Origin of the sequence: Cytobacillus sp. OWB-43, from assembly GCF_034651445.1 — a bacterium.
GTDB lineage: Bacteria > Bacillota > Bacilli > Bacillales > Cytobacillaceae > Cytobacillus > Cytobacillus kochii.
Map to the genome: position 1 here is coordinate 246,598 of NZ_JAYEFF010000003.1, position 57,671 is coordinate 304,268.

The 57,671-nt window shown below is 36.8% G+C and carries 56 protein-coding genes, 2 riboswitches and 1 other annotated feature (2 of these 59 only partly in view); of the genes, 39 read left to right on the plus strand and 17 right to left on the minus strand.

Going from position 1 to position 57,671, the window contains the following annotated elements:
• A protein-coding gene (locus tag U9M49_RS13940) for a penicillin acylase family protein (RefSeq protein WP_095370210.1) crosses the window boundary here: on the plus strand, positions 1–1,292 show its 3' portion. It extends 1,078 nt beyond the left edge of the window; the window shows 1,292 of its 2,370 coding nt (coding positions 1,079–2,370); the start codon falls outside the window, past its left edge; the stop codon is at positions 1,290–1,292.
• A 166-nt stretch (positions 1,293–1,458) separates the two neighbouring features.
• On the opposite strand, the gene U9M49_RS13945 is transcribed toward U9M49_RS13940, so the two are convergent.
• Positions 1,459–2,388 (minus strand): AEC family transporter, encoded by a 930-nt coding sequence (locus U9M49_RS13945; RefSeq protein WP_095370209.1) that lies wholly within the window; start codon positions 2,386–2,388, stop codon positions 1,459–1,461.
• Positions 2,389–2,515: 127 nt separating this feature from the next.
• On the opposite strand from U9M49_RS13945, the gene U9M49_RS13950 reads away from it, so the two are divergent.
• From U9M49_RS13950 to U9M49_RS13960, 3 genes are all read left to right on the plus strand, one after another.
• Positions 2,516–3,355 carry an SDR family oxidoreductase gene (locus U9M49_RS13950; protein ID WP_307319312.1) on the plus strand — a complete coding sequence of 280 codons (840 nt, stop codon included), beginning with the start codon at positions 2,516–2,518 and terminating at the stop codon, positions 3,353–3,355.
• Between the two features lie 399 nt (positions 3,356–3,754).
• The gene (locus tag U9M49_RS13955; protein ID WP_095370208.1) at positions 3,755–4,741 is read left to right on the plus strand and encodes an acryloyl-CoA reductase; all 987 of its coding nucleotides are present in this window, start codon (positions 3,755–3,757) and stop codon (positions 4,739–4,741) included.
• Positions 4,742–4,803: 62 nt separating this feature from the next.
• Entirely contained in the window at positions 4,804–5,343 is a 540-nt protein-coding gene (locus U9M49_RS13960) for a GNAT family N-acetyltransferase (RefSeq protein WP_095370207.1), read from the plus strand.
• 36 nt (positions 5,344–5,379) lie between these two features.
• Here the strand turns inward: U9M49_RS13960 and U9M49_RS13965 are convergent, their stop codons facing one another.
• The 4 genes from U9M49_RS13965 to U9M49_RS13980 are packed head-to-tail and all read right to left on the minus strand — an operon-like array spanning position 5,380 to position 8,409.
• Entirely contained in the window at positions 5,380–5,913 is a 534-nt protein-coding gene (locus U9M49_RS13965; RefSeq protein ID WP_307319305.1) for a 1,2-dihydroxy-3-keto-5-methylthiopentene dioxygenase, read from the minus strand.
• Positions 5,900–6,529: a methylthioribulose 1-phosphate dehydratase gene (locus tag U9M49_RS13970; RefSeq protein WP_095370205.1), complete on the minus strand. Its 630-nt coding sequence runs from the start codon at positions 6,527–6,529 to the stop codon at positions 5,900–5,902. Before U9M49_RS13970 ends, U9M49_RS13965 begins: the two co-directional genes overlap by 14 nt.
• Entirely contained in the window at positions 6,526–7,191 is a 666-nt protein-coding gene (locus tag U9M49_RS13975) for a 2-hydroxy-3-keto-5-methylthiopentenyl-1-phosphate phosphatase (protein ID WP_307319301.1), read from the minus strand. The genes U9M49_RS13970 and U9M49_RS13975 overlap by 4 nt, the downstream gene beginning before the upstream one ends.
• 3 nt (positions 7,192–7,194) lie before the next feature.
• Positions 7,195–8,409, minus strand: a complete 1,215-nt coding sequence (locus tag U9M49_RS13980) for a 2,3-diketo-5-methylthiopentyl-1-phosphate enolase (RefSeq protein ID WP_095370203.1) — start codon at positions 8,407–8,409, stop codon at positions 7,195–7,197.
• Positions 8,410–8,507: 98 nt separating this feature from the next.
• A riboswitch (SAM riboswitch) is annotated at positions 8,508–8,611 on the minus strand.
• Positions 8,612–8,812: 201 nt separating this feature from the next.
• Positions 8,813–8,966, plus strand: a riboswitch (SAM riboswitch).
• A 146-nt stretch (positions 8,967–9,112) separates the two neighbouring features.
• Between U9M49_RS13980 and mtnK the strand changes: the two genes are divergently transcribed.
• From mtnK to U9M49_RS14015, 7 genes are all read left to right on the plus strand, one after another.
• The gene (gene mtnK / locus U9M49_RS13985) at positions 9,113–10,297 is read left to right on the plus strand and encodes an S-methyl-5-thioribose kinase (protein WP_307319298.1); all 1,185 of its coding nucleotides are present in this window, start codon (positions 9,113–9,115) and stop codon (positions 10,295–10,297) included.
• Positions 10,294–11,346 carry an S-methyl-5-thioribose-1-phosphate isomerase gene (gene mtnA, locus U9M49_RS13990; protein WP_322910005.1) on the plus strand — a complete coding sequence of 351 codons (1,053 nt, stop codon included), beginning with the start codon at positions 10,294–10,296 and terminating at the stop codon, positions 11,344–11,346. Before mtnK ends, mtnA begins: the two co-directional genes overlap by 4 nt.
• Positions 11,343–12,419, plus strand: coding sequence for a sugar ABC transporter substrate-binding protein (locus tag U9M49_RS13995; protein ID WP_322910006.1), 1,077 nt, complete (start codon positions 11,343–11,345; stop codon positions 12,417–12,419). The genes mtnA and U9M49_RS13995 overlap by 4 nt, the downstream gene beginning before the upstream one ends.
• 74 nt (positions 12,420–12,493) lie before the next feature.
• On the plus strand, positions 12,494–14,032 hold the full coding sequence (locus U9M49_RS14000) for a sugar ABC transporter ATP-binding protein (RefSeq protein WP_095370199.1): 1,539 nt from the start codon (positions 12,494–12,496) through the stop codon (positions 14,030–14,032).
• On the plus strand, positions 14,001–14,999 hold the full coding sequence (locus tag U9M49_RS14005; RefSeq protein WP_180316995.1) for an ABC transporter permease: 999 nt from the start codon (positions 14,001–14,003) through the stop codon (positions 14,997–14,999). The genes U9M49_RS14000 and U9M49_RS14005 overlap by 32 nt, the downstream gene beginning before the upstream one ends.
• A 250-nt stretch (positions 15,000–15,249) precedes the next feature.
• Positions 15,250–15,531 carry a hypothetical protein gene (locus tag U9M49_RS14010; protein WP_322910007.1) on the plus strand — a complete coding sequence of 94 codons (282 nt, stop codon included), beginning with the start codon at positions 15,250–15,252 and terminating at the stop codon, positions 15,529–15,531.
• A 20-nt stretch (positions 15,532–15,551) separates the two neighbouring features.
• Positions 15,552–15,890, plus strand: coding sequence for a hypothetical protein (locus U9M49_RS14015; RefSeq protein WP_322910008.1), 339 nt, complete (start codon positions 15,552–15,554; stop codon positions 15,888–15,890).
• A 485-nt stretch (positions 15,891–16,375) separates the two neighbouring features.
• Here the strand turns inward: U9M49_RS14015 and U9M49_RS14020 are convergent, their stop codons facing one another.
• From U9M49_RS14020 to U9M49_RS14030, 3 genes are all read right to left on the minus strand, one after another.
• A complete protein-coding gene (locus U9M49_RS14020) occupies positions 16,376–18,289 on the minus strand; it encodes an acyltransferase family protein (protein ID WP_095370194.1) in 1,914 nt (637 codons plus the stop codon).
• Positions 18,290–18,733: 444 nt separating this feature from the next.
• Entirely contained in the window at positions 18,734–19,576 is an 843-nt protein-coding gene (locus U9M49_RS14025) for a DUF3298 and DUF4163 domain-containing protein (RefSeq protein ID WP_322910009.1), read from the minus strand.
• Positions 19,569–20,063 carry a sigma-70 family RNA polymerase sigma factor gene (locus U9M49_RS14030; RefSeq protein WP_095370192.1) on the minus strand — a complete coding sequence of 165 codons (495 nt, stop codon included), beginning with the start codon at positions 20,061–20,063 and terminating at the stop codon, positions 19,569–19,571. Before U9M49_RS14030 ends, U9M49_RS14025 begins: the two co-directional genes overlap by 8 nt.
• 167 nt (positions 20,064–20,230) lie before the next feature.
• Between U9M49_RS14030 and U9M49_RS14035 the strand changes: the two genes are divergently transcribed.
• A complete protein-coding gene (locus tag U9M49_RS14035; RefSeq protein ID WP_322910010.1) occupies positions 20,231–20,863 on the plus strand; it encodes a Type 1 glutamine amidotransferase-like domain-containing protein in 633 nt (210 codons plus the stop codon).
• Positions 20,860–21,345 (plus strand): GNAT family N-acetyltransferase, encoded by a 486-nt coding sequence (locus tag U9M49_RS14040; RefSeq protein WP_095370190.1) that lies wholly within the window; start codon positions 20,860–20,862, stop codon positions 21,343–21,345. Before U9M49_RS14035 ends, U9M49_RS14040 begins: the two co-directional genes overlap by 4 nt.
• A gap of 218 nt (positions 21,346–21,563) precedes the next feature.
• On the opposite strand, the gene U9M49_RS14045 is transcribed toward U9M49_RS14040, so the two are convergent.
• The 3 genes from U9M49_RS14045 to U9M49_RS14055 form a co-directional block, all read right to left on the minus strand.
• Entirely contained in the window at positions 21,564–22,142 is a 579-nt protein-coding gene (locus tag U9M49_RS14045; RefSeq protein WP_095370189.1) for a YdhK family protein, read from the minus strand.
• A 100-nt stretch (positions 22,143–22,242) separates the two neighbouring features.
• Positions 22,243–22,914, minus strand: coding sequence for a response regulator transcription factor (locus U9M49_RS14050; protein WP_095370188.1), 672 nt, complete (start codon positions 22,912–22,914; stop codon positions 22,243–22,245).
• Positions 22,889–24,265 carry a HAMP domain-containing sensor histidine kinase gene (locus U9M49_RS14055; protein ID WP_322910011.1) on the minus strand — a complete coding sequence of 459 codons (1,377 nt, stop codon included), beginning with the start codon at positions 24,263–24,265 and terminating at the stop codon, positions 22,889–22,891. The genes U9M49_RS14050 and U9M49_RS14055 overlap by 26 nt, the downstream gene beginning before the upstream one ends.
• A gap of 138 nt (positions 24,266–24,403) precedes the next feature.
• Between U9M49_RS14055 and U9M49_RS14060 the strand changes: the two genes are divergently transcribed.
• From U9M49_RS14060 to U9M49_RS14075, 4 genes are all read left to right on the plus strand, one after another.
• Entirely contained in the window at positions 24,404–24,613 is a 210-nt protein-coding gene (locus U9M49_RS14060; protein WP_157733767.1) for a hypothetical protein, read from the plus strand.
• 578 nt (positions 24,614–25,191) lie between these two features.
• Positions 25,192–26,082 carry a cation diffusion facilitator family transporter gene (locus U9M49_RS14065; RefSeq protein ID WP_095370184.1) on the plus strand — a complete coding sequence of 297 codons (891 nt, stop codon included), beginning with the start codon at positions 25,192–25,194 and terminating at the stop codon, positions 26,080–26,082.
• A gap of 158 nt (positions 26,083–26,240) precedes the next feature.
• Entirely contained in the window at positions 26,241–27,965 is a 1,725-nt protein-coding gene (locus U9M49_RS14070; protein WP_307317663.1) for an ABC transporter ATP-binding protein, read from the plus strand.
• Positions 27,958–29,769, plus strand: coding sequence for an ABC transporter ATP-binding protein (locus U9M49_RS14075; protein ID WP_322910012.1), 1,812 nt, complete (start codon positions 27,958–27,960; stop codon positions 29,767–29,769). The genes U9M49_RS14070 and U9M49_RS14075 overlap by 8 nt, the downstream gene beginning before the upstream one ends.
• A gap of 187 nt (positions 29,770–29,956) precedes the next feature.
• Here the strand turns inward: U9M49_RS14075 and U9M49_RS14080 are convergent, their stop codons facing one another.
• Positions 29,957–31,360, minus strand: coding sequence for a sigma-54 interaction domain-containing protein (locus U9M49_RS14080; protein WP_095370181.1), 1,404 nt, complete (start codon positions 31,358–31,360; stop codon positions 29,957–29,959).
• Between the two features lie 217 nt (positions 31,361–31,577).
• On the opposite strand from U9M49_RS14080, the gene pruA reads away from it, so the two are divergent.
• From pruA to aspS, 7 genes are all read left to right on the plus strand, one after another.
• Complete coding sequence (gene pruA / locus U9M49_RS14085; protein ID WP_307317657.1) at positions 31,578–33,125, plus strand: L-glutamate gamma-semialdehyde dehydrogenase; 1,548 nt, start codon at positions 31,578–31,580, stop codon at positions 33,123–33,125.
• A gap of 77 nt (positions 33,126–33,202) precedes the next feature.
• Positions 33,203–34,402, plus strand: a complete 1,200-nt coding sequence (locus tag U9M49_RS14090; RefSeq protein ID WP_322910013.1) for an ornithine--oxo-acid transaminase — start codon at positions 33,203–33,205, stop codon at positions 34,400–34,402.
• Between the two features lie 406 nt (positions 34,403–34,808).
• Complete coding sequence (locus U9M49_RS14095; protein ID WP_095370178.1) at positions 34,809–35,897, plus strand: amidohydrolase; 1,089 nt, start codon at positions 34,809–34,811, stop codon at positions 35,895–35,897.
• Positions 35,898–35,929: 32 nt separating this feature from the next.
• The gene (nhaC, locus tag U9M49_RS14100; protein ID WP_095370177.1) at positions 35,930–37,357 is read left to right on the plus strand and encodes a Na+/H+ antiporter NhaC; all 1,428 of its coding nucleotides are present in this window, start codon (positions 35,930–35,932) and stop codon (positions 37,355–37,357) included.
• A gap of 67 nt (positions 37,358–37,424) precedes the next feature.
• Positions 37,425–38,540, plus strand: coding sequence for a mandelate racemase/muconate lactonizing enzyme family protein (locus tag U9M49_RS14105; RefSeq protein ID WP_095370176.1), 1,116 nt, complete (start codon positions 37,425–37,427; stop codon positions 38,538–38,540).
• 5 nt (positions 38,541–38,545) lie between these two features.
• Entirely contained in the window at positions 38,546–39,253 is a 708-nt protein-coding gene (locus tag U9M49_RS14110) for a GNAT family N-acetyltransferase (RefSeq protein WP_370873372.1), read from the plus strand.
• A gap of 51 nt (positions 39,254–39,304) precedes the next feature.
• Positions 39,305–39,537, plus strand: a binding site (T-box leader).
• A gap of 116 nt (positions 39,538–39,653) precedes the next feature.
• Complete coding sequence (aspS, locus tag U9M49_RS14115) at positions 39,654–40,958, plus strand: aspartate--tRNA(Asn) ligase (RefSeq protein ID WP_416337102.1); 1,305 nt, start codon at positions 39,654–39,656, stop codon at positions 40,956–40,958.
• A gap of 85 nt (positions 40,959–41,043) precedes the next feature.
• Here the strand turns inward: aspS and U9M49_RS14120 are convergent, their stop codons facing one another.
• From U9M49_RS14120 to U9M49_RS14130, 3 genes are all read right to left on the minus strand, one after another.
• Entirely contained in the window at positions 41,044–41,895 is an 852-nt protein-coding gene (locus U9M49_RS14120; protein ID WP_095370175.1) for a methyl-accepting chemotaxis protein, read from the minus strand.
• Positions 41,896–41,914: 19 nt separating this feature from the next.
• Positions 41,915–43,375 carry an aldehyde dehydrogenase family protein gene (locus tag U9M49_RS14125; RefSeq protein ID WP_095370174.1) on the minus strand — a complete coding sequence of 487 codons (1,461 nt, stop codon included), beginning with the start codon at positions 43,373–43,375 and terminating at the stop codon, positions 41,915–41,917.
• Positions 43,376–43,500: 125 nt separating this feature from the next.
• Positions 43,501–44,379: a LysR family transcriptional regulator gene (locus U9M49_RS14130; RefSeq protein WP_095370173.1), complete on the minus strand. Its 879-nt coding sequence runs from the start codon at positions 44,377–44,379 to the stop codon at positions 43,501–43,503.
• A 105-nt stretch (positions 44,380–44,484) separates the two neighbouring features.
• Between U9M49_RS14130 and U9M49_RS14135 the strand changes: the two genes are divergently transcribed.
• Together U9M49_RS14135 and U9M49_RS14140 are read left to right on the plus strand one after the other, a co-directional pair.
• On the plus strand, positions 44,485–45,576 hold the full coding sequence (locus tag U9M49_RS14135; protein WP_095370172.1) for a citrate synthase/methylcitrate synthase: 1,092 nt from the start codon (positions 44,485–44,487) through the stop codon (positions 45,574–45,576).
• Between the two features lie 145 nt (positions 45,577–45,721).
• A complete protein-coding gene (locus U9M49_RS14140; protein ID WP_322910014.1) occupies positions 45,722–45,988 on the plus strand; it encodes a hypothetical protein in 267 nt (88 codons plus the stop codon).
• A 7-nt stretch (positions 45,989–45,995) separates the two neighbouring features.
• On the opposite strand, the gene U9M49_RS14145 is transcribed toward U9M49_RS14140, so the two are convergent.
• Positions 45,996–46,505, minus strand: coding sequence for a DUF6241 domain-containing protein (locus U9M49_RS14145; RefSeq protein WP_224935203.1), 510 nt, complete (start codon positions 46,503–46,505; stop codon positions 45,996–45,998).
• Positions 46,506–46,680: 175 nt separating this feature from the next.
• Here U9M49_RS14145 and U9M49_RS14150 point away from each other — a divergent pair, with 175 nt between their 5' ends.
• From U9M49_RS14150 to U9M49_RS14205, 12 genes are all read left to right on the plus strand, one after another.
• Positions 46,681–47,103: a MarR family winged helix-turn-helix transcriptional regulator gene (locus tag U9M49_RS14150; protein WP_095370169.1), complete on the plus strand. Its 423-nt coding sequence runs from the start codon at positions 46,681–46,683 to the stop codon at positions 47,101–47,103.
• Positions 47,087–47,434 (plus strand): DUF3147 family protein, encoded by a 348-nt coding sequence (locus U9M49_RS14155; protein WP_095370168.1) that lies wholly within the window; start codon positions 47,087–47,089, stop codon positions 47,432–47,434. Before U9M49_RS14150 ends, U9M49_RS14155 begins: the two co-directional genes overlap by 17 nt.
• Before the next feature lie 105 nt (positions 47,435–47,539).
• A complete protein-coding gene (locus tag U9M49_RS14160) occupies positions 47,540–48,259 on the plus strand; it encodes a YebC/PmpR family DNA-binding transcriptional regulator (RefSeq protein ID WP_095370167.1) in 720 nt (239 codons plus the stop codon).
• A 222-nt stretch (positions 48,260–48,481) separates the two neighbouring features.
• Entirely contained in the window at positions 48,482–48,745 is a 264-nt protein-coding gene (locus U9M49_RS14165) for a CD3324 family protein (RefSeq protein ID WP_095370166.1), read from the plus strand.
• Positions 48,746–48,846: 101 nt separating this feature from the next.
• Entirely contained in the window at positions 48,847–49,488 is a 642-nt protein-coding gene (locus tag U9M49_RS14170; RefSeq protein ID WP_322910015.1) for a FusB/FusC family EF-G-binding protein, read from the plus strand.
• A 379-nt stretch (positions 49,489–49,867) separates the two neighbouring features.
• Positions 49,868–50,848 carry a FecCD family ABC transporter permease gene (locus U9M49_RS14175; protein ID WP_095373509.1) on the plus strand — a complete coding sequence of 327 codons (981 nt, stop codon included), beginning with the start codon at positions 49,868–49,870 and terminating at the stop codon, positions 50,846–50,848.
• Positions 50,841–51,848, plus strand: coding sequence for a FecCD family ABC transporter permease (locus U9M49_RS14180; protein ID WP_095370164.1), 1,008 nt, complete (start codon positions 50,841–50,843; stop codon positions 51,846–51,848). Before U9M49_RS14175 ends, U9M49_RS14180 begins: the two co-directional genes overlap by 8 nt.
• A gap of 17 nt (positions 51,849–51,865) precedes the next feature.
• Positions 51,866–52,642 (plus strand): alpha/beta hydrolase, encoded by a 777-nt coding sequence (locus U9M49_RS14185; protein ID WP_322910016.1) that lies wholly within the window; start codon positions 51,866–51,868, stop codon positions 52,640–52,642.
• Positions 52,643–52,773: 131 nt separating this feature from the next.
• Positions 52,774–53,874 carry an endospore germination permease gene (locus U9M49_RS14190; protein WP_322910017.1) on the plus strand — a complete coding sequence of 367 codons (1,101 nt, stop codon included), beginning with the start codon at positions 52,774–52,776 and terminating at the stop codon, positions 53,872–53,874.
• A complete protein-coding gene (locus tag U9M49_RS14195; RefSeq protein ID WP_095370161.1) occupies positions 53,852–55,342 on the plus strand; it encodes a spore germination protein in 1,491 nt (496 codons plus the stop codon). The genes U9M49_RS14190 and U9M49_RS14195 overlap by 23 nt, the downstream gene beginning before the upstream one ends.
• Positions 55,339–56,475 (plus strand): Ger(x)C family spore germination protein, encoded by a 1,137-nt coding sequence (locus tag U9M49_RS14200; RefSeq protein WP_095370160.1) that lies wholly within the window; start codon positions 55,339–55,341, stop codon positions 56,473–56,475. The genes U9M49_RS14195 and U9M49_RS14200 overlap by 4 nt, the downstream gene beginning before the upstream one ends.
• A 26-nt stretch (positions 56,476–56,501) precedes the next feature.
• Positions 56,502–56,957 carry an NUDIX hydrolase gene (locus tag U9M49_RS14205; protein ID WP_095373508.1) on the plus strand — a complete coding sequence of 152 codons (456 nt, stop codon included), beginning with the start codon at positions 56,502–56,504 and terminating at the stop codon, positions 56,955–56,957.
• A gap of 49 nt (positions 56,958–57,006) precedes the next feature.
• Here the strand turns inward: U9M49_RS14205 and U9M49_RS14210 are convergent, their stop codons facing one another.
• On the minus strand, positions 57,007–57,297 hold the full coding sequence (locus U9M49_RS14210; protein ID WP_095370159.1) for an AbrB/MazE/SpoVT family DNA-binding domain-containing protein: 291 nt from the start codon (positions 57,295–57,297) through the stop codon (positions 57,007–57,009).
• Between the two features lie 289 nt (positions 57,298–57,586).
• Here U9M49_RS14210 and U9M49_RS14215 point away from each other — a divergent pair, with 289 nt between their 5' ends.
• A protein-coding gene (locus U9M49_RS14215; RefSeq protein WP_307317625.1) for a ring-cleaving dioxygenase crosses the window boundary here: on the plus strand, positions 57,587–57,671 show its start. It continues 893 nt past the right edge of the window; only the first 85 of its 978 coding nucleotides appear in the window; its start codon is at positions 57,587–57,589; the stop codon falls past the right edge of the window.

A 57,671-nucleotide genomic window follows, 5' to 3' on the forward strand; every position in this document is an offset into this window, starting at 1 on the left:
TAAAGGTAAAGGATAGTGAAACAATTGATTATGAAGTCATAGAGACAAGACATGGGCCTATTATTTCAGAGTTTGCCGCCGATGCTGCTACTAGTGAAACGGCACTTTCATTACAGTGGACAGCATTAGAGGCAACGACAGAACTAGAGGCGATTTTAAATATGAATCACGCTGAAAATTGGAAAGAATTCGAAGAGGCATTAGCAGCTTTTGAAGCACCAGCACAAAATTTTGTTTTTACAGATCGAGAAGGAAATATTGCTTATAAGGCGAATGGAAAAATTCCTATCAGGAAAAAAGGAAATGGCCTATTACCTGTACCGGGATGGACAGATGAGTATGCTTGGGAAGGTGCGATTCCTTATGACGAATTACCAACTATCGTCAATCCGGAAGAAGGTTTTATTTCTACAGCCAATAATAAGGTGGTAGGAGATGATTACCGTTATCATATCAGTCACAATTGGGCGCAACCATATAGACAAATGCGTATTCAAGAAGTATTAAGTGGAAGCAATAAATTAACTGCAGAAAATATGATGGAACTACAAATGGATGAAAAGAACCTTCAGGCAGAAGAATTTGTGCCTGTGATGCTTAAGCAATTAGCAAACGAAAAAGGTGAGAACATCCAATCAGCCCTTGACATCTTATCGAAATGGGACTATCAAGATCATCAAGATCTTGCTGCTCCTTATATTTTTAATCGCTGGATGGTTGAAATAGGAGAAGCATTATTTGAAGAGCAGATTCCAAAAGAAACGTTAGAATTATTTGGTGGTAAAAGATCGGCTGTTGATCAGCTTCTGCGTAATGCATTTGCAGGTAACCCGGGGCCATGGGTGAAGGATGTAGGGGGCATTAATGAATTATTAGTTGTATCGTTAACGGAAACACTTTCACAAATACAGGAAGATGAAGGCGGCGATATGGCAAATTGGAACTGGGGAGATTATCACCAAGTTTCCTTCACACACCCGTTATCTAGCGTAGCTCCTTTAAATTATTTATTTAATTATCAAGGTAGTATGGCAACAGGAGGAAGTGCTGTCACTGTTAAGGCAGCTGCATTTAAAAATGATGGGACGGTGAATCACGGAGCATCATGGCGATTTGTTATGGATATGAACAATCCAATGCAGGCTTATCATATCGTCGGTCCAGGTCAATCTGGGCATGTATCGAGTGACTGGTATCAAAATCAAATGGCGGATTGGGTAGAGGGAGATTATCATAAGACTACTTTAGGGGAGCCTGAAGGGAAGAGACTACTCTTAACACCAGAAGAATGATTATCTAGGATTTTTGAGTTGATAAGAAGAAGATAAATCCAACGCATTTTTTTAATCGATTAAGATTTTACCCTTTTTAATATGTACGGACTAGAGACAGGTGAATGAGAAGAGAAATAGCCAGCTAAAATAACTTTTTGGCTGGCTAAAAAATGTAATTAAATGATTACAAAAGAAAGCTTGCTATCCAAGAAATCAAAGGAATGGTTAAGATAGAAATTAACGTGCTATATACCGTTACCATAATGGCTTCGTTTTCTTCTTGTGTGTAGCGGGAAAATAATACTGAAGCCAGCATGAAGGTAGGCATACTTGTTAAAATAACTAATAAGAAAGTTAAATCTGTTTGTATTGACGTAAAACGTAAACAAATGATGCCGAAAAGTGGTAATATCAACAATTTCATTAATAAAGGAAACCATAAACCTTGAAAGTAAAACCGTCGTCCAACTTGAAAGAAAGTTGGAAGCAGAAAGCCTATATATAACATGGCTAATGGCGCAGCTAAGTTAGATAGCATTGAAGCCAGTTGCTTGAATATGATCGGTGCTTCCCAACCACTGATTACATATAACAACCCCAAACTAATGGCTAATAAAGGTATGTTTAATAAAGCTTTTAATTGTTTAAATTGGAATTTTTGATTGCTTTGTAATAAGTAGATACCTAATGAAAAAAGAACGACATCTAACCCTGCATCAAATACAGCGGCTAATAATCCACCGAGAGGCCCAAATAATGTAGCACTAAGAGGGATGCCGATGAAACCTGTATTACCTAGGGCGGCGAGTAAAGCCAATTGTTTAGGCTGATTAAGGTGTAAAAGACGGCCTAGAACTAATGTAAGGATAATACCTCCAGCATTAAATACAATGGATATCCCGAATACGAGAAAGACTTGTTGGAAAATGACGTCCGTAATTTTAGTATTGAAAACACCATTCAATATAATAAAGGGAACAGCTAGATTTAAAATAATCATCATTAATATATTTTTCATTTCTGCTGTGATTGATATCTTTAAAGCGATTAGTGCTCCGAAAACAATGATTATACCCATTGTTGAAATCGCAAGAATAACAGAGGTGACTTCCATATGACACTCCTTTCAGTATAAATTATACTGAAAATTCTTATATTTTTATAGTTCATAAAAGCAGAAAACTATAAAAATATCATTGGACCATTTATACTTAACGACAATAAGAAAGGTGTGGGTAGCTATGGTTGCTAAAGTAGCGATAGTAACAGGAGCGAATTCAGGAATGGGCTTAGAAACGACAATCGGTCTTGTAAATAAAAATGTAAAAGTAATCATGCTCTGTAGAAGTAAAATAAGAGGTGAAGCCGCGCTACAAAAAGTGAAAGCCATTACAGGAAAAGAAAATGTAGATTTAATGCTCTGTGATTTAAGTTCTATCAAAAGCATCGATGATTTTGTGGCAACCTTTTTTAGTAAGTATCATCATTTAGATCTTTTAATCAATAATGCAGGTGTAGTGACAATAAAAAGGCAAGAAACAGTTGATGGATTTGAGATGATGTTAGGGGTAAACCATCTCGGTCATTTCCATTTAACCAAGCAATTATTAGCAGCTTTAAAGGCTTCGGCTACTGCAAGAATTGTCATTGTATCTTCCGGTGCTCATAAATGGGGGAAAATGGATTTTGCAGATCCGTTTTTTAAAAAGGGTTTTAATGTAGCAAAAGGTTATGGAAGATCGAAGCTAGCCAATTTATTATTTATGAAAGGTTTACATGAAAGATTAGCACACACAAATGTGACAGTGAATGCACTTCATCCAGGAGCTGTTGCAACAAACATAGGTGTGGATAGAGAAACAGGATTTGGTGGCAAAGTGGTAAAATTACTGGTGCCATTTTTTAAAACAGCAGAGCAAGGGGCGGAAACGGCCATCTATTTAGCCACGAGTCCGGATGTAGAAGGGATATCAGGTGAGTACTATATTGACAAGAAAAAAGCCCATGTCTCTAAAAGGGCGAGTGATCCCCAACTAATCGAGCACTTCTGGAGATGGAGCATAGAACAGACGACGCTTTAATGATGACATCTAATAAAAAAGTTAACAGTGGGGTGAAATTTGTCTTCAATAGGTGAAATTGAAGAAGTACACGGTATATTAGTTTTGGAATTAAAATAATATTGAGTGAATCCCTTGTAGGACAAGGAATCAGGGTTTAAACAAACGAATAAAACTAATTTGAATGGTTTCATGCTTTAAGGAACGGGAATGAGTGTGAAAGAACGGCAAAAGAGGGGATGTTGCTATGTCTGAAAAAGGAGATTTCATGCTGGCGCATAAACAAAAGTTGAGGAACAAATTTACGTTGATAAGCATTTAGAAGCCGTGATAAAAGCGATTGCCATGTATGAAGTAGAAATGAGTATAGGGTCAATGAAGCCAATTTGAGAAGTTAAAGGGAAGGGTGGAGGAAGAGTAATGAGTTTTAAAGCAATAGTTGTAGATAAAGATGATAAAGATTTTTCTATCCAGTTGCGTCAACTTGAGGTAAGGGATTTACCTGCAGGAGAAGTATTAATTCAAGTAAAATACTCCGGAGTAAATTATAAGGACAGTTTAGCTAGTATACCTAATGGAAATATCGTTAAAGACTATCCAATGGTACCGGGCATTGACTTAGCGGGCATCGTTGTTTCATCTCAACATCCTGATTTTTCCAAAGGTGATGAAGTCATTGCTACGAGTTATGAAATTGGTGTATCCAGATACGGGGGGTATAGTGAATATGCACAAGTACCTGCACAATGGGTACTGCCACTTCCAAAAGGACTTACATTAAAGAAGGCAATGACGATTGGCACAGCTGGATTAACAGCGGCTCTTTCCATATTAAAATTAGAACAGAATGGTCTAACTGAAAATAGTGGGAAGGTGTTAGTTACTGGGGCTACTGGTGGCGTTGGGAGTTTTGCCGTTGCCTTGTTAGCTAACCGTGGCTATGAGGTCGTTGCAAGCACTGGAAAGAAGAATGAACGTGATTACTTAATGAACTTAGGAGCTTCTTCAGTGATTACAAGGGAAGAAGTGTATGATGGGAAGATAAGCGCATTAAGCAAGCAAAAATGGATAGCAGCGGTTGATCCTGTCGGTGGAGAGCCATTGGCATCCTTGTTAAGCCAAATTCAATATGGGGGTGCCGTAGCGGTTAGTGGTTTAACTGCTGGAACGAATTTACCTACGACGGTTTTTCCTTTTATTTTACGTGGGGTGAGTCTCTTGGGAGTTGATTCCGTTTTTTGTCCAATGGAGATGAGGAAAGAAGCTTGGGAACTATTAGCGGAAGAAAGTGATAAACTTCCGTTTGATCAGTTTATTTTTCAAGAAGTTTCATTGAGTGAAGTTGAGCATGTCTTGCCATTGCTTTTAAAAGGAGAAACGAGAGGAAGAGTACTTGTACACATATAGTATCTACTCACAATAACTTATAAAAAGGCGGTCCTAATTTCTGATAGAATGGAGCGAAAGACATGCAGTTGAAAAGTAACCGTCTCGTCATTCGATCGTATATGTATGAAGATTACGAAGCTTGGATAGCGGGATTAAAGAACCGTTTAGTATCGCAATCACGTCATGATGAAGGACGCCCACAAGATTTACCTGCTTATACTAAAGAAAAATTCAAGAAGAAAATCGAGCAATGGAGCAAGCAAGATGATGCCTGGCAATTATCTGAGTTTGGTATATTTAGAGAAAATGATGGTGCACATATAGGAAAAATAGAATTGTATCGAACACAGAGGAATGGCAAGGAGTTAGTACTACTTGGTTATGCAATTCACAATCAATATTGGCGAAAAGGATATGGAAAAGAAAGCGTAGTAACGATCATACCTTTTATTTTTGAATATTTACAACCTGAAAGAATAGAATTACATATTGATAGTGATAACCTCGCCTCCATTCATTTAGCAGAATCTATTGGTTTTAAATATGAAGAGAAACAGTCTCAATTTTCATTTGATAGTGGAGAATGGAGCGAATTTTTTATCTATTATTTAGAGAAATAAGGAGAGGCCCCCGATTATGAAGGAGCCTCCCTGATATTAAGCGTTCAATTTTTCTTTCTCGTAAACAGGTACCCAACCTTCTGGTGTAACAAAGAGGCGAATAGCAACAACTTTTCGATCATCAGATAAAGTAAAATAGTGGCGCGTGTTTACGGGTACAGAAATTAAATCACCTGGATCTAAATGGACTTCAAAAAACGATTCATCTTTTCCTTGGATAATAAAGACTCCATGCCCACTTACGATGAAGCGGACTTCATCATCGGTATGATGGTGTTCTCTTTGAAAGTTAATTAATAATTCATCTAAATTTGGCGTACTGTCTGAAAGTGAAATAACATCTGCAGCTTTGTAGCCGCGCTTTTCAGAAATGGTTTTGATTTCAGTTGAAAATGCATCTAGTATGGCTTGCTTTTCATCATCAGATAAATCGTATTTTTCGTGTAATGTCACTTCTAATTGCTCAATGTTCCAATTTTCATAGATGACTTCTTGTGCAGTTAAAAATGTAGATACCTCTTGTTGATCAGTAATCACTTTTTCTTCGTTTTTGAATTTAATAATGGCCATGTAAAACGCCTCCTTTTAATTGAATAAGAGATAATTTATATTGAAATAAAAATTCGCAAGCCTCTAATAATTTTTTCGCTTCAAACCCATCGACTCCCCAAACAGTAATCCCGTGGTTGTGAATTAAGACTGCACCTTTCTCTTTGCTGACGTAAGCAGAAAAGTGATCCGCTAATGTAGGGATATCCGCATCATTGCGAATGATCGGGATGGTGAGTATATCATCTTCTCCCCATAGTCCAAATGCTTTAATTAACTCTTGATGCTGAAAAGATACTACACCTTCTTGATAGAAAAGCTCAGAAATAACATTATTAGCAACTGTATGAACATGAAGACTTGCTCCTGATGACGTTTTCTTATAAATTTCACAATGTAATAAAGTCTCAGCTGAAGGTTTAGATGACGTGTTTTCTAGGGGCTTTCCTTCTAAGTCTACTAATAAAAAATCATTAGCTGTTCTCTTTCTTTTATCAAGTCCGCTTGAAGTGACTAAAAAGCTGTTTTCATCTACGCGAATGGATAAATTACCACTAGTACCCATAAACCAATCTCTGGCTGCTAATTCATCTTTAATATCAGCTAATGTATCCCACTTTGTTTCATACGTTGTCATGATTTCGCACCAACTAGTTCATCGAGGTATTCAATGCAATCATGGAAGGTTTCGAAAGGTGTATAAGAAATACCAGTTTCTTCACATTTTTGAATTAAGAAATCTCTAGCAAGTACGGCATCTGCTATTTTGGCTGCTTCAAAGTCTGTAATCGAATCTCCAATAAGAATATTAAAGTGTTCAGGAGAAGAGTGTTTTCTAATAATGGTTGGTTTACAACAGCCGCAACCTTGTGAAGAACATAGTTCATCACACTGGTGTGGATAGTGAATATCTATTGTTTCTAAAGCAAAGCTTGCGTGATTGCAAAATACTTTCGTAAATGGCCCATAAGGTTCAAGTACTGGTTCTAAAAAAAAGTCAATCCCACCACTAACAATATAAAGAGGGATACCGTTTTCATGTGTATATCTAACAAAAGCTGAAAATCCTTCACGAATTTCTGCACTATTTAATACAAAATGGATAATCTCTTCTTTTTTACTTGTTGGTAAAAGTGAGAAGAGATTTTTAACACCCTCTTGGATAGAGATATTTTGAGCTAAAATATCTTCCTTGATCTGTTTTGCCTCAATAGGACCGAAATGCTCCATAATCTTTACAATGTTGTCGTTATTCGTAATTGTTCCATCGAAATCACAAAAAATCATTGGTTTTGTCATCTTTTATGACGTACCTCCCCATTTTGCTAATGCTGCTTCTAATTCTTGCGCTTTTGTTGCACGATGAGTATTTTGTTGTATGACGTGATCAATGGCTTGCCTAAAAGCTCTCACGCCAGCTGCTGCTCCTTCAGGATGACCATGGACCCCGCCGCCAGCATTAATTATACAATCATTGCCAAAGTCATGATAAAGCAACGGCACTAAACCTGGATGAATGCCTGCTGAAGGGACCGGGAATGCCTGATTCAAGCCATTTTCTTCGGTTAACTGTCTAGCGATAGCTAAGGTTTTTTCTTTTTCCATGGCAACAGAACCATATGGAGAAGGAAATAAAGAGAAATCTGCGCCTGCTAAGCGAGTAAGATTACCGAGTAATAAATCAGGAGCCACACCATAGAAGTTTGAAGAAGTATAGGCCCCACTATATGCAGGATGTGCCATGATAGGTAACTGCACTTCATTGTTTTCAGCTAGTGTTTGGAGCATATCTAGACCGTAAGTGTGAACATTGAATAATAATGCATCCGCACCTAATTCGCTCGCATGTTTTGCTTTATCTACTAAATCCATTGTTCTCCCAGATAAATTGACTGCATAAAGTGTCCTTTTTCCAGTCTTTTCATAGACTTCATCTAGTATTTCTTTACCTGCGATAATTCGGTCTTCAAAAGAGATGTTGACATCAAAAAGAATTTCATCATCTTTTACAATATCAACGCCCCCCATAGCCTGGTCTCTTAACTGTTCTCTTAAAAAGTGAATATCCCTGCCGATAATGCCTTTAAATATACTCATAAGTAATGGGCGGTCTTGAATATTTAGTTTCGATCTTATATTTTTTATACCGAATTTTGGTCCAGGAAAACGGGAAAGATCCTCATTATCAAATTCCAGATTTAATAATTTTACTTCACCATCTAGAGATAACTTTCCAAATACAGTTGTTAAGATTGCTGGAATATCAAATGTGAAATTATATGTAGGGTAGGCGATACTAATTTCGCACCTTACTTCACCGAATCGATTGGGATGTTCATCATCATAAAATTCTTGTAGTGCAGTGACTCTGCCTTTATGTTTTAGTAATTGTTTTTGCTCAAGTAATGGTAACGCTGTCCACGAGCCTATCGTTAATCCTAAAGCGATATCCTCTGCTTTTTTCTCTAATGAACCGGGTCTTGCGTATACTTGATAAGTTGCAATTACATCTCCCATATGAGAACCCTCCCTGATGATTTCGAATTAACATTGACAATAAAAAACCCTCTTCTTAATCAATAAGAAGAGGGTTAGTTCGCAGTGATAGAACCTTCTCCTTATCTGTCAGCATGATTGCTGCAAGAATTAGCACCGTGTTCATTTAGAATCGGTTGCCGGGCTTCATCGGGCTCGTCCCTCCGCCTGCTCTTGATAAGAAAATTTATGATTATCGTTTTAAATTTTTGCACAATTGTATTATGTCACCAGGTGTTTTATCTGTCAACAGAGAATTTTTTACGTTATATGACAAAATTCTTTTAACCTTAAAAAGATGAAAAGTTTTAAAAAAAAGATTGACACTTTTTTATAATCGGTGCTAGTATTTGCTCAAGATATTTCAAAAAATGAATCTTTTATACTCTTATCAAGAGCAGGTGGAGGGAAATATGGCCCGATGAAACCCAGCAACCGACCGTAATATCGTTGTGAAACGAGGCGCAGCTAGAGAATTTCTGCGCCTAATGTAAGGCACGGTGCTAATTCCATTCAGAAGTTATTCTGAAAGATGAGAGGCAAAATCGTAATGACGAATGCCTCTTTCTGTACAGGAAAGGGGCATTTTTGTTTCTGTAATGACAAAGCAGGTCCGACTACATCTCTTCATGTAGTCACCCCTGTTTTGTGCCACAGATAAATAAAGAAATAAGGGGGAAGAGATATGGCTGTTTTAGATAATATAGGTTATCGCGCTTTGACAGAGGAATCAGCGTGTGAATACGTGAAGAGTTTAAAACTGTTTTTACCGGATGAAAAAATGACGGTGGAAGAGATTGGTGATGGTAATTTGAATTATGTTTACCGTATTACTTCTAATCATAAAAGTGTAATTATTAAGCAAGCACTCCCTTATGCAAAAGTAGTCGGAGAAAGCTGGCCTCTAACACTTAAACGTGCAAAACTGGAGGCAGAAGTGCTTAAGAAGCATGGTGAATTCGTTCCTCACCTCCTCCCAGCAGTACTAGCATCAGATGAAGAGCTAGCATTAACTGTGATGGAGGATCTTTCCCATTTGACAATTGTAAGAGACGGATTGATTCAAGGGGATCATTATCCGAATTTATCAGCTCATATTGGTGAGTACTTAGCAAAGACATTGTTTTCAACTTCAGATTTTGCTCTTCATCCGTTTGAGAAAAAGAAATTGGTCGCTAAATTTTCAAATCCTGAACTATGTAAAATCACTGAGGATTTAGTATTCACCGATCCATTTTTTGATGTGGAAACGAATGATTTTGAAGCTGAGTTGGCTGAAGTGGTTCAGCAACTATGGGCTAATGACAAGTTGAAACTTGAAGTAGCCAAAATAAAATATGCTTTTCTCACAGAAGCAGAGAGCTTACTACATGGTGACCTACATACAGGGAGTATATTTGCGAGTAAGAGTGAGACGAAGGTGATCGATCCTGAGTTCGGCTTTTATGGTCCGATTGGATTTGATGTCGGTCAATATATTGCCCATCTCATTTTCCAAGTACTTGTACGAAACGAAAACGATAGAATCGTTATTCTTCAACAGATAGAAGAAGTATGGGATGTGTTTTCTCAATATTTTTCAGAAGCTTGGCAAAATTCTGTTGTTAATCCTTTTACGAAAGTACCAGGCGCTCTAGAGTCTTTTCTAGCTAAAGTATTTAAAGATGCTATCGGAGTAGTAGGGTGTGAATTAATTCGGAGAACAATCGGATTGTCGCATGTGAAGGATCTTGATGGAATAGAAGATAGTTCAATTAGATTATATGTGAAGAAGGCAACGATTCAATTAGGTTCATCCTTGATTATTAATCGCAAAAACATAGTAACAATCTCGCAACTTCTTAAGGAACTGGAGGCGTATACATCATGAGTATACCAACACCAATTGAATGGCAAGAAGGTAGATTGAAAATTCTTGATCAAACCTTATTACCCCATCAAACAAGATGGATAGAACTCGAAACCATTGAAGATGTCTTTGAGGCAATTATTCAGTTGAAAGTAAGAGGGGCGCCAGCTATTGGAATTACTGCTGCTTATGGTTTAGCGATTGCTGCAAAAAAATACGAAGGGGTCGACATTGAAACTTTCCATCTTAGAATTCATGAAGATTATCTTTATCTAGCGGGCTCTAGACCGACAGCTGTTAATTTGTTCTGGGCTTTGGATCGAATGATGAAAGTAATAGAAACGCTGTATTCAACAGAGGAGACAATTATCAGTTTGGAGCAAGAAGCAAAGAAAATACATCAAGAAGACGAGGAGATTTGTCGCCAAATTGGTGAAAATGCACTAAGTCTATTGAATGGAAGGAAAAAGGTATTAACGATTTGCAATGCGGGGACGATTGCTACGGGAAAATATGGTACAGCGCTAGCGCCGTTTCATTTAGGCAAGGAGAAGGGTGTTGACTTTCAAGTATATGCTTGTGAAACGAGACCGGTTCTTCAGGGAGCGCGCCTAACTGCTTGGGAGCTTCAACAGTCCAATGTGGATGTGACGGTCATTACTGATAATATGGCTGCTCATACCATAGCAACCAAGGGGATTGAAGCGATTATAGTCGGGGCCGATCGTATTGCCAGCAATGGAGATACAGCGAATAAAATCGGTACATGGCAACTAGCTATTTTAGCAAACTATTTTCAAATTCCTTTCTATATAGCTGCGCCATTATCGACATTTGACTTTTCTATCGCATCAGGGGCAGATATTCCGATTGAGGAGAGGTTGGCAGAAGAGGTGACTCATATTGGGCCAAACCAGATCACACCAGAAGGAACGAAAGTGTTTAATCCGGCGTTTGATGTGACAACGGCTAATTTAATTACTGCAATTATTACTGAAAAAGGCATTTTTGAAGCTGATCGAAACAAATTGGCACAATTGAATAAAGCAGAAGAGGGAGTTAGGGCATGAAGAACAATCGTATACTATTAGCGTTTCTTATTATTTTTATTTTAATCTTGGCAGGCTGCCAGCCAAAAGGAAGCAATTCAAGTAGTGAAGCAACTGCATCAACTAAAGAGAATAGTGTACATCCGTTAGCTAATAAAAAGATCGCACTAATCATGCAAATTAATTTAGGAACTTTTTCTGCACAATATATTGAAGGGGTAAAAGAGCAGGTAGAAAAGTTTGGTGGAACCGTTCAAGTATTTACTTCTGAAGGTGACTTAGCAAAAATGGCTTCCAATTTAGATGCAGCGATTAATCAAAAATTTGATGGGATATTAATTGATCATGGAACGAAGGAAGCGTTAACGCAAGGAGTAGAAAAAGCGGCTGCACAAAATATACCTGTAGTGGTCTTTGATGCTGATATTGCAGTGAAAGATGTAACTGTACTTCAACAAGGCGATGAAGAAATGGCGAAGTTGACATTAACCAAGCTTGCTGCAGATGCAGGAGGGAAAGCAAATATTGTTAAGATTTGGGTAGCTGGATTTGCACCGATGGAAAGAAGACAAGTAGCTTATGAACAATTTTTAAAAGAGAATACAGATATTAAGGAAGTAGCAGCATTTGGTGCTGCCACCGATAATACAGCATTAGATACTCAAGCACAAATGGAAGCAATCCTAAAACAATATCCAAATGAAGGTGAAATAACAGCAGTTTGGGCAGCTTGGGATGAGTTTGCTAAAGGAGCTGTCAGAGCGCTAGAGCAGGCAGGAAGAGAAGATATTAAAGTCTACGGGATTGATATGAGTGACGAAGACCTGCAACTGATACAAAAAGAAAACAGTTCATGGGAAGCGACATCTGCCGTTGATCCAAAAGATATTGGTCGTATTCAAGTTCGATATTTGTACCAAAAATTAAACGGTGATTCGCCTAAAGAAAAAGTTATCCTTGATCCTGTTTTTGTAGAGAAAAGTCAATTACCTGATGAGGCAATTACAACAAACGAACTGCATGAATATATAGATGGTTGGGGAGAAAGTGAACAAGGCTATACGGAAGAATTAAAAGCACTTGAGGGCAATTGAATGAAATGGTTTGTAGCTAGTCAACCGACTTTTAGAGAGTCGGTTTTTGTATCTATGAAGGAGGTCTCCTTTAAGTGAGTGAAGTTGTTTTGGAAATGAAAAAGATTAGTAAGAGTTTTGGAAAAGTTACGGCATTAAAGAACGGGGAGTTAGTGGTTCATAAAGGAGAAATACATGCCTTGCTTGGAGCAAATGGAGCTGGGAAAAGTACATTAATGAAAATTCTCTCTGGGGTATATAGACAAGACCAAGGAGAAATTTTGATTAACCACGAAAAAGCAACTTTTCAACACCCTAGTGACGCGAAAGAAAAAGGAATATTTTGCGTTTATCAGGAGGTTGATACAGCCATTGTTCCACAGCTTACTGTAGCGGAAAATATTATGCTTGATCGCTTTTCACAAGAGAAAGGGTGGTACTTCTCTCGTAAGGATCTACATCGTCAGGCACAGGAAGCATTAACATTACTCGAGGTGAATGATATTGAGCTAAATCAAGCAGCTTCAAATCTAAGTCTTGCTAAAAAGCAATTGGTTCTCATAGCTCGGGCGTTAGTGCAAACGACTAAAGTCATTATTTTTGATGAGCCAACCGCTCCATTATCACATATAGAAGCAGAGAAATTATTTCATGTAATTAGGCAACTGAGAGTAAAGGGAATTGGTTGTATTTTTATTACACATCGATTACCTGAAGTATTCGCCATTGCAGATGTGGTAACGGTTATGAGAGACGGATGTCGGATTTCAACCGTACCAATTGCTCAGATAACGCAGGAAATGGTAATTGAACAAATGCTTGGAGAAGTATGGCATGAGGAAAGAAACGTTATGCACAGTTATAAACGAGGGGAAGAGGTTTTAGCACTTAAGAATATCAATCTAGGAAAGTTACAAAATATTAGTTTAAATGTATATGAAGGTGAAGTTGTAGGAATTGCGGGCTTGGTAGGTGCTGGAAAAACAGAACTAGCGAAAACAATATTTGGAAATACACCAGCCACTTCAGGAGAAATCAGAGTCTCTGGTAAGAAGATACAGGTGAAGCATCCAAAAACAGCTATTGCTTGTGGTATCACTCATATTCCTGAAGAAAGGCGGAAAGAAGGTCTATTCATTAATGAAACGATATCGAAGAATGTAACTTTCCCACAGCTGAAAAAGTACGTAAAAGGGGGTTTTATTAACAGAAAGGCTGAGAGAAAAGCTACTGAAGAAGTGATTTCAACTTTGCAGGTGAAAGCAAATGATGTGGACGTAGAGGTGAATCATTTAAGTGGGGGAAATCAGCAAAAGATCGTTATCGGTAAGTGGTTATCAAGTGAAGCGAAGGTTTATTTATTTGATGAGCCTACTAAAGGCGTGGACATCGGTGCGAAAAGAGAGATTCTTAAACTAATTCAACAGCTTGCAAAGGAAGGCAAGGCCATTTTGTATTTTAGTAGTGAAATCCAAGAATTATTAACAGTTTGCCATAGAGTATTAGTGATGTATGATGGCAAAATCGTGAAAGAATTTACGCAAAAAGAGGCAACGCAAGAAAAGATTCTGTTATATGCAAGTGGTGGAAAGGAAGTCAATCATGAAGGACCAATTGATCGCATTTCTATTTAAATACGGGGCAATTACTTTACTTATTCTTATTATTTTTTATTTTACAAGTGTGAGCCCATTCTTTTTAACCTATGATAATTTTTCGGATATATTACGTTCCATTTCGATTGTCACTGTGCTCGCGCTCGGGGTCACATTTACATTAGTAGTTGACGGTTTTGATTTATCTGTTGGCTCCACGATGTCATTAGCAACTGTTTTTACAGCTTCATTGATGGTTTGGTATGATTTACCGCTATGGTTAGTTCTACTATTACCAATTATCGTTGGAGTGGCAGTTGGATTATTTAATTCGTTCTTAATTGTTGTGATAGGTATTCCCGATTTATTAGCAACATTGAGCAGTATGTACATCGTAGCGGGATTACATCGGACTTATACAGAAGGATACTCAATTTATAACCATATGCCACTGACTTCTGGTGGGACAGCAATTGGTGAGTTTTCTAATGCCTTTCTATGGATTGGTCAAGGCCATTTATTAGGTATCCCTGTACCTGTATGGATCATGGTCATTCTAGTGTTAGCTTCCTACTGTTTTTTGAATTATACGAGATGGGGCAGAATCTTTTATATGACAGGAGGGAATGCCGAAGCTGCGACCTTATCTGGTGTAAAAGTAAAGAAAATCAAATGCATGGCTTATGTAATTTCAGGAATTTTTGCTAGCATAGCAGGCATTTTATTTACTGCTAGGGTAGGATCAGGGCAAATCGATGCAGGTGCACCACTACTGATGGAGGCTGTTGCAGCTGTATTTGTTGGCTACTCGGTACTAGGGGCTGGAAAACCAAATGCGTTAGGTACATTTTTTGGCGCAGCAGTCATCGGTGTATTATTAAATGGTTTAACTATTTTGAATCTACCTTATTATGGTTTTGATATTATTAAAGGGACTGTACTCGTTTTAGCATTGGCAGTGACTTATATGTATGCGAAAAATAAGTTTTCAACAAATAGCTTATAGAAGTAGTAGTAGTGGGTGAGGCACTTTTGTAGTTGCAGGTAGGCTAATCGCTTACTTTGGAAGATACAAATATTTGTTTTAGTTGATAAGGCAAAGGTGGTTTGTGTCTCATTTAAACGGAGAAATAGTGATGAAAGCTTTAGCAAATGGCGTTTGCGAGTGGCTCAGATGAGAAATAGGAGACGAGAGGTGAGCAATGGCGATAGCGAGTCGCTCAGATGGAAAATAGGAGACGAGAGGAGAGCAAATGGTGTTTGCGAATCGCTTAGATGGAAAACAGGAAACGAGAGGAGAGCAAATGGTGTTTGCGAGTCGCTCAGATGGAAAACAGGAGACGAGAGGAGAGCAAATGGTGTTTGCGAGTCACTCAGGTGGAAAACAGGAGACGAGAGGAGAGCAAATGGTGATAGCGAGTCGCTCAGATGGAAAACAGGAACCGAGAGGAGAGCAAATAGCGATAGCGAGTCGCTCAGGTAGAAAACAGGAGACGAGAGGAGAGCAAATGGTGTTTGTGAGTCACTCAGGTGGATAACAGGAAATGAGAGGAGAGCAATGGCGATAGCGAGTCGCTCAGGTAGAAAACAGGAGACGAGAGGAGAGCAAATGGTGTTTGCGAGTCACTCAGATGGAAAACAGGAACCGAGAGGAGAGCAAATAGCGATAGCGAGTCGCTCAGGTAGAAAACAGGAAACGAGAGGAGAGCAAATGGTGTTTGCGAGTCGCTCAGGTGGAAAACAGGAGACGAGAGGAGAGCAAATGGTGATAGCGAGTCGCTCAGATGGAAAACAGGAAACGAGAGGAGAGCAAATGGTGTTTGTGAGTCACTCAGATGAGAGACAGGAAACGAGAGGAGAGCAAATAGCGATAGCGAGTCGCTCAGGTGGAAAATAGGAGACGAGAGGAGAGCAAATGGCGATAGCGAGTCGCTCAGGTAGAAAACAGGAACCGAGGGGAGAGCAAATGGCGATAGCGAGTCGTTCAGATAGAAAACAGTAAACGAAAGCAGAGCAATTGAACATTACGTTGACCGGGAATCGGTGCTTGAGATAGGAAAACAGATAAGACAAACATAGAGGTGAGAATAGATACGGAGGAGTTCGCTGGAGGTAAGTATTTGTCCTAGTTTTAACTGGAACAACTTTTTCTTGTTACCTCTCTTAATAGGTGCAGATATTTACTTTGAAGATTCTCCACCAAGTGAACGAGCAAACGGGTTACCATAGCTCACCATTTTAGAATTTGCACCCGAGAAAACACAAGTCGTTTCTTCTATATTTTTTATCGGAATTTCACTCTCCACAATGGTTCAACAATTAGCATGCAGCTGATATAAAAAAGGCCGCTGAACATTTTTGGGTTCAGCGGCACTTTGTTGATTATTTTTCTTCTATGGATGCTTCAATATAGTTATTCATTTCTGTTTCGATTAGCTCAGCTAGTGATTCTGCCCCTGTTTTTCCTACATGGACGCCATCACCTCCGAAGTATTCGGGATGATTTTCTCCGAGTTTGTGCCAATCGACTAGTGTGACATGGTCTTCAACTTCCGCTTTTTCCAATAAAGCTTTATTTACATCTTCTTCCCATGAACGTGGTACCTTTGTATTTACAAGGTAAATATCTGCTTCACTAAATAAATCAACCAGTTCATCTAAATGCTTTTCACGGAAAAAGCCGTTTGTACCTAGCATGAAAATGATCGCATTTCCTTTTTGGTTAAAGGAAGTGTATTGCTGGCTAACATCGACTGCTTGATGAACTTGACGCCCTACCTTTGCATCAATCGTAATAGCAGGAAAGCGTAACTGTAGACTTGGTGCAACATCAAGCATTAATGAATCACCAATGGCAAGAATTTGGTTATAATGCTCAGCGGCAGGGAGTGGCTCTGCCTGTTTTTCTGCTTCATTCTCAACTTCTTCCGTACCTTCTGTATTCTCCTCTGGTGCTTCTTCAGAAGAGTCATTTTTCTCTGGAACGTTGGAAGCTTCTTCTTTCGTTTCTTCTTTCGGTTGATCTTCACTGTTTTCTTGGGAAATAACTAACTCTGTTGGTTTCTCTTCTTGCTCTTCTCCCTTGACAACTCCCGTCATACCAGCAATAAAGATAATAGCTACTAATGGGACAAAAGCTGCACCAACTCTACATTGTACATTTAAACTTTTCCATTTGAGCGGATTTATTTTCTTGAAATTTTTAAAGAATGCTCTAAAACCATACTTTCTAATCGGTTGCTCTAAGAATCGGTAGGAAACTTCTGCTATTGCAAAAATAGCAATGAGCTGTAATAGCACTCTCCATAACTGCGGTGCCGCTATTTGGTCGAGAGGCGTTGTTAAAATAATAATTGGATAATGCCATAAATAAATACCATATGAGCGAGTACCAATCCACCTAAGGGGTTTCCATGATAGCCACTTGCTTAATATACTTGATGGGTGACAGACACAAGCAATAACAACCGCTGATAGGAGTGCAATAAGGAACAAGCCCCCAATATATAGAAACGGATTATATTCATTAATGGTAAACATGCATAGTAACAAAATCACTAGCGCACCGACACTGGTTACATTAAGTGTTTGTTTTAGTTGGGGTGATAGCTTTTTAGCTGATAGCCTTTTCATTGGCCAAACAAGTGCTAGCCAACAACCAATTAATAATTCAAATGAACGTGTATCAGTCCCATAATAAACTCTGCTAGGATCACCATTGGGATCATATTGTAATGACATCCATAAACAAGATAATAAAGCACCTAAAAAGATAATCTTTGAAACAGTTGCTCGATGCTTGAAGATATAAATTAGAGCCGTTAGGGCAAGTGGCCATAATAGATAGAATTGTTCTTCAATTGCCAGTGACCATAGGTTTTTTATTGGAGATGGAGCAGCAAAACTATCAAAATAGGAAACCTCGTGGAAAATAAACCACCAGTTACTTACATAAAATAGAGAAGCTAGCGCATCACCACGCATAACGGATAACAAGTTTTGATGAAAAAGAACGACCCACACAAAGGTAATAAAAATCATTGCATAAGAAGCGGGTAATAAGCGGCGAGCACGGCCAACCCAGAACTTCTTCAAATCTAATTTCATGCTTTTGTTTTGATCCGGTAATAGAGTGGAAGTAATAAGGTAGCCAGATAGAACAAAGAAAAGGCTAACGCCTAAAAATCCACCTTCTGCCCAATCAAAGCGAAAGTGATAGGCGATGACGGCTAAGACTGCAATCGCTCTCAGTCCGTCGAGCCCGGTAATATAATGTGTGTGTGTCTTTTTTTTCATATGTACGTCCTCCATTTTTGATGCAATTAAACTCTAGCTGACGGAGGGAACCTTCCTCCGTTTTAAAGTGAACCTCTAAATTATTTACGTATTTTCTATTGAACTTTATGTATATAAAATAGACGATGATTATGTCGTAATTAGTTTCAAAAAGCTTGTAAAAAAATTTGCAGAATAGCGATAAAAAAGCACTACAATTATTCATTTTACTCTTATTATGTAATGATTTGGATAGGTGGAAAGAATGATATATTATAAGGGGGAAAAGTCCTGTTTAATAGGGAAAAATAAGCAGTTAACAGGAGAAAAGAATCTTGAAATGATCAATGATATATTAGAAAAGGTCATTTAAAATTCAAGTTTACAATTATGGCTTCTTCCCAAAAAGTAAGACCCCTCTTTTTTAAGTAGGAGAGGCCTCATTTCTATTTATTCAAATCATACTTAGTTTATATAACGGTCACTTACTAGTATTTCATCGATGATCTCAGTTGGAATTTCAAACTGAACAACGCCCATATAACCAGGTGCCACTTCATATTCATTAAAAGAGATGATCAGGTGGTTATCTTCGTTGATAAAGAATGGTTGATCGTGATTAATAGTAGTAAATGATTCGACATCATCTAGCCAATAAATAAGATTTTCATCATTGGCCATATTCTGCTTCATTTGCTTTTTAATTTCTTCACTTATTATCTCTACATATGCTTCTGAAGTAAATAAACTAGGTAAAGTAATAACGGTTTGTAATTCTTTATCAATCGTAAGGTAATCTTTTTGTTCATATCCAGATGCTTCAGCTTTAAACGTATTAAGTTCAATAGAAAGTATCTGATTATTTTCATTCACAATGGAGTAATCACTTTGAATAGCTAGGTGACCATTACTATCCATATATTCTTGATATAATTGCTTTCCTTTTTCAAGAAAAGCTTGATTTAAATGAGTTTCTAGTTGGTGATTTTCTAGACCAGAGATTTCTGGTATCTCTACATCAATGGATTTACTTTCTTGTTCCTCGTGTATTTTATCAATGGTAATAACCTCAATAATTTGTTTTAAAATAGGTACTTCTGACATTGCTTTTGCCGCCTGAGGGCTAAAGTTTACTGTTGCTGTAAAAATACTCGCAGCTGCCACAATACTAGTTGGCCATATCCAACGCTTTTTCGTATGCTTTTGTTGAGTGTGACTAGTTAGTGCACTTTCTATAATATCATCTAACTCTGTTGGTATAGGTATATCATTATATTGTCTACGCCATTCTTTCAGTCGGTTACTCATCCATTTCATCTCCTTCTGTCAGTTCAAGCTTTAATAATTTTAAGCCGCGATATAATCGAGTCTTGACTGTATTGACATTTTCATCTATTACAGTAGCAATTTCTTGAATCTTTAAGTCTTCAAAATAGCGTAGTAAAATGACCGTTTTATATTGTAAGGGCAATTGTGCTAATGCATCATGTAAGTCAAAATGCATATAATCATCATGTTCTCCACTTTGCAAATAGGTGATTGTGTCATGATCTGATACAGTCATGCGTTTATGCTTTTTTAAGAAGTCGAGCGATGTACGTACGATAATCTTATAGAACCAACTTCTTAATGCATCTACATTTTCTAATTTATTCATTGAAAGCAATCCTTTTTTTATGGATTCACTGACAATATCTAAGGCATCTGCTTGGTTTCTAACATAACTATAAGCAAGCCGGTAGTAATCTTGTTTATGCTCTTCAATCATTTGTACAAACAAATTTTGGTTATTCATCTTTCAAGGAGCTCCTTTTAAAAAACTTTGTACAATGGATAGACGATTGATCTCATAGAAAAAGTTTGTGCGGAAAAAAACTTTTTATTTATTAATTATGCTAATGTTTGCTTAAGAAATAGAATTCGTAATGTAAAAGAAAAGTTGAAGAAACTGGAGGTGTGTTTATGGATCAACATTTATTTTTATTTGGTGGAAGTCCGCCCTTTGGAAGAATTCATGGAAAGCAGTTTGCTAGTCTCTGTAATCAAAAAAATGGACATGTAGCGATATTTTGTTTAAATCGTAAAGGCTGGCAAACTTATATGCCTAAATATCAGCATATTTTAGAAGAAGAAGGTGTAACTGATTTTCGCTATTATTTATTAGAAGAGACGAACTCAATCCGTAGTGAAAAAATAACTGGCATTATTATATGTGGCGGTGACACACTGTCCTATCATCACTATATCGTAACTAAAAGGGTAGGAATAAAGCAACTTTTTCAAGAAGGAGTGCCAATCGCAGGCTTTTCTGCCGGTGCTTTGATCTGCTCAGAATATTGTATGGTTTCCCCGAGCGATTATAAAGGAGATAAGCTGATGATTTTAAATGGCTTAGGTATTTTACAGAATTATATTATCGCTGCTCATTATTCAAAATGGAATGAAAAGCAGAACCTACTTGCTGTGATGACTGAAACGAAGACAGAGAAGGGGTTGGGCTTGGATGATGAAGCAAGTGTATATTTGAAAAATGGCCATATTGAATCGTTAGAAGGTAAGAATGTACATATCGAGAAAGGTTGGAGTTTTGAATGATAATCAAAGAGCTTTCCGTAGATGATGCGAAACAACTTGTACAATTAATGGAGGATGTAGAGGCAAGCAGTCCTTATATGTTGATGGAAGCAGGGGAAAGAACATTAACAGTTGAAGGAGCAGAGGCCATTATTAATAGAGATAATATAACGGTTATTGGTGCCGAAGATGAAGAACGATTGATTGGGTATACACTTGTGATCAAAGAAACGGTACGAAAGAAAAAACATTGTGCGAGTATTGTTGTCGGTGTTCATAAAGATTACAGAGGAATGGGAGTTGGAGGGCAATTATTACAGGCGGTACTAGCATGGGCCAATCATCAAGCTATCATGCGGATTGAATTGACAGTAGTATCAGAAAATGAAGCAGCACTTGCACTATACAAAAAAATAGGTTTTGAAGTAGAAGGGGTGAAGCGAAGATCGTTATTAATGGACGGAGAATATTATGATGAGTATTATATGGGGAAATTATTTTAAAAGAATTGAATAAAAAGAGAGAGATGATAGAACTCAACCTAATATAATTCAAGACACTTGAAAACATAAGAGATAGGTAAATAGAGAATATCCACTCAAGTGGATACACCACAATAGAAAAAGCAAGTCCACATAACTCTTGGCGATTGCTAAAAGATATGTGGACAAGATATTATGCTATGATTCAACTTTTGATTATACTAGAGCCGATTTGCTTCTTATCTTTCTAATTCGGCTTCCGTAACCCATTTATGGTTTTTGACTTTTTCCACACCAGTGGTTGGCGTATAGTCAATCATATAAACGGTTGTGTCTTCACTTGAAGCGATTTCTACTTCTGCGCCCTTCATACCTTCCATATGATCAGCAGTAGTCACAGCGGTTTCTCCCTCTTGTAATGGTGCTTCACCTGGTTCTTCAAGCTCTTCATGAATAATCCATTTGTGATTTTTCACAGGGTCACCACCAGAAGTAGGGGTATAGTTTACTGCATAAGCTGTTGTATTATAGGCGCCAACAATCTTTGCCTCCGCACCTTCCATGCCTTCCATATGTCCATTTTTTATTGTAACTGTAGAGCCCACAGCGTAAGTGGGTTCATCCGCTTTTTCTAGGCCTTCCGGGATTTCACCATCACTAGAATGATCCATTCCTTCATGGTCCATCTCTTCATGATTCATTTCTTCTTGTTCGTTCGTTTCATCATTAGTTGGTGATGAATCATTGTTGTTAGTACAAGCAGCTAAAAATACCATTGCCAACAAGGCAATTATTCCAACGGTTAGTTGCTTTTTCATTTAGGTCATCTCCTTTAATGGATTTGCAATTATTATAAATCGTAAATTTGCAGATTATATGAAGGAATATTGTCTTCTTCATTCTGAACAAAAGGAAAGATTATGATACCCATTTATATCCAATTCCCCATACGGTTTGTAAATGCTGATCAATAGGGAAGTCGACTTCACGTAGCTTTTCTCTTATATTTCGTATATGTGAATCAACTGTTCGATCTTCGATATATACACCGTATCCCCAAATTTTCGTAATGAGATGTTCGCGAGAGAAAACATGATTTTGATGAGATAAAAAAAGCTCAAGTAACACAAATTCTTTTTGCGTGACAGGGATTTTTTTCTTTTGATAGTAAAAATCATAGGATTCCTTATTTAACTGTAGTTCTTTAAATATGATTTCACTGCCAGTTGATTTTGTTCTTCTTAAGACAGCTTCGATTCTAGCGATAAGTTCTTCTTCATCAAATGGTTTTGCAATATAATCGTCGGCACCAATGGTTAGCCCCTTGACGACATCTGGTTTACTTCCTTTCGCTGTTAACATAATAATCGGCACATCACTTTGTTGTTTAATCAATTGACATAGATCCCACCCGTCCATATCAGGCATCATTACATCAATGATAACTAGTTCAATAGCGTGATCTTCCATATAATTAAGCGCACATGCACCGGAAGTTTTTTTTATACAAGAAAACCCGTTCTGTGATAAATATAGGTCTAATAAATCAAGCATCCGCATTTCGTCATCTACTAAAAGTATCTTTCTCATTTAATACCGCTCCTTTTAACATGATAGTAAAAGTTGTCCCGGTTTTTGAGTTGCTTTTGACAGTAATCTCACCATTATGGGCGTTGACTAATTCTTTCACAATCGAAAGACCAAGACCAGAACCTCCTTTACATGAATCGTTGCTATATGTTCCACGATAAAAGCGTTTAAAGATATGTGGGAGATCTTTTTCTTGAATGCCACTTCCGTTATCAATAATTCTTAAGTATAAATCTTTTGTATTCGTCCATATTTTTAATGTTGTTTCCGTAGCTGTTTGACTATATTTCAAAGAATTATCCAAAAGGTTATAAAGCATTTGTTCTACTCTAGCAGAATCGATATTCACATTAATATCTTTTTGGGGCATTTCCACATGTAATCTCATGGATTGATGCAAGAAAGCTGGTTCAAATTTATGATGTAAATGGGCTATGAATTCGCTTAACTGAATGGTTTGTTTCTTCATTTCAAAGCCGTATTGATCTATTTTTGCTAATTCAAATAAGTCTTCTACTAGTGTATTTATTCTTTTGGCTTCTTCCTGAATGATGGATAAATATTTATCACGTTCTTCAATGGAGAGATTCTTTCTTTGAACAATGTCAGCATATCCTTTAAGGTAAGTGAGCGGTGTTCTTAATTCATGAGAAATAGTAGCTAAAAATTGACTGCGTTCTTCCTTTAAATGCATTAACTCACTTGCAAGTAGGTTGATGGTTTTTGCTAGTTTACCAAGTTCATCATTTCCTATATCAGGTAGAGATATGGAGAAATCGCCACTTTTTATTTGTATCGTGGCTTCTTTCATCTTATTAAGCGGTCGAACTAAAGCGATAGAAAGCAATATTATAATCACAATCGTTAAGATAGCTGTGATTAATCCGGTAATAAAAAAATGATTATTTAAACGATCAATCAGTGTTTGAATAGAATCAGTGTTTTGGAACATGAAAACGTATCCTTGATTAGGAATAGAGCTTACAGTAACAATATAGGGTTGATTTTTCCAATCATTTTCTACGACACCGTTTTGTAGCTTCATTCCTGATGAAATTATTTTTTTTAAATCAATTGAAAGTGAGGAAGCAAGTACACTTCCCTTTAAGTTTGTAACCATCACATCCGTATTGGCTTCCTTTTCCATTAGGGCTACATGCTCAATTGTATCTGCTTCAAAACTTGTCTTTAACGTATCTCTATGAGCGTCTCCCCTAGATTGTAAGGCAAAAAGTTCCTCTTCCACTCGCGACTCAACTAAGGAAGAGTGAAGAAAGAAAAATAGAAAGAGTTCTAAAGTAAATATAATCAAGAAAAATATAAGTCCTAGTTTTACGGATAAATTCTTCATAGCATCACCTATCGCATATTATAGAGAATAGTTGTGGAGAATGTGTGCAGAGTGACTTGTCATATCTTAGCTTGTTTCGTACATAAGTATAGAGCAGAAAGCAAAAGAATAGTCACTTTCGGAGTGGAAGGTTGTGAAATGATGTACCGTGGTAAAAATAAATTCACCTCAATTATTATCGTGCTTGCTTTAACACTAATGATATATTTAATTATGAATGTATTTAAGCATACCGATGTCTATATCGTATATCGAGCAGGAATTGGGACATTTGTAATCACGGGGTTTATCATTACTGCAATTGTTGTTCTATATATAAAGGGAAATTCATTTGGTAAAAGACGATAGAAAGGGAGAGGTAATTCAAGTTTAAAAATTTAAGTACTTCCTGTATGCCTAAGTTCCTTTTATTGTCCTTGCATACTTTATCATATGCTGGTTGAAGATTGGCATGGAGAATAAGTAACGGAGATTTACTCAAAAGGGTTTGTATTTGTTCAGAACTCAAGAAGAGAAAAATAGCTAGAAGTTTTAGCATATTGGCACACGAGAAAAGGAATGTACGACATGATACGTGGTGTATCATATGCATATCTAATCTAATACAAAGCAAGATTTTGTCTTGCCATACATAGAGGCTTCCAAATATTTAGTTGGAAGCCTTTTTTGTGTAGATATAAATTAATCTTCAACAATTATAAGGGGTTCAATCTATGTATGAAAGGTGTGATTCTGGAGACATTATGTGAATACGATGCAGGGGCTAGGAGGATTGTAGATATGTTTGGATTACCGATAAAATGTTTGCCTCTTTCAACATTTTTTTATTATCCCTATTTAAATTCAATTAGCCAAAAAGGTTGCTATAGACCCACTCGACTAGTGATTGCTATGATAAATATAGCTATTGAAGGGTGTGTTTTTTAGTGGATGAACAAAAATATAAGAATTTAAAAATTGGTGAAAAAGGTGCAAAGTTAAGTATTATTGTCTATATAATACTATCGGTTTTTAAGTTGACCGTTGCCTATATGACAAACTCAGCTGCGCTAAAAGCAGATGGATTAAATAATGTGACAGATATTATTGCGAGTATTGCCGTATTGGTGGGCTTAAGAATTTCACAACGGCCTCCCGATAAAGATCATAAATATGGACATTGGAAGAGTGAAGCAATTGCCTCCTTGATTGCTGCTTTTATTATGTTTGCTGTAGGTGCAGAGGTAATTATTGGAGCGTTTTCCTCTTTAGTAAATCAAACATCCGAAGCTCCTAATGCGATTGCTGGATATGTGGCTTTATTGGCTGCTGCAATAATGTTTGTTGTGTCTACTTACAACCAAAAGTTAGCAAAAAGCATTGATAGTAAATCACTATATGCAGTGGCAATGGATAATCGCTCTGATGCTCTTGTTAGTATTGGTGCTGCAATTGGTATATTTGGATCTCAACTTGGATTACCTTGGTTAGATACTGTGACAGCTGTAATAGTTGGGTGTTTGATTGTTAAAACAGCTTGGGAGATCTTCAGGGACTCTACACATCAATTAACAGACGGCTTTGATGAGGATAAGATTGAGGAATATGAAAATGCCATTCATGCGATTGAAGGTGTGAAAGAAATAAAGGAAATCAAAGGGCGTTTGTATGGAAATAATATCGTTGTAGATGTGATTATTTGTGTAGAAGGAACGATGGATATTAATCTTGCCCATGATCTTGCTACATTAGTTGAAAAAGAATTAATCGAGAATCATCATGTTTATGATGTCCATGTTCACGTTGAGCCTCATGAAACTTGTGAAGATGGGGGCTAATCGTAAATAAAAGAAGCTCATCTGAATAAATTCGGGTGAGCTTTTTTACTATTGTAGAACAAAACAATTTACAAAAGGGGAAATTCTAATTGACCAAATACAGTCAGTAAGCGTTAAAATAATTAAGTTAGAACAACAAGAAATAGAGGAGAGAATGGATGCAATCATTTGGAAAATTATTAAATTACATAAAGCCATATTGGTTTTTTGCTTGTTTGGGCCCTTTATTAATGTTTATTGAAGTAAGTATGGATTTACTTCAGCCCACAATCATGCAACATATGATTGATGACGCAATTGCTAATAATAACACGGAGCTGACGATTCAGCTTGGTATTTCTATGATCATTGTCGCCATCATCGGATTAATTGGTGGGATTGGTTGTTCTATTTTCAGCACAAAAGCTGCTGTCCATTTTTCAACAGACATAAGAAAGGATGTATTTAATCGTATTGTCCAATTTTCAAGTAGGGACGTGGATCGATATGGTTCGGGTAAGCTCATAACGATTGTAAGTAATGATATAAGTGTTTTACAGCGTGCGATATTAATGACGTTGAAAGTTTTTGTAAGGGGACCATTATTGTTCATAGGTAGTGTCCTAATCGTCTTTTTTACTGCAAGAGAACTCTTTCCAATTGTTATGATTGCTGTGCCGATCTTATTTATTATTATTATTTATTTCACAAAAAAATCAGCAGCTTTATTTAAAAAAGTGCAAGAAGCAATCGATGTCATCAATACGCGCTTACAAGAAAATTTAGCCGGTATTCGCGTTGTTAAAGCATTCGGAAGGGAAAACTTTGAAAAGAAGCGCTTTGCCGAAAAAAACAGCATGTTAACGAAGGTCAATATTTCAGCAGAACAATTGATTGCTCTCATGATGCCATTGTTGCTTTTTATTGTGAATTTAGGCATTGTGGCTGCTTTATGGCTTGGTGTAATAAAGGTTGATGGAGGAGCAATTGAAGTGGGAGCAATCCTTGCTTTTATAAACTATATGACAATTATTATGAATGGCTTGATGTCCAGTAGCCATGTGTTGATGTTGATAACAAGAGCTTTCCCTTCAGCTAATCGCATACAAGAAGTACTCACGGTTGAGCAAGATATGGTTGACGGTGAATATACCATTGTTAATCAAAAAGAGGATCATTTACTATTTAAAGATGTTGCTTTTAGTTATAGCAAAAATGGGGAGTATGTGCTGAAAAATTTGAACTTCACTATTCAACGAGGTAAGACATTAGGAATCATCGGTCCAACTGGTAGTGGAAAGACAACGATAGCCAAACTAATTCCTCGATTGTATGATGTCGATCATGGGCAAATCTTTTTGAACGGTGTTGATATAAAAAATTACACCAAAGAAACGTTACGGAAACAAATCGGTTTTGTCAGCCAACGTGCACTATTATTTTCTGGTACTATTGCAAACAATTTAAAAGATGGGAAAACCGATGCATCACTAGAAGAAATGAAACAAGCGGCAAATGATGCATGTGCAGTCGAGTTCATTGATAAATTGGATGAAGGTTATGAGTATGAAGTGGCGCAAGGAGGGAAGAATTTTTCCGGTGGTCAAAGACAAAGACTTTCCATTGCTAGAGCATTTATTAGGGAGCCAGACTTGCTCATTCTTGATGACTCAACATCCGCCGTTGATGCACTATCTGAAAAGAAAATTCAACAAGCATTAAAGCAGCGTCATTCGACGAAAATTATTATTTCATCAAAGATATCTTCCATAAGAGAAGCTGATGAGATTCTTGTTCTTCATGAGGGTGAGGTTGTGGCTAAAGGTAATCATGATACGTTGTTAGAAGAAAGTGGAGTGTACAAGGAGATTTACCAAACACAAGGGGGAGCCGGCCATGAATAATCAACCAAAAGAACAAAAAACACTAGATTTTGGCCGAGGACCTAGCCGCATGAATGGGAAAGGTGCAACACCGAAAAAATTTACAGGGACATTGCTACGTATATGGCAGTATATGAAACAACAAAAGTTAAGAATGATACTTGTTGTTTTTATGGTGTTATTATCAACTTTATTTACATTAGCTGGTCCTTATTTAATCGGTGTCATTATTGATGATTATATTTTAAAAGGTGATATTACAGGTACCATTGTCATGTCCGCCATACTTGCATGTATATATATCCTTATATCTATTACCACATGGGCACAAGCGCTCATAATGGTAAATGTGTCATTATTAACAATAAAAAAAATCCGCCAGGAATTATTTGATCAGCTCCAAAGTTTATCATTGAAATTTTTCGATAAGCGTTCTTATGGCGAATTAATGAGTCGAGTAACAAATGATATTGATCAATTACATGCAGCACTTAGTCAAAGTGTGATTCAAATAGTTTCATCCGTTTTAACAATTACCGGGGTAGCGATAGCGATGATTGCTTTAAATGGTGTGATGGCCATTGTGGCATTCTTGGTGATTCCACTTATGTTTTTAGCAACTAAAGCGATTGTGTCTTATAGCAGTCGTTATTTTTCTGCGAGACAGCGAGATCTTGGCGAAGTGAATGCGAAAGTGGAGGAGTCCATCTCTGGATTGGAGATCATTTCATTATATGGCAAAGAGGATGATGTTCTTACTTCTTTTAATTATCAAAATGAGTCGTTACGAACTTCTTCTATTCGTGCTGAAATATCTTCAGGATTTCTTGGCCCAGTGAATAATTTTGTGAATAACTTGGGGTTAGCCTTTATTATATTTACAGGCGCGTTACTAGCGATTGTAAATATGGCTTCGATAGGGATGATTGCATCATTTGTGACGTATTCTCGCAATTTTTACCGTCCAATTAATCAGTTGTCAAATTTGATTACCACCTTCCAATCCGCCATTGCTGGTGCAGAGCGTGTATTTGAAGTTTTAGATGAAAAAACTGATATAGTTGATAGGCCCAAAGCTTTGAAGGTGTCTGCATTGTTAGGAAATGTTGAATTTAGGAATGTTTCTTTTGCTTATGAGAAGAAAGAGGTTTTATCATCGCTTAATTTTAGTGTGAAAGCTGGAGAGACCATTGCCATCGTTGGTCCAACTGGTTCGGGTAAAACAACAATCATTCAATTACTCGCTCGTTTTTATGATGTTACAAAGGGTGCAATCTATATTGATGGTGCAGACATAAGAGACTATGAAATCCGTCTACTTCGTAAAAATATCGGAATCGTCCTACAAGATTCTTATTTATTTTCTGGAACAGTTATGGAGAATATTCGTTATGGGAAGCTTAAAGCAAAAGATACAGATGTAATAGAGGCAGCCAAGCTTGCGTCAGCTCATGCCTTTATAAAACATCTCCCTAAAGGATATGATACGTTAATAGAAAGTGGCGGCAGCAATTTAAGTCAAGGTCAAAGGCAGCTTCTTTCTATCGCAAGAGCTATGCTTTCGAATCCCAATATTCTAATTTTAGATGAAGCCACATCGAGTATTGATACACAAACCGAAATTCATATTCAAAAGGGATTAGCACAATTAACGAAGGGGAAAACGACATTTGTCATTGCCCATCGCCTCAAAACAATTGAGAATGCCAATCATATTATGGTCATTAAGGATGGAGAAATCGCTGAACAAGGGACTCATCAGCATTTGTATAATCAAAATGGTGTTTATGCAGAAATGTATAACCAGCAGTTTTTAAGTCACTGATGTTATATACATACAATAATAAGGTGAAGGATTAAACGAGCACAAATGATAAACTTGTGTTATTTAATCACATATTGTATGAATGCGAATTTAAGGTGTCTTCATCTTAATCAATATCTTATGTAGAGAGGATTGTTCGTCCAAAGGAGGACCAACATCCTCTGTTTTATTTAGAACATGCTATTAGTCATGTTAAACGGTGTTTTTTTATCCTGTATTGTAGATTTTGTCTACTCATACCAAGTTCTTTTGCCGTATTGGTAATATGGTGCTGGTTTCTTATAAGTGCTTGTTGAATAAAATGGCGCTCGGCTTTTGTTAAATAGTCATTTAAAGTGTGGCCAATGTGTTCTTGCTTATTACTGTCGACAGGGTGATCGAATACTTTCTCTTTTTTTAAGAATGGTTGGGATTGTAATCGATGTCGATAATGAAAAGGTAAGTGATGATAGGTAATCGATTCTTCATATTCGATTAAGTTCATTGCGCCTTCAATAAGATGCTCTAGCTCTCTGACATTACCTGGCCATTCGTAATGAAAAAGGTTTGATAAAAGGGATGAATCAATATCTTTTACGCCCATTGCAAACTTCTCATTGTACTTATGAATGAAATGGTATACCAGTTCCTCTATGTCTTCTCTGCGCTCTTTTAACGGAGGGATGGATAAAGAAACAACACCTAACCGATAATATAAATCTTTTCTTAAATGTCCATTCGTAATTGCATCAATCGGATCCTCATTGATTGTAGCGATAATACGGACATTAAATGAACGGTCTCGTGTATCTCCCACCCGCCTTACTTTTTTCTCTTGTAGAACTCTCAATAATTTTGCTTGTAAGTGAATATTTAAAGAATTAATTTCATCCAGTAGAAGTGTACCACCTTCTGCTTCTTCAAATAATCCAGGCCTTTCGATTGCTCCGGTAAATGCCCCTTTTTTTGTGCCAAAAAGCAAGCCTTCTATCAGATTATCTGGTATGGCTGCACAGTTTTGCGAAATAAATGGTTTATGTGCCCGCTCACTTGCGTTGTGAATACTCTGAGCAAATAGTTCTTTTCCTGTACCTGTGTCACCGATGATTAAGATAGAAGAATCCGTACGCGTTGCTCTTTTGCTTGCTTCGATCACTTCAGTTATGGCTGGACTATGACCAATGATACTTTGGAAAGTAAAGCGAGTTTCTTCTCTTTGTTGTCTATTCTCTCTGATTAACTTTTCTAATCTTGTAATATCACGGGCAATCTCCATTGCGCCAATACGCTCGTTTTCGAAGAAAATAGGTAAAGTATGATTAACCGTAGTAATTTCTAGTCCTTGATTATTGTAATAACTTTGCTTTGCGTTCTCGATTTTAATGCCTTTTTCAACAGCTTCAAGCAAACGACTTTCTTCATTATGTTCAAATGAAAAAACATCATGTAAGTTTTTATATAGTACTTCGGCTTTAGCCATCCCTTCAATTTCAGCCATTTTCCGGTTATAAATGACCGTATTTCCGCCTTCATCAACGACATGGACACCAGCGTCAATTTCATCTAAGACTTTATCATAATAGTAATTCATTCGTTTTAGAAAGTTGTTCATGAATGTCCCCCCTGTAATTATTTATTATACACATTCGCAAAAATATTTTGCAGAAGATAGAAAAATATTTTTGCGAAAAGAAAAATATTTTTGCACCCAATAGGACGAAAATATTGTTAATTCGCATTTTTAGTAATTGGCACGTTATTTGCAATAATAATGGGGAACGATAAAAATAGAATAAGAGAAATACAATATAGAGTAGGAGGAATTTCGAATGGTACAGCCATATAAACATGAACCATTTACTGATTTTAGCGTAGAAAGTAATCAAGCGGATTATTTAAAAGGACTCGAAACGGTTAAATCCTATTTAGGTCAAGACTATGATTTATTAATTGATGGCGAAAGAATCTCTACAGATGAGAAAATCGTATCTATCAATCCAGCAAATAAAGAAGAAGTTATTGGTCGTGTGTCAAAAGCAAATCAAGCATTAGCAGAAAAAGCAATGCAATCGGCTGTGAGGGCATTCCAATCTTGGCGTAAAGTAAAGCCAGAAACGCGTGCCGATGTTTTGTTTAAAGCAGCTGCAATTATTAGAAGACGTAAACATGAGTTTTCCGCTCTTATGACAAAAGAAGCGGGTAAGCCTTGGAATGAGGCAGATGCTGATACAGCAGAAGCCATCGATTTCTTAGAATATTATGCACGACAAATGCTAGCGATTAAAGATGGTGTACCTGTCAATAGCCGACCGAATGAATACAATCGTTATGACTATATTCCACTTGGGGTAGGAGTTATTATTTCTCCTTGGAACTTCCCGTTTGCCATCATGGCTGGTACAACAGTCGCTGCAATTGTGGCGGGTAATACAGTGCTTTTAAAGCCAGCTTCAACTACACCAATCATTGCGGCTAAATTTGTAGAGGTATTAGAAGAAGCTGGATTACCTAAAGGCGTACTTAACTTTGTACCAGGAAGTGGTGCAGAGGTAGGTGACTATTTAGTTGACCATAAGGATACTCGTTTTATTTCATTTACAGGCTCAAGGGATGTGGGTCTTCGAATTAACGAACGTGCATCGAAACTAAATGATGGTCAAATCTGGATTAAACGTGTGATTGCTGAAATGGGAGGTAAAGACACGATTGTTGTTGATAAAGAAGCTGATTTAGAGCTTGCTGCTCAATCAATCGTCGCTTCTGCTTTCGGATTTTCAGGCCAGAAATGCTCAGCCTGTTCGCGAGCAGTCATTGTAGAAGATGTTTATGATCAAGTACTAGCAAGAGCAGTAGAAATCGCGAAAGATAAACAAGCGGGTAATCCTGAAGATCGAAGTAACTTTACAGGGCCGGTTATTGATCAATCAGCGTTTAATAAGATTATGAGTTATATTGAAATTGGAAAAGAAGAAGGAAAGCTTATGCTCGGTGGAGAAGGCGATGATTCTAAAGGTTATTTCATTCAACCAACGATATTTGCGGATCTAGATCCACAGGCGCGTATCATGCAGGAAGAGATTTTTGGTCCAGTAGTCGGTTTTACAAAGGCAAAAGACTTTAATCATGCAATCGAGATTGCGAACAATACAGAATATGGCTTAACCGGAGCTGTTCTCACGAATAATCGTGAACATATCCAACAAGCAAGAGAAGATTTCCATGTGGGTAATCTTTACTTTAATCGTGGTTGTACGGGTGCAATTGTTGGTTATCAGCCATTTGGTGGTTTTAATATGTCAGGTACAGATTCAAAAGCAGGCGGACCAGATTATATTATGCTTCATATGCAAGCAAAAACAACGTCTGAAATGTATTAAAGTCAATCAAGGTTAGAAAGGGATGATCATCCCTTTCTAGCAATCTATTAATCAAAACTGGAAGGATGTCGATAAAGATGAAAAATACAGTACAAACAAAACACCTGATCGAACAATCTGAAAAATTTGGTGCGAATAACTATCATCCACTACCAATCGTAATTAGTGAAGCTGAAGGGGTCTGGGTAAAAGATCCTGAGGGTAACAAATACATGGATATGTTAAGTGCTTATTCAGCAGTTAACCAAGGGCATCGCCATCCGAAGATTATTCAAGCGATGAAAGATCAAGCAGAACGCGTGACATTAACATCAAGAGCTTTCCATAATGATCAATTGGGTCCTTGGTATGAAATGATTTGTGAGTTAACAGGCATGGATATGGCTTTGCCAATGAACACAGGTGCTGAAGCAGTGGAAACAGCTATAAAAGCAGCTCGTCGATGGGCTTATGATGTAAAAGGAGTAGCTGAGAACCAAGCAGAAATCATCGCTTGTATAGGAAACTTTCACGGCAGAACGATGACAGCTGTCTCCCTTTCTTCAGAAGAGGAATACCAAAAAGGTTTTGGCCCGATGCTTCCAGGAATTAAGCTAGTTCCTTATGGAGATATTGCTGCGTTAAAAGCTGCTATTACGGAAAATACGGCAGCATTTTTAATTGAACCGATTCAAGGGGAAGCTGGAATTGTTATTCCTCCAGAAGGGTTCTTAAAAGAAGCGCGTGAATTATGTAAAGAGAAGAATGTCTTGTTCATTGCCGATGAGATTCAAGCTGGGCTTGCACGCTCTGGAAAAATGTTTGCTTGCGAATGGGAAGGCGTAAGTCCTGATATGTACATTCTAGGTAAAGCTTTAGGTGGAGGAGTCTTCCCTATTTCTTGTGTAGTTTCAAGCAAGGAAGTTTTGGGTGTCTTCAATCCGGGCTCACACGGCTCAACTTTTGGTGGGAACCCGATGGCATGTGCGGTTTCTATGGCTTCCATTGAAGTGATTAAAGAAGAGAAACTTGTAGAGCGCTCTTTAGAGCTAGGTAACTATTTTGTTGATCAATTGAAGGAAATTAAAAATCCAATGATTAAAGAAGTGCGTGGACGTGGGTTGTTTATCGGGGTTGAGCTTACTGAACCTGCACGTAAATATTGTGAAGCGTTGAAAGAAGAAGGGCTTCTTTGTAAAGAAACACATGATACGGTTATTCGTTTTGCACCGCCACTTATTATTTCTAAAGAAGATCTTGATTGGGCAATTGAAAAAATAGTAAAAGTTTTAGGATAAGACAGTTTTTAATAAATTATTAGAATAATTTTTCTATATATGATATTATCTTAATAATCACTTTAACGCTGTAAGAGGAGAAAGATACAATCAATCACTTTTATCTTTCTCCTAAACCTTTATTTCATGGAAGTTATCAAACTTTTAAAAACGTAAACGCTTTCTTTTTTTAGAAAAATCCTGTTCGCATTTGTTTATTGGTAAAGAGTATTCATTAATAAAACATGATAGTAATATAACTTATTGCAAACAAATTCAGCTAGAGATTTCTCACCAAAGAAGAACTGGCCATACTGTTCATTCGTGAGAAGTCCTTGTACATATGTACAAGGCTTTTTGTGTATCTATAGAGTCAGTCAAAGGTGAATTTTTGTAAAATTTTCTAAAGTCTAAAAGGGATGATTTTATGAACTATAAAGATCAAATTCAAGAATGGTTTAATGAATTTCATAACCATCCAGAACCTAGTTTTAAAGAGTATGAGACAACCAAAAAAATTGTGTCTATACTGAGTGATTTAGAGGTTGATTATCAAACTTTTGGGGATTTAACTGGTGTAATAGCAGAGGTGGGAAGTGGAGATGAAGTAATTGCTGTTAGGTCGGATATAGATGCCCTCTGGCAGCAAGTAGATGGTATGTATCGTGCTAATCACTCATGTGGGCATGATGCACATATGGCTATTGTTTTAGGTAGTATTCTTTATTTGGATAAGCAAGCTTTAAGTAAGCGCATACGTTTTATTTTTCAACCAGCTGAAGAAAAAGGAAATGGATCTCTAGAAATGATTAAGCATGGCGCGATGGAAGATGTCACACATTTGTTTGGCATCCATCTCAGACCACATGAAGAATTATCTTTAGGACAAGTATCCCCATCCATCCATCACGGAGCATGTGTCACATTAGAAGGGAAAATTAGTGGTGAAGATGCCCATGGCGCCAGGCCTCATCAAGGAAGAAGCGCAATTGATGTAATTGCTACGATTTATCAATTTTTAAAGAATATCTATTTGTCTCCGTTTGATGCGTATTCTGTCAAATTAACTAATATTCAAACAGGTGGAGCAAGCTTAAATATCATTCCAGGTCATGCCACCTTTGGTATCGATATAAGAGCGCAAAAAAATGAACAATTAAAAGAGCTACAAACAAAAGTGAGTAAAGGGTTAGGCGATATTGCGACATTGTTTGATGTCGATATTTCATTTGATTGGATAGATTATACCCCTGGTGCAGTCGTCTCTCAACAAGCAGAGGAGATGGCAATACAGGCAATAACAGAGGTATTAGGTTCAGAAAGTGTGGCTCCCCCACTCATTACCCCGGGAAGTGATGACTTTCATTTTTATACGATCAAACATCCAAATGTCCATGCAACAATGATTGGTTTAGGTGCTGACTTAAAGCCGGGATTACATCACCCGCAAATGAATTTTAACCATACAGTATTGGACCAGGGTGCTCGAATAGTAGCAGCCTTGTTGAAAGCATAATTAAAGTGAAAAATATAAATGGGAGGATTTCTATGAAACAGGATCAAAAAATGACATTCGGTATGGCGCTAATTCCATTAGTTGTCATGATAGTAACAATGATGATTGCGGTTATTTATTTAGATCAAGGACCTCATATTCCATTAATTATTGGAACAATTACGGCTGCATTAGTTGCTTGGAAAGCAGGATATAATTGGAAGCATATTGAGGAATCGATGTATAAGGGGATTAAACTGGCATTACCTGCGGTCATAATTATCATGTTAGTTGGTTTAGTCATCGGTTCTTGGCTTGGTGGTGGTATTGTAGCAACAATGATTTACTATGGATTAAAGATTATCACCCCATCTTTGTTCCTCGTCTCTATAACGATTATATGTGCAATCGTTTCTTTATCAATTGGCAGCTCTTGGTCAACAATGGGAACGATAGGTGTAGCGGGAATGGGCATAGGCATGAGTATGGGCATCCCAGCTCCGATGATAGCTGGTGCGATTATTTCAGGCTCTTATTTTGGTGATAAGATGTCTCCGTTATCAGACACAACAAATTTAGCATCCGGCTTAACAGGTACTGATTTATTTGATCATATCAAACATATGTTATTTACAACCGTTCCTGGTATTATCATTGCATTAGCGGTTTATTGGTTCTTAGGCAAAGACTTTGGTAAAGGAGGAGCCAATCCAGCAGAAATTAATCAAACAATCCTTGCCTTACAAGATTCTTTTGTTATTTCACCATGGTTATTACTTGTTCCCCTTGTAGTTATTATTATGGTAGCAAGAAAAGTTCCGGCAGTACCAGCATTAATTGTAGGTATCCTCCTAGGCGTTCTTTGTCAAATCTTTGTACAAGGTGGTTCGCTATCTGAGGCAGTATCAGCTTTACAATCCGGTTACAAAATGGAAAGTGGAAATGAGATGGTTGATGGTCTCTTTAATAGAGGAGGTCTCGATTCGATGATGTACACCGTCTCCATGACGATTGTGGCCATGACGTTTGGTGGAATATTAGAAAATACAGGTATGCTACAAGCGATAGTCAATCAAATCTTAAAGCTAGCTAAGTCAGCAGGTAGTCTTGTTGCAACCACTATTGTATCTGCCTTTGCAACAAATGCGACGGCATCAGAGCAATATATTTCAATTGTTGTTCCTGCAAGGATGTTTTCCAAAGCATATCGCGATAAAAATCTGCATTCAAAGAACCTATCCAGGGCCCTAGAAGATGGGGGAACTTTAACCTCTGTATTTATACCATGGAATACATGTGGAGTGTTTATTCTTGCCACACTCGGAATAGGTGCATTAGAGTATGCACCCTATGCTATCCTGAATTTCATCGTTCCGATTATTTCTATCATTTATGCTTTTATAGGATTTACCATTGTTAAAATCACTGATGAAGAGAAAAGGGCATTGGAAAAAGAAGAAGAAGCATCATTAAATGCATAAACATAATGAAAGAGGGAGCCGAGTTTTTTCTTCGGCTTTCTTCTTTTATTGATAAGGAGAGAGAAATATGAAGATTACATCCATCGCTATCTATGCGATTCGTCTACCATTAAAACAGCCGTTTGTCATCAGTTATCATACATATAAAGATATGCCATCCATTATCGTAAAAGTGGAAACGGATGAAGGTCTCATAGGCTACGGAGAAGCAGTACCTGATGAGCATGTGACAGGAGAAACATGGGAAGGCACTTATCAAGTAATTAAACATACACTTGGACCTGCCATATTAGGTATCAATCCAATGGAAATTGAAAAGGTACATGAAATCATGGACAAGCTCATTTATCAAGCACCTGCTGCTAAAGCTGCGATCGATATTGCTTGTTACGACTTAATCGGTAAAAAACTACAAGTGCCCGTGTATCAGCTCATCGGTGGACGTTACCATGTGCAATTTCCCATCACGCATGTGTTAAGTATTGGTGAGCCAGAAAAAATGGCGACAGAAGCACTGGAACAAGTCTCTAAAGGTTATACATCATTTAAAATTAAAGTAGGTAGAGATGTGAATGGGGACGTAGCAAGAATTAAGGCAGTTGCTGATAGCGTTAAAGACAAAGCCGTTATACGAGTGGATGTAAACCAAGGTTGGCAAACAGCGGCTGCTACTTTAAAAGGAATTAAGGCATTAGAAACGGTAGATATAGATTGGCTAGAGCAACCGGTAAGAGCAGATGATATTGATGGTATGGCATTTATTAGGTCTCATTCAACAGTTTCCCTTATGATTGATGAAGGACTAAAGGGAGCAAGAGAGTTGAAAGAGATTATTCAGAAAAATGCCTGTGATCGTATAAACATTAAGTTGATGAAGTGTGGTGGTATATTGCCAGCAGTTAAGCTTGCATATCAGGCAGAACTAGCCGGGATTGAGTGCCAGGTCGGATCAATGGTAGAATCATCGATTGCTTCAAGTGCAGGTTTTCATGTGTCATTTTCTAAAAAGAATATTACAAGTGTAGAATTAACCGGACCACTGAAGTTTACTAAGGATATCGGTGACTTACATTATGATATTCCTCATATTTCTTTAAAAGATCAACCTGGATTAGGCGTAAATATTGATGAAGAGATTCTAAAAGAATTGACTGTATTTGAAGATGTATTAAAGGAGAGTTGAAGAGATTGAATGTAATCATGAGAGAAATGACAAAGCAAGGCCCATCTTATGAAGTTACAAATCTAGAAGAACAGCATATTGAACAAATTTTACAATTGCAACAAAAGGTTATCCATGCCCTTCCGGATAAAAAAGTATTACAGCCTTTAGCGAAAGAGGAGTTCCTCAATATTTTAAGGGGAAATGGAAAAATGGTTGGTGCTTGGGTCAAAGAGCAATTAATTGCCTTTCGCGCATTGCTAATTCCACCTGAAAATGATCCTGAGCACCTTGGTCTAGATGCTGGTGTAACGGATTTATCCACGGTTATCTATCAAGAAATATCTAATGTAGATCCTATGTATAGAGGGAATAAATTACAGCAAAAGCTTGCTCAAATTTTAATGGAACAATTGAAAAAAGAATCACATCAGTATAGATATGTTTGTTGTACAGTCGCTCCTTTTAATTACCCTTCACTTAAGGATAAGTTTGCCCAAGATATGCAAATCATTGATCTTAAGGAGAAATATGGGGGTAGCCTTCGCTATGTTTTTATGAAAGATTTGCAAGCTACTAAAGTTGTCCAACAAGGAGAAGTGATTGAAATAAAGATGGATGATATCACCAAACAACAGCAATATTTACAGTCTGGTTGGCGCGGGGTGAAAATGATCATAGCAGAACAGGAGACAAAAGTGGTTTACACCCGTTTTAATGAGGCAGATTTATAAACGAAATAGTTTGACATTTAGGGTGAAGCGATGTATCTTAAATAATAATATTCGAGAGCGTTGAGTTGGAGGAGTAGTTTGACACCCTTATTTATAAGAGAGCTGCTTATTTTAGCTGAAAGAGTGGCGATAAGGAGTTAGATGAAAGACACCAATGAGTTCCATCTGAAAAGTTTTTACTAAGTAGGCGTGGACGGTGGCCACCGTTAACGGGCATATAAGAGATTACATTGAATGATGTAATAATTAGGGTGGTACCGCGAGAACCGAGCCTCGTCCCTTCTGGGATGAAGCTCGGTTTTTTTGTGTGATAAGAAAGGGGTGATTCACATGGATAGTGATGATGACGATAACGAAGATACAAACAAAATAATAAGGAGTGTGAATGATGATGTTCAAGATCAATGATGGAATAAGCCGTGTGAATTGCTCCGATGTAATGAAACATGTGAACAGAAAGATTACACTATGTGGGTGGGTTCACCGTGTTAGACATTTAGGAAGAATTACTTTCTTACAGTTACGGGATCGTAGTGGCATCATTCAATGTGTATTAGAGAATGAATTGGCTGAAATGAAACTTTCATTAGAGTCAGTTATTTCTGTACAGGGTCTTGTTGTAAAGACAATGAAAACCGATACGGGTGTAGAGGTAATTGTAGATAAGCTTCAGTTATTAAACACTGCTAATGCACCTTTACCAATTGAATTAAATCAAAAAGAATTAGATGTCCACATGGACATATTATTGAATAATCGTGTTTTATCACTACGGAACCATAAAGAGCATCTCATGTTTAATATAAAGTCGGCAATTGTTGACGCCTTTTCATCTTTTTTACGAAATGAGGATTTTATCCAAATTTTCACACCGAAAATTGTAGCAGCGGGTGCTGAAGGAGGGGCGAACCTTTTCTCAATAGACTATTTTAATCAACCTGCTTATTTAGGGCAATCACCACAATTTTATAAGCAAATGATGGTAGCAGCAGGGTATGAACGAGTATTTGAAGTAGCTCCTGTTTATCGAGCGGAAGAACATGCGACATCTAGACATTTAAATGAATACATTTCCCTTGATTTAGAGATGGGTTTTGTATTTTCGAGCAAAGAGTTGATGGAATTAGAGGAGAATCTATTACGGTTTATTTTTAACACCATTCGGGACGGTTATCAAAAAGAGCTACAAGAAGTCGGTGTAACAATTCCTTTAATTGAAAGAATACCCAGTATATCACTTCATGAAGCAAAGCAAATTTTAGCTCATGAATATCATAAATCCACTAGTGAGATGGAAGATTTGGATCCTGAGGGAGAACGGTTAATTTGTCAGTATTTTTCTGAAAAGGAAAACAGTGAATTAGTTTTTATCACACATTATCCAAAGACAGTTAGACCAATGTATGCCAAGCCATTAGAAAATCACTCATTATACACAGATTCTTTTGATCTATTGTTCAAAGGGATAGAGATTACAACTGGTGGCTTGAGGATTCATGACTATCAAGAATTAATCACTTCAATAGAAGAAAATCACTTAAAAGTTGCAGATTTTGAAAGTTATACGAATGTCTTTAAGTACGGTATGCCACCACATGGCGGTCTTGCAATAGGCTTAGAGAGACTGACAGCTAAAATAATGAATCGTCCTAATGTCCGCTTTGCGTCGGCATTCCCGCGAGATCGGCATCGATTAACCCCATAAGAAAATGCACGAACAAATGCTAAAGGTATAAGTATTTGTTCGTGCTTCTTTATAGAAGGCAAGCTATGACATGACAGAAAGAATATCAATCACTATCTACTGTCGTATCAGCCATCTCCACTAAATGTTGAGCGTTGCGACTAATTTCTTGAATCGTCGCTGAAAACTCCTGAATGGAGGCTGCTTGGGTATCTGTTAATTGATGAATTTGTGAGAAAGATTGATTAAGCTCAGTGAGTAACCCCGCTATACTTTTCGTAATTTGATCTATTTGCGAAACATGGTCTTTACTATTACTTGCAAGTTTACGAATCTCTTCCGCTACTACAGAGAATCCTCTTCCAGCGTCCCCAGCTCGTGCTGCTTCAATTGCTGCATTTAAACCTAAAAGGTTACTTTGATCAGAAATACTTTTTACAGCAGTGGATATTTTTCCGATTTCATCTGCACTATGGCTAACAGTCCCCATTTGTGAAGACATATCAGTCACTTTATCTGCAAGAATAGTCACTGATTTACTTATCTCTTCAATGGCTGCAGCTGTTTGTTCTGATACTGCTGAAAGACTTTCTGCTACATCGAAGAGCTGATTGGACTTTTCTAAACTAATTCCAATACCTACTCCACCGATTACTTCACCCTTCTCATTATGAAGGGGGATGGCTTTTGCAATAAGGGGAAAACCGAATAATTCTTTTGGTACCATAGATGTTTTGGTGCTATTTGTACGTATGGATTCTGTAATAATGTCACCGTCTATTAGAGGGTCCCCAGGAGAGACATTTAATGAAAATGTCTTTCCTGGATAATTAATGATTAATTTCTCTGTATCATATATACCAATAGTGATATCATCATGAATTAATGTATTTAAGTAAGGTGCTACCTTTAGAAAAGCGTCCATTACGTTTATTGATTGCTGTTCTGTTTCAATCATATTTTTATCTCCCTAATTATTAATATGGCAATTGTCTTTGACTATAATTAACAGAAATCCATTTCATTGTTGTAAACTCATCTAAACTCCAATCTCCATTTAATCGACCAAGTCCGGATTGTTTTTCACCACCAAAAGCAACAATAGGCTCATCGTTAATCGTGACATCATTTACATGAATCATACCCGTGTGAATTCTTTTTGCCATTTCAACACCGCGTTCTACATTGGCAGTATGAAGCGCCCCGCTTAATCCGAGTTGTGTATTGTTGGCAATATTAATGGCATCTTCTTCTGTATCAAAAGTCATAATACAAACAACAGGACCAAAGAGTTCTTTTTGTGCGACTGTCATTTCAGGGGTCACATTTGTTAAAATCGTTGGTGCAACTAAATTCCCGCTAATTTCTCCTAATAGGATAGGTTCTGCACCTTCTTGAATGCCCGTATGAATTAAATCCTCTAATGTTGATGCTTGTCGTTTATTAATAACAGGACCGATAACGGTTTCAGGGTCGCTAGGATCCCCGACTTTAAGTGCTGCTACCTTTTCTTTAAATTTGTTCATAAACGTTGGGTAAATTGATTTTTGAACGAGAATACGATTCGCAGACATACAAATCTGTCCTTGGTGTGTGAAACGGCTAAATGTTGCTGCATTAACGGCATAATCAATATCTGCATCTTCCATGACGATAAAAGCACTATTACCGCCTAACTCTAGTAAAGGTTTTTTAAAGTTCTTCACTGCTACTTGACCGATGTAACTACCTACTGTAGTAGAACCGGTAAAAGAAATGATTCTTGGAATCGGATGTTCTACAAAGCCATCGCCAATTTCCTTAATATCACATAATACAACATTTAGTAATCCTTTAGGGACACCAGCTTCTTCAAATATCTTTCCTATTAATGTACCACCAGTTACCATTGAATCTTCATGAGGTTTGAGGACTACTCCACATCCCGCGCCAAGTGCAGGAGCAACTGATTTCATAGAAAGGAAGAAAGGAAAGTTAAATGGACTAATGACTCCAACCACACCAGCTGGAACACGATATAATCTATTTTCTTTATGGTCTTCTGTAGACGGCAGAATTTTACCTTCCATACGAAGTGGGTAAGTGGCTGCCTCTTTAATCATATTTTTTACAAGGCCAATTTCAAAAGCCGCTTTTAATCGAGTACCTCCAAGTTCAGCAATAATTAACTGGACAATTTCTTCTTCATGTGAGTCGATAATGGCCACCGCTTTTTCTAATATGTCTCGTTTTTTATAGGGGTTGACACGATCCCATTCTAGCTTTGCCTTAGCACTTGCTTGATATGCTTCATCAATATCTTCTAATGTAGCACCATTTACTTCTGCAAGGATGTCTTCATTAAATGGATTAATATTTTGTAAGAGAGTTTGACTTTTTCCTTGGCGCCATTCTCCATTTATAAACTGCTTATTTAATACTGATAATTGAAAACTCATGGAAAAACCTCCTTAGAATATATGAATCTAAGATGTTTATCGACTATAAGAGTCGAAAATGATAGTTAGTAAATGTAAAATATATAGGTAATTATATCTAATGTTGTTCATGTTTCGTTGAATTGTCACAAACGGTAGTTTTGTAAATATTTCATGAAATCAATTTGTTGGTTATTTTCTTTTTTCATCCAAGCGTACGTATGGGCTTGGGGTAATGTAATTTTTGATTGGGGGACTTCTAATAACCATCCTTCCATTAATTCTCTTCTTACAGTGGACAGCGGTAAATAGGAAACACCCAATCCCTCAATAATGAACCGTTTAGAAATGTGTATTTGCGATACTTTCATTGTTTTGATAAAGGCATACTGATAGTGAAGATCATTTTTTAGTTTAGACCAGTATATGGGATGATTGTCGGTTATTAAAAGATGATGAAATAAAATATCTTCCTCTTCCAATGGTGGTGCGCTCTCAGCATCTTTTCCATCATGCGCGATGATTAATTTAACATCTTCAGAGTATAGTATTTGATATTGCACCTCTCTTGAATTAGGCAGATTACAGCTCAAGCCGATATCAATATCCTCTTCGAAGAGAGCTTTTTCCATTTCCTCGGATTCTAGTACATGTACAGCTACTTCAACAAATGGATGCTTTCGCATATAATTTTTTAATGCGAAAGGTAGAATCGTATCAGCGATAATAGGAGAAATTCCTATGCTTAGCGAGGAAGTATATCCTTGCGTATAATGACTAAGTGCTTTTTTACCATCTTCAAAACTTGCTAGAATTTGTTTAGCATACGGAAGAAATTGTTTCCCGGCCTTTGTTAAACGCATGGAACGTCCCTCTTTCTTGAAAAGAGTGGTTGCTAATGCTTTTTCTAAATGACGGATATGAACAGTAACTGACGGTTGCGAAATATAAAGAGCTTCTGCTGTTTGTCTATAGTTTAAATAGTTTGCTGCTGTAATAAAGGTTTTTAACCATTGGAACTCCAATTTCCTCACCATCCTATCAATTAATATTATTAAATGAATTGATAAAAAATATTTAATTTTCTTAATTATACAACGATCGTATACTAAAAAAAAGAAGAGAGGAGAATGAAAATGTTCAGGAAAGGCTTAAAGGGTGTCGTTGCGGTTGAAACAAAAGTGGCTTCTGTAGATGGAGAAAAAGGAAGATTAACTTATCGAGGTTATGACGTTGGAGAATTGACGAAAACATTAACATTTGAAGAAGCAGCATTTCTACTGTGGTATGGGGAGTTGCCAACGGATAGGGAAGTGAAGAAGTGCATTCAAAAGATCAAAGATAATAGAGCATTAAGTCCTTTGCAATGGGAAGTGCTGCAGGCATTACCAAGAGATATGAGTTTAATGGATGTCATTCGAACGCTTATTTCATTAGAAGGTGATCAAACTTACAGCGGTCCCCCTACAGTGGAACAAGCCATCAAGCTAACAGCGGTAATTCCTACGATTATTGCTCACCGTACGAGACTATTAGCAAACAAAGATGTGGTCCATCCAGAGCTACAATTGTCACATGTTGAAAACTATTTATATATGCTTACTGGAAAAAAACCGTTAATAGCTCATGTTCAGGCATTAGAGACGTATATGATTTTAACGATGGAACACGGTATGAACGCATCAACATTTGCCGCTCGTGTGACCGCTTCTACTGAGTCAGATATCGTTTCTAGTATTGTAACAGCAATTGGTACAATGAAAGGACCACTACATGGTGGTGCGCCTACAGGTGTTATCGCATTATTAGAAGAATTGAAGGTTAGTAACGATAGAAAGAAAACGATTAAACATAAGATACTAAGTGGTGAAAAATTAATGGGGTTTGGCCATCGTGTATATAAAACGGTTGATCCAAGAGCCGAGGCTTTAAAAGAAAAGTTACTATCGATGCAAGTAGAGGATTCTTGGCTTCATTTTGCAATTGAAGTTGAAAAAGAAGTGGTTACAATACTTGCTGAGTTAAAACCTGATAGAAAACTATATACCAATGTTGAATTTTACGCAACAGCAATTATGAGAGCGCTCTCAATGGATCCTACTCTTTTTACTCCCACCTTCACTGCTGCTAGAATGGTAGGCTGGACAGCACATATTCTTGAACAAGCTGAAGATAATGTCATTTTTAGACCACAATCGACGTATGTTGGATCGGAAAAATAATCTCTGTATGTAAATGACAAAAAAGTTGCCCGAAAAATGGGCAACTTTTTTTGTGTAATTTTACATTATTACCCATATATTAATGATTTAGAATAAAGTATATTAAGCGTATGTAATTTTGAAAATGATGGATGGGAGGGAAGGGATGAAGTATATTTATTCTTTTAGTGTGTTTATATTGGTTTTGTTAATGTGTATTTATTTAGTTGCTACAAGCATTGTAGATAGTTATCTTATTGGTGATGAGTTGTATAAGATTCATCTTATTTTTCCAACTGCACAAGATGGAACACCTACTGTGGTGGATCAAGCGTTGTATGCATTTAAAGTTTCAGGCTATCCCTATTATGCCCTTCTCTGCTTTATGATGATTATATTTACTCTGTATAGAAAAAAGAGGAAAAGTAAGTAGTTACGACTTATTCAAAATACTTCTCAATAAAAGCTTCTTCTTCTTCTGGGGATAAGATTCCAGTTGCCTTACCAATTGTGCCATTTTGCAATGACCAGAAATAATTGTGGTCATTATCTACATTAGAGAAATCCCCTTTGCTCCATTTATCTAAAATAGTTAAAAGCTCTTCTTCATGTTCAAATTGATTGTTTTCAATCGTTTTTTTTACTTCTTCAATTGCTTGTTCTGACATTCGAACAGAACCCCACTTTTCACTTGCCTTGACTTTTTGATGTGTCATTTTATGCATCACATCAATTACTTCACTTTGAGTCGAATTTGTACTTAATCCTGTGTTTTCCGTATAGGCATTCATATCCCCATCTATACTAGCTTTTCTTGATGCTTTATTTGAAGTATCACCTTGAAGATTAGCTACTGAAAGAGAATCATTACTGAGATAACTTGCAGTAAACCAGCCTCCGCTAATAATCACAAATCCACTTATTATAATAATTACGAGCCATTTTTTCATATTAATTTGATCCCCTTTCAAAGTAGGAAGGTTTGTGAAGGTGGAAACTTTCTTAGAGAATTGATTTTAATACAGATTATTGTGAATATTTTACCATAACTTAAAAACATTTGTATATTTATCGCATTATACGATATAATCTTATTATAAGATGAAAAAGAATGAGGTTGATTATATGAATCCAACTGAACTAAATAAATACTGGACAGACATCTATTTTTACTTACGTTATCAAAATCAAAACGAGGATAAGATATCCCATCAAGGTGTAAGGATTTTGCAGCTTTTAGATAAGTGTGAACATATTGGAATAAAAGAAGTAGCGAAAAATATTGACGTCTCACACAATACTGCGTCTGAACATGTGAAGAGATTGATTCATAAGTCATGGATACATAAAGAAAGATCAACAGTAGATGAGAGAATGGTTATATTAAGGCTAACTGAACAAGGGAGGCAAGTACTAAAGAGAAATGCGAATCTTGACGAGGGAAAATTAGCGCATATTCTTGCTAGTATGACGCCTTCGGAGAAACAAATCATTGATTCAGCCTTACACTTATTAAGTGAGCGAGCGAAAAATGCAACTAATAGTTAAAATACTTCTTTCAGCAATCATTATTGGCGTTGTTACAGAAATGGCTAAACGTTTTCCTACATATGGTGGTGTCATTGCTGCATTGCCACTTGTCAGTTTATTAAGCCTTATTTGGCTCTGGGTAGAAAAAAATGATACAGGAGTGATGAGTGAATTCACACTTGGGGTTCTTTTAGGTTTACCAAGTACGATAGTGCTTTTGGCTATTGTCTTTTTTTCGCTAAAGTCTGCTTTTTCTTTTGCTGTTTCTATTCTTTTCGGTGTCATAGGTTGGGCAGTTTTTCTCGGGGCACAATTTGTCTTACTTAACCTATGGAAAAACATTAATTAATCAACGAGCTTTTTTCTCTTAGCGGTTTGCGTTATAATAATCAATGAATATTTAGTGCATCTAAAAAAATGATGATTAGATAAAAGTTGAAAGAGAGTGGGACATATGGGCCGTAAATGGAATAATATAAAAGATAAGAAAGCGGCAAAGGACGCCAATAATAGCCGTATTTATACGAAATTTGCCCTTGAAATCTACGTAGTGGCAAGACAAGGGGAACCTGATCCAGAATCGAATCAGGCATTAAAACAAGTATTGGAACGTGCAAAAACATATAATGTACCGAGAAATATTATCGACCGCGCGATTGATAAAGCGAAGGGTGGCGGGGAAGAAAAGTATGATGAACTTCGTTACGAAGGATTTGGTCCTGGAGGTAGTATGATTATTGTTGATGCCCTTACCAATAATGTCAATCGCACAGCATCAAATGTGCGCGCTGCATTTGGTAAGAATGGTGGAAATATGGGTGTAAGTGGCTCTGTTTCTTATATGTTTGATGCAACAGCTGTTTTTGGTTTAGAAGGAAAAACAGCGGATGAAGTGTTAGAAATATTGATGGAAGCGGATATTGATGTGCGTGACCTTCTTGAAGAAGAAGAATCAGTGATTGTTTATGCAGAACCTGACCAATTCCATGCTGTTCAAGAGGCGCTAAAAGGTGCTGGCATTGAAGAGTTTACGGTTGCAGAACAAACGATGTTACCACAAACAGAAGTGAACTTAGAGGAAGAACAACTTGCGCAATTTGACAAATTAATTGATGCCCTAGAAGATTTAGATGATGTACAACGTGTTTACCATAATGTAGACATGAGTGAATAAATATAAATGATGGATGCGATTTTTTGTTTCGCATCCATTTTATTCTATTTTTAGGAGGTGGTCACAAAATGCAAATCACCTTTTTGCTAAATAATGAAACAGCTCACGCAAAGCCTATAGAGAAGGCGATACTTTGTGTGAGGTAGAATAAAAGCAATCGCCATGTCTCTTCATTAGGCTTTGCGTCCTTATTATCTACAAACAATAAGGAGCGAGCGTAAGATGAGATATCAAAAAGCAAAGAATGTGTTACCACCTGAATTATTAAAAGAGATACAAAAATATATTCAGGGTGAATCGATTTATATCCCTAAACCCGTTCACAATAAGGATGGTTGGGGAATGAAATCAGGAGCAAGACTCAAAATCAGTCAAAGAAATGAAGAAATTAGAGCATCCTATAGTATGGGGAAAACAATGGATGAGCTAAGCGATGAATACTTTTTAGCTCACGAGACAATAAGGAAAATTATTTACACAAAATAAATGATTTATGCCGACTTTAATTTTTATTTAAATTCGGCATTTTTTTATGTTTACATATAGGGTAAATTAATAAGGAAGAAACTAAGGCAGGAGTGAAAATAATGATAGCCTTTATGACCAACGAACAGTATAATCTTGTGAAAAAACAGGTGAATAAAATAATAAATGCCAAGGCCTCTGTCAATGATCCAACGATCTTAAAAACAGTAAAAACATTGGCATGGGAAGCGGTTCAGCAATCATTACCTGATATGGCGGAGGAGGAGGCTTCCTTACTGGGACAAATGCAATTGGTTGACGATCGATTAGCTGCAGATAAATTCTTCCATGAATTAAAGCGTTACGTTATCCCCTTCCCAGCTCTCTCAGAAACGAAACTAAGGAAGTTATTTCCAAAAGTGAAGAAGCTGAAGTTCCCATTAATTGATGCAGAAGATTATCAAACAATGACCTATCTATCTTGGGATGAAAAGGGTAGTCAGTACCGAATGATTGTTGCCCCATACGAGCAAAGCTATATTGGTTTAAGAGGAACTTTCCAACCTTCTGAACAAAAAGGGCTTTGTCATATTTGTCACCGTTTTACAGATATAGGCATGTTCATAGTCGAGACAAAGGGTGAAGTGGTTGGTACTTTTACCAAAAGAGGTAATACGGTGTGTAAAGATATGAAAGATTGTAATCATCATGTAGAAACTTTGCTTCATTTGTCAAAATTTATTCGACATATAAAAGGAAAATAGATAAATGTAGCGAAATACTTAAGTGGATATTGATTTGATTTTTAAGCGGCACTTCAGCGATGAAGTTGCCGTTTTTCTTTTGGTTGAGAAAATATAATTTGTCTAGTAAAATGCGCACATGCTGAAGGCTTCTAGGCTGACTGTATGTGTTTTTTTCTTCAAGGTATGAGAAGATTCGGTTTTTTCTCTTTTTATCTTGTCAATTGAGAGATGTTTTATTATAGTAAATGATAACGATTATCATTTTCGCCAAGAGTTGAGGTGGATTTTTTACATAGAAACAAAGACGGTAATATCTTAACTATTTCTATACATTTTAATAGAAAAATAAATAAAAAGAGTTGTGGGGATTGTGAAGAATAAAACAAGATTAGCAAAAATGATTATATTGATATCACCTATACTTATTATAATAACAACTATTTTATCTGTTATTTACGGAACTAAAGGGATATCTTTAGCAACGATTTGGGAAGCTTTTACTGCATACGATGAAGGTAATACCGATCATGCGATTATTATTACCTCAAGGTTACCGAGGGTATTAACGGCCATGTTAGTTGGTGCATTTTTAGCTGTATCAGGTGCGATTATGCAAGGGATGACAAGGAATTATTTAGCTTCTCCTTCCATTATGGGTGTAACAGATGGTTCGGCTTTTGTTATCACTATTTGCATGATTGTATTGCCGAATATGACTTCAATTGAAATGATACTGTTTTCAATGGTTGGCTCCGCATTAGGTGCAGGGATTGTCTATGGGTTTGGCTCATTAATACCAAAAGGTTTGACACCCGTTCGATTAGCGATTATTGGGACCGTCATAGGTACCTTTTTATCAAGTACTTCTGCTGCATTAGCATCGTATTTTCAAATTTCACAAGATGTTAGTTTTTGGTATAATGCCAAACTACATCAAGTAGATGTAGATACATTTCTTTTGGCCATTCCATTTGGTGTCATTGGTTTGATTATCGCTCTCATCACTTCTGGACATATTACCATTCTTTCTCTAGGAGAAGAAATTGCTGTTACTTTGGGGCAAAAGACGAAATGGGTGAAAGCACTTGCTTTATTGGCAGTCATTTGTCTGACTGGGACAGCAGTAGCCCTCGTTGGTAAGGTTGGTTTTGTAGGGTTAATTATTCCTCATATTGCGAGATTTTTAGTTGGTGTAGATTATAGATGGCTCATTCCATCTTCCGCAATAATTGGGGCGATATTTCTAGCAGTATGTGATATCATTAGCCGGTTTGTCAATCATCCGTTCGAGACACCAATTGGTGTTGTGACAGCACTCATAGGAGTGCCATTCTTCCTCTACCTGATTTATAAGAGAGGGGGCGAAAAGCATGCGTAAAACCGTTCTTATTGCGATTGCTTTATCTATTCTTATTTTAGTGAGTGCTTATGTAAGCTTAGTTTATGGAGTTATAAATGTAAATTTTACTGATGTCATCAATACTTTATTCCGTATTGATCCGTCTGATCAGCTTGATTTAGTTATTTTTGATTTTCGCTTGCCTCGAATTGTCATTGGAGCACTTGTTGGATTTGGTTTAGGAATAGCAGGTACGGTCATTCAAGGTGTAACAAGGAATGGATTGGCTGATTCCGGAATTCTAGGAATCAATGCTGGAGCAGGGGCTGCAATTGTTATATTTATGTTGTTTTTCCAAGGGCAGCTGGATTTAACTGGTTGGCTATCGATTATGATTATGCCGATTTTTGGATTGATTGGTGGACTACTTGCAGCGGTTATTATCTTTTTCTTCTCTTGGCAAAAGGGGACATTTGATACTGGTCGGTTAATTCTAACTGGAATTGCCATTAGTTCGGGTTTTGGCGCGCTTTCTATGTATATCTCTTTAAAAATGAATTCTTCTGATTATGAGATGGCTGCTGTTTGGGTATCTGGGAGTATTTATAATGCGAATTGGATTTATATTATTTCAATGATACCTTGGCTAGTTATTCTTATTCCATTAATTATCCGGAAAAGTTATTTATTAGATCTTTTTCGACTATCTGACATTAGTTCGAAGGGTGTAGGAGTACCTGTTGAACGTGAAAAGATTAAACTCATTATTTTAAGCATTGGGTTAATTAGTGCTTGTGTATCTGTTTCAGGAAATATTAGCTTCATTGGTTTAATGGCACCACATATTGCACGACAATTGGTAGGAATGAAGCATCAATATATTTTACCGATTTCGGGCTTGATTGGTATGTTTCTTGTGGTCATTGCTGATTTTGTTGCCAAAAATGTTTTCACGCCAGTCGAATTGCCGGTAGGAATTGTCATATCAATGATTGGTGTACCATATTTCTTATATTTATTAGTCAAGCAAAAAAGATAATGATGGGGGATGGGAAAGTGTTACATGGAGAAATACAACAATGGACAGTACATTCTAAAACAAAGCAAGACTATGTCATTTCAATTCATATGCCAGAGAGTCCACCCCCACCTGAAGGCTACGGTGTTCTTTATGTACTTGATGGTGATGCCTATTTTCAGTTGATAAAGGAAGTTATTCGGCTGCAGGCGAAACGGTCTGCTAAAACAGGCGTATCTGAAGTGATTATTGTAGGTATAGGATATGGAGCTAAAGATTTTCATTCAAGGAGGGTCTTTGATTTTACCCCACCTGCAGAAAGTGACCAATTACCACTACGACCAGATGGTAGTGCTTGGGGAGATACGGGGGGAGCGGAACAGTTTTATAACTTTATAGAAAATGAGTTAAAACCAGCTATTAATAAAGAGTTTCCGGTTAATCAAGAGAATCAATCCTTATTTGGTCATTCTTTAGGTGGGTTATTCACATTAATGACGATGATGAAAAATCCAACTTCTTATCAGGCGTATTTCGCTTGTAGTCCTTCGATCTGGTGGAATGGTGAAGCTCTCATGCAAGAAGTGCCAGCTTTTATGGAACGATTTGAACAAAGGCATGAGAATCTTGACATTCGCCTTTTTCTAGCAGCAGGTGGGGATGAGAAAGAACATTTATTGATAGCTGTTAGAAAGTATTATGAGAAAATCAATGAAATGGAACAACTGTCAGTTATCTATAAGGAAATAGAAGGAGAAAATCACGCTTCTATTATACCAACAGTATTAAGTACAGGTTTGAGATTTCTTCGGTAATTCTATAAAAAGGGGTTTTGTGATGCTTTATCACAAAACCCCTTTTTTAAATTGTTGCGGTTGTAAAATCAAATATGTTTTGGAATAAAAACCAACTTCTTCCCTCATATTAAGAAAAAGGGAGGTAAGAGATGATGGTTCGAAGTATTACCGCTTTAAATTCATTTCCTGTTTTGGGCCTTGCCATAGGTTTGATGACCCATGTAATTGTATTGCCCTCTGTATTAAGCGTGGCAGGACGTAGTGCTTGGGTTAGTTTAATGATAGCTGGAAGTCTTTATATTATTTGGATTCCTCTCATTTACATAATAATAAAGAAAACAGGGCAACAAAACCTGATGAACTGGTTAAAAACAAGCAGTCCTCCAATTGTGTATAATGCCATTCGAGCACTGATATTATTTCTTTTATTCATCAATGTCTTTGTTACATTATATACAACTTTTTCTTGGGTGAATACCAATTATATGATTCAAACACCTAAGTATGTTTTATTTATCATTTTAATCATTCTTTGTTTATTAGCTGCCCTCTCAGGTATAAAAGCAATTACAATTGCTAGTGGAATTCTATTTCCTATCGTTTGTTTACTTGGTTTTTTTATTATGATAGCCAATTTTAAGTTTAAAGATTATTCGTTACTTTTTCCCATTTTTGAAGAAGGATGGGCACCTATTCTTTTTGGTGTTGTTATTTTATCAGGAGGGCTTTTGGAGATTTTTTTGTTAGTTTTATTACAGCATCATATTCGTGATAACATATCTTTAAAATTTTTCATTCCGATATGTATTTTCTTCGTCTTTGTTAATTTTGGCCCTTTAATTGGTGCGATTACTGAATTTGGTCCTTCACAAGCAGCAGAGTTAACGAACCCTGCTTATGCACAATGGCGCTTAATAACCTTAGGGAAATTTTTAAATAAGTTAGATTTTCTTTCTATTTATCAATGGCTTTCTGGTGCGTTTATTCGTATTAGCTTGTCTATCTTTATCATTGGGGATTTATTTCATTTTAAGACGCAAAAAAGAAAGGTGATTTTATTAATTAGTGTGTGTCTTTTTTTAATAATCGGACTATCTTTACCGATTGATGGACCGACTTATAAAATCATGATTGATCATTACTTTTTTTCTATTACAGTTATTGGGATTCTACTTGTGACGCTCAGTATTCATCTAATCCTATTAATTAAAGGAAGAGTGGAAAAAAATGAAAACGCGATTAAACAATAAGAAAAGACTGCCGAAGACTGATAAATTGGATGAGCAATACTTAAGGCAGCAATTCGCAATCAATGGCGACGTGCAATTTGTTAATTATTCGTTTCAGTATTATCCACAACCAGGGAAAGTGGTTGTTCTCTTTTCTGAAGTAATGATCGATAAAGGTAAATTAAGTGAGGCTTTAGGTAGGTTAGAAGAAAGTTTTTTAGCAGACCGACGCCTAGAAGAAAAAAGGGAAGAAAATGAGCAATTACTGATGTATCAAGTGAATGTGGAGGAAGAAGATAAAGAATCAATAGCTGAAGATATTTTTTCTGGTATGGTTTTTGTTCTAGTGGAAGAATTAGATGAAATCTTTAAATTTGATCTCCCTCAAATTCCAAACCGATCACCAGAAGAGTCCAATTCAGAATTATCTTTTCGAGGACCAAGAGATGGTTTTGTGGAAGACTTGCATATTAACCTTGCGTTAATAAGAAAACGGTATAAAACCTCAACGTTAGTAAATGAAGCAATTGAGTTAGGGATACGTGGGAAAACAAAAATTAGTTTATTATATGTGAAAGATATAATAAAGGAGCAATATGTCATTGATTTAAAAAGCCAGTTAGCAAAAATAGAAACAGATGTGATTATTAGTACAACCGATTTAGAAGAGGTATTGTCAGGTAAGTACTATACTCTTTTCCCCTTGTTTAATTATACCGGACGTCCTGATAACGTAGTTGCTAATCTAGATTTAGGTAGATTTGTCATTATTGTGGATGGTTGTCCTACTGTAATGGTTGGTCCAACTACATTATTTTCAGTATTAAAAACACCGGAAGATCGCTTCACAGAATATTATTATACGAATATGCAAATGTTTTTTAGGTTAACTGGTCTTGTCATATCAAGTATTTTGCCAGGATTTTATGTTGCTATGATTTCCTTTCATATGGATCAATTGCCTTTCCCATTTTTGGCGACTATCACAGTATCGCGAATGGGATTACCATTATCACCACCGTTAGAGGCATTTTTAGTCTTAGCTTTATTTGAGTTATTTAAGGAAGCAGGTAATACTCTTCCAAGGGCTATCGGACAAACATTAACGGTCGTAGGGGGGCTAATCATTGGTGATGCAGCAATAAGAGGTGGTTTAACAGCTCCCACCATGCTTGTTATTGCTGGTGTCACTTCTGTTGCTGCGTATACCCTCGTTAACCAGTCACTCGGTGCCTCCTTAAGCCTTGTACGTTTCTTTATCTTGCTTTTTTCAGCAGTACTCGGTTTATTTGGCTTTTTTATCAGTATTTTTTCAGTGATATTGTATTTATCTAGACTAGAGATGTTTGGTTTGCCTTATTTAGCTCCACTTTCTCCTTTGTCATTTAAAGATACATTTGCAAGTATTTTAGAAAAACCATATCTTTTACGAAAAAAAAGGTCAAGTACTATGCGACCTAAGGATGACACGAAGGGTAGGCTAAAATGAAAAAAATCCTTATACCTATTATCGTATGTGCTCTTCTATTAAGTGGTTGTTGGGATGAAAAGGACATTGTGGAAATGCAATATATAACCGCCATTGGCATTGATTATGATAAGGAAAAAGAGGATTATATATTGTACGCACAGGTAGTGTCTTTTGCAGGTGTAGCAAAGTCGGAGCAAGCAGCAACAGTGCCGTCGAAAGTCTGGGTTGCTAAAGGGCAAGGAAAATCAATGGAAGCTGCTATAAATATGATTTACGATAAATCCAATCAAATAGTATACTGGGCACATATAGGAATCATTATTTTTCATGAACGATTACTGCAACATGGGATTGATCAAATAAGTGACAGTTTGGCTCGTTTTCAACAGATACGGGAAACTAACTGGATGTATGGCACGAAAGATTCGATTGAGGATATCCTACTAGTAACAAGTCTCTTTAGCTCCGCGGTTCAAACAACACTTTTTAATCCAGAGGAAGCTTATCATGTACACTCTATCATTTCACCTATCAGAATGCATCGGTTCTATTCAGACTTTACTGAGAAAGCTACCACCACAAAACTACCGATGATATCAGTAAAAGAGGATGTTTGGAGAACTAAGGGAGCAACAAATGATTCAGCTAAAAGCTCTGGAGTCTTCCTTTTAAAGGAAAAGAAATATTTAGGGGGCTTACCAATAAGTCAATTCAGAGGCTTACGTTGGGTAACAAAGACCACAAAAAGGTCTCCGTTAAGAATCAAATTGGAAAATAATGATGAAGTAAATCTCATTATTACCCAATTAGACCCACATTTGAAAATAAATGAATTAGACAAAGATAAATTTGATATCGATATTAATGCAAATGGAGGAATCATTGAGGTTCATAAAGAAATTTCGTTACCCATTCTGAAGGAAAAAATTATCGAAAAAATGGAGAAGGAAATTAGAGAGACCTATGAGAATGCTTTAAACATAAAAGCAGATATATATAATCTTGAAGAACTTGTGTATAGAAAAGATTATGACCGTTGGAAGCATGATTACAAAGGAAGGTTTACACTAACAGAAAATTCTATTGCGAATATAAATATCGATATTACTATTACGAAAACAGGAGAGTACGATTATCAATTTTCTTATTAAGATTGGGAGAGGGGAAGCAAGACGAAATGGAATACTATAAAAAGATAAGAGAGTATGTAGGTAAGGAGCCATTACTTTTACCTGGAGCTGTTGTTGTTATCGTGAATGACCGAAATGAGATTTTGCTACAACAAAGGCCGGAGTCTCTTTGGGGCTTACCCGGAGGATTAATGGACTTAGGTGAAAGTATGGAGGAAGTAGCGAAAAGAGAAGTTAGAGAGGAAACGGGGCTTGTAGTCGAGAATCTTTCGTTTGTTCAGTTGTTTTCAGGTAAGGAATTCTTTGTACGTACAAAAAACGGTGATCAGTTTTATGCCATTACTGCGGTTTATATGACAAATGACTATAGTGGGAAATTAACTACAAATAGTGAGGAAACCTTGTCTGCACAATTCTTTCCTATTGAACAGCTTCCAAGTGGATTAATCGAGAATTATCAAAAGTATATAGAACCAGTTAAACAATTATTAAAGCAACCATAAAAAAACAAGGCTCTCATTCTATACTTGAAGAGCCTAGTTTCTTAATCGCCTATTTAAAATGTAACAGTGATTGTTTGTTTCTAATTTCTGTTATGAGTGATTCTGCTGCTTTTCTACTAAGTACAATTTTCCCGTCGGCTAGCACTAAATTATCGTTCTCGATTTCACCAGTTATTTGACAAGCTTTACTGGCATTATACTTTTGTAATATAATTCGATCATTTTCAACGAATATTTCAAGTGGATCCTTCTCATAAATTTCTAAAGTATTTCTTAGTTCCTTTGGAATGACTATTCTCCCTAATTCATCAACTTTACGAACAATGCCTGTGCTTTTCAAAATGACTACCTCCTATTAATGGTTGTGGATTCCACTTATTTTTTTTAATAGTTAATTATTATACAATGTTAGCAAAAATCCTTTATTAAACTGGTTACATTTATATTACTATTTTTATCGTTTTTGTCATAAAAGTTTTTTTCTGTAAAATGGGATAGAGCAATCATAATAAGTTGACAGAAAATCGAATTCGTGATAATTTTATCTCAAGTTAAAGATATTTTAATTCAAGATATATAAATACTTTTAAATTATTATGTAGATATTAATTCTAGAAGGGAATGATTCGATGTACGGTATAAAAGGCGTTCATCATGTAACTGCGATTACTAGTAGTGCAGAAAAGAATTATCAATTTTTCACCTATACTTTAG

What these genes read in the sequence shown, in the direction of transcription:
- U9M49_RS14175 (WP_095373509.1), top strand. Translation starts at nt 49,868, where the DNA reads ATGATTATATTGATATCACCTATACTTATTATAATAACAACTATTTTA.
- U9M49_RS14140 (WP_322910014.1), top strand. Translation starts at nt 45,722, where the DNA reads ATGAAGTATATTTATTCTTTTAGTGTGTTTATATTGGTTTTGTTAATG.
- U9M49_RS14070 (WP_307317663.1), top strand. Translation starts at nt 26,241, where the DNA reads ATGCAATCATTTGGAAAATTATTAAATTACATAAAGCCATATTGGTTT.
- nhaC (WP_095370177.1), top strand. Translation starts at nt 35,930, where the DNA reads ATGAAACAGGATCAAAAAATGACATTCGGTATGGCGCTAATTCCATTA.
- U9M49_RS14040 (WP_095370190.1), top strand. Translation starts at nt 20,860, where the DNA reads ATGATAATCAAAGAGCTTTCCGTAGATGATGCGAAACAACTTGTACAA.
- U9M49_RS14015 (WP_322910008.1), top strand. Translation starts at nt 15,552, where the DNA reads ATGGCGATAGCGAGTCGCTCAGGTAGAAAACAGGAGACGAGAGGAGAG.
- U9M49_RS14080 (WP_095370181.1), bottom strand. Translation starts at nt 31,360, where the DNA reads ATGAACAACTTTCTAAAACGAATGAATTACTATTATGATAAAGTCTTA.
- U9M49_RS13980 (WP_095370203.1), bottom strand. Translation starts at nt 8,409, where the DNA reads ATGGGAGATGTAATTGCAACTTATCAAGTATACGCAAGACCCGGTTCA.
- U9M49_RS14050 (WP_095370188.1), bottom strand. Translation starts at nt 22,914, where the DNA reads ATGAGAAAGATACTTTTAGTAGATGACGAAATGCGGATGCTTGATTTA.
- mtnK (WP_307319298.1), top strand. Translation starts at nt 9,113, where the DNA reads ATGGCTGTTTTAGATAATATAGGTTATCGCGCTTTGACAGAGGAATCA.
- U9M49_RS14095 (WP_095370178.1), top strand. Translation starts at nt 34,809, where the DNA reads ATGAACTATAAAGATCAAATTCAAGAATGGTTTAATGAATTTCATAAC.
- U9M49_RS14020 (WP_095370194.1), bottom strand. Translation starts at nt 18,289, where the DNA reads ATGAAAAAAAAGACACACACACATTATATTACCGGGCTCGACGGACTG.
- U9M49_RS14105 (WP_095370176.1), top strand. Translation starts at nt 37,425, where the DNA reads ATGAAGATTACATCCATCGCTATCTATGCGATTCGTCTACCATTAAAA.
- U9M49_RS14125 (WP_095370174.1), bottom strand. Translation starts at nt 43,375, where the DNA reads ATGAGTTTTCAATTATCAGTATTAAATAAGCAGTTTATAAATGGAGAA.
- U9M49_RS14180 (WP_095370164.1), top strand. Translation starts at nt 50,841, where the DNA reads ATGCGTAAAACCGTTCTTATTGCGATTGCTTTATCTATTCTTATTTTA.
- U9M49_RS14030 (WP_095370192.1), bottom strand. Translation starts at nt 20,063, where the DNA reads ATGAATAACCAAAATTTGTTTGTACAAATGATTGAAGAGCATAAACAA.
- U9M49_RS14055 (WP_322910011.1), bottom strand. Translation starts at nt 24,265, where the DNA reads ATGAAGAATTTATCCGTAAAACTAGGACTTATATTTTTCTTGATTATA.
- U9M49_RS14155 (WP_095370168.1), top strand. Translation starts at nt 47,087, where the DNA reads ATGCAACTAATAGTTAAAATACTTCTTTCAGCAATCATTATTGGCGTT.
- U9M49_RS13955 (WP_095370208.1), top strand. Translation starts at nt 3,755, where the DNA reads ATGAGTTTTAAAGCAATAGTTGTAGATAAAGATGATAAAGATTTTTCT.
- pruA (WP_307317657.1), top strand. Translation starts at nt 31,578, where the DNA reads ATGGTACAGCCATATAAACATGAACCATTTACTGATTTTAGCGTAGAA.
- U9M49_RS14035 (WP_322910010.1), top strand. Translation starts at nt 20,231, where the DNA reads ATGGATCAACATTTATTTTTATTTGGTGGAAGTCCGCCCTTTGGAAGA.
- U9M49_RS14190 (WP_322910017.1), top strand. Translation starts at nt 52,774, where the DNA reads ATGATGGTTCGAAGTATTACCGCTTTAAATTCATTTCCTGTTTTGGGC.
- U9M49_RS14145 (WP_224935203.1), bottom strand. Translation starts at nt 46,505, where the DNA reads ATGAAAAAATGGCTCGTAATTATTATAATAAGTGGATTTGTGATTATT.
- U9M49_RS14160 (WP_095370167.1), top strand. Translation starts at nt 47,540, where the DNA reads ATGGGCCGTAAATGGAATAATATAAAAGATAAGAAAGCGGCAAAGGAC.
- U9M49_RS14120 (WP_095370175.1), bottom strand. Translation starts at nt 41,895, where the DNA reads ATGATTGAAACAGAACAGCAATCAATAAACGTAATGGACGCTTTTCTA.
- U9M49_RS14060 (WP_157733767.1), top strand. Translation starts at nt 24,404, where the DNA reads ATGATGTACCGTGGTAAAAATAAATTCACCTCAATTATTATCGTGCTT.
- U9M49_RS14025 (WP_322910009.1), bottom strand. Translation starts at nt 19,576, where the DNA reads ATGAGTAACCGACTGAAAGAATGGCGTAGACAATATAATGATATACCT.
- U9M49_RS14090 (WP_322910013.1), top strand. Translation starts at nt 33,203, where the DNA reads ATGAAAAATACAGTACAAACAAAACACCTGATCGAACAATCTGAAAAA.
- U9M49_RS13960 (WP_095370207.1), top strand. Translation starts at nt 4,804, where the DNA reads ATGCAGTTGAAAAGTAACCGTCTCGTCATTCGATCGTATATGTATGAA.
- U9M49_RS13995 (WP_322910006.1), top strand. Translation starts at nt 11,343, where the DNA reads ATGAAGAACAATCGTATACTATTAGCGTTTCTTATTATTTTTATTTTA.
- U9M49_RS14205 (WP_095373508.1), top strand. Translation starts at nt 56,502, where the DNA reads ATGGAATACTATAAAAAGATAAGAGAGTATGTAGGTAAGGAGCCATTA.
- U9M49_RS13970 (WP_095370205.1), bottom strand. Translation starts at nt 6,529, where the DNA reads ATGACAACGTATGAAACAAAGTGGGATACATTAGCTGATATTAAAGAT.
- U9M49_RS14005 (WP_180316995.1), top strand. Translation starts at nt 14,001, where the DNA reads ATGAAGGACCAATTGATCGCATTTCTATTTAAATACGGGGCAATTACT.
- U9M49_RS14165 (WP_095370166.1), top strand. Translation starts at nt 48,482, where the DNA reads ATGAGATATCAAAAAGCAAAGAATGTGTTACCACCTGAATTATTAAAA.
- U9M49_RS14150 (WP_095370169.1), top strand. Translation starts at nt 46,681, where the DNA reads ATGAATCCAACTGAACTAAATAAATACTGGACAGACATCTATTTTTAC.
- U9M49_RS13965 (WP_307319305.1), bottom strand. Translation starts at nt 5,913, where the DNA reads ATGGCCATTATTAAATTCAAAAACGAAGAAAAAGTGATTACTGATCAA.
- U9M49_RS13950 (WP_307319312.1), top strand. Translation starts at nt 2,516, where the DNA reads ATGGTTGCTAAAGTAGCGATAGTAACAGGAGCGAATTCAGGAATGGGC.
- U9M49_RS14195 (WP_095370161.1), top strand. Translation starts at nt 53,852, where the DNA reads ATGAAAACGCGATTAAACAATAAGAAAAGACTGCCGAAGACTGATAAA.
- U9M49_RS14170 (WP_322910015.1), top strand. Translation starts at nt 48,847, where the DNA reads ATGATAGCCTTTATGACCAACGAACAGTATAATCTTGTGAAAAAACAG.
- U9M49_RS13975 (WP_307319301.1), bottom strand. Translation starts at nt 7,191, where the DNA reads ATGACAAAACCAATGATTTTTTGTGATTTCGATGGAACAATTACGAAT.
- U9M49_RS14045 (WP_095370189.1), bottom strand. Translation starts at nt 22,142, where the DNA reads ATGAAAAAGCAACTAACCGTTGGAATAATTGCCTTGTTGGCAATGGTA.
- U9M49_RS14075 (WP_322910012.1), top strand. Translation starts at nt 27,958, where the DNA reads ATGAATAATCAACCAAAAGAACAAAAAACACTAGATTTTGGCCGAGGA.
- U9M49_RS14200 (WP_095370160.1), top strand. Translation starts at nt 55,339, where the DNA reads ATGAAAAAAATCCTTATACCTATTATCGTATGTGCTCTTCTATTAAGT.
- U9M49_RS14135 (WP_095370172.1), top strand. Translation starts at nt 44,485, where the DNA reads ATGAAAATGTTCAGGAAAGGCTTAAAGGGTGTCGTTGCGGTTGAAACA.
- mtnA (WP_322910005.1), top strand. Translation starts at nt 10,294, where the DNA reads ATGAGTATACCAACACCAATTGAATGGCAAGAAGGTAGATTGAAAATT.
- U9M49_RS13945 (WP_095370209.1), bottom strand. Translation starts at nt 2,388, where the DNA reads ATGGAAGTCACCTCTGTTATTCTTGCGATTTCAACAATGGGTATAATC.